This is a genomic window from Yersinia sp. KBS0713, assembly GCF_005937895.2.
Classification (GTDB): Bacteria; Pseudomonadota; Gammaproteobacteria; order Enterobacterales; family Enterobacteriaceae; genus Yersinia; species Yersinia bercovieri.
Window position 1 is genome coordinate 634,388 of the sequence record NZ_CP042173.1, and the last position, 57,671, is coordinate 692,058.

The window sequence follows — 57,671 nt, forward strand, 5'->3', positions numbered from 1 at the left end:
GAGTCTCAGGGGCGACAGTAAAGCCCAAGTGAGCAAAGCGGGCAGCGAAACGGGCAACCCGCAGGACACGCAGTGGATCTTCGCCAAATGCCTCGGAGACGTGGCGTAACAGCCTATTTTCTAAATCTTGTCTGCCGTGATAGGGGTCGATTAACTCACCGTTATCACGGCGGGCAATGGCATTAATGGTTAGATCGCGGCGCAGTAAATCCTCTTCCAGCGTCACATCAGGAGCGGCATAGCAGGTAAAACCAGTGTAACCCTGGCCTGATTTACGTTCGGTGCGGGCCAGCGCATACTCTTCATGGCTGACTGGATGAAGGAAAACCGGAAAATCTTTGCCCACCTGTTGGTAGCCCTGTGCCAGCAGCTGTTCCGGCGCCGCGCCCACCACCACCCAATCCCGCTCGGTCACCGGTAGGCCTAATAAGTTGTCGCGGACGGCACCGCCGACCAAATAGATTTCCATGTAAACCCTTCGTTGTTGACGTTACAGCGGATATCAGTTCATCCAACGATTATTCTTTTTACGACTTGGGATCAGATGCGGCAGCACCAGGCCCAGCAATAAGCCAATCCCCGCGACACCGCCACCATACATAAACCACTGTAGGATGATGGTGCGCTGCTTATCATCCAATTGCAGATTGACTGCGCTGACCTTCTTCTGAGCAACCACTAACTGGTTTTTCAGTGATTCATTCTCTTTTTGCAGTTCGGAGATGACGCTATCACTGGCAGCGACTTTCTGCTGCATCTCTGCGGTGCGCTGATTCCAGCTATTATCAATATTAGCCAGTTTATCAGTCAGTGTTTTGACCTGCTGTTCAAGGTCTGGCACCCGAATACGTAGGCTTGGTGTTTCACTCAACTGATTCAGTGGGATCCAAGTGGTTTTACCCTTACTGTCGCGGATTTGGCCATAATTTGTGCCTTCATCAACGCTTATCAGGGTGACTTCATCCCCACCTTTTAGCGTGCCAACAATGCGGTATTGATTACCGGGGCCACTATGAACGTAGGTATCCAGCTCATCAGAGATGTAACGTTTTTCTTCAGCGTGCGCGCCCCAAGAGAGAGTGAGACTTAGCACCGCGAGACAAATTAGGCGTATTTTCTGCATTAGAGAGTCATTTATGAGTGAATTTATGGAACGATAGTAGTGTGTTCAGTTTGCCGACGCAACGCATAAACCGGAATGAGAACTATCTTACTCTCATAGCCAGCGCGGCCTGGGCCACTTTATTGGCTATTTTTACCGCAGTGAAAATTTGTATTATGAAGCCTTAGGGCAGATTGGCTAAAACAGGTTAAAATAGGCTTTGACTTGGGGCTGCCGAGCGGTTTTTTGTGTAAAACAGGCAAATCACCGTGAAAAAGGCATAATGCCCGTAATCTCGCAACATACCGGTGTGAATGAAATTATGACCGTTGAAATAGAACTAAAATTTATTGCTACGCCTGCGGCCATCGCGGCGTTGCCGGAGCGGCTCACATCCTGGCAGAGACAGCATTCAGCGCCGCAAACACTGGCGAACATCTATTTTGAGACCGCAGATAACCGCCTGCGCCAGCATGATATTGGCCTGCGTATTCGTGGTTATGATGGTCGTTATGAAATGACAGTGAAGAGTGGCGGCAAAGTGGTCGGCGGTTTACATCAACGGCCTGAATACAATGTCGATATTGATAGCGACAAACTCGATCTGGCGCGTTTTCCGGCAGATATCTGGCCAGAAGGGTGGTCGGTTGAGGCGCTGCAAGCTGAGTTACAACCGCTGTTTCGCACTGATTTTACCCGTGAGAAGTGGGCAATCACTTACGGTGAGAGCGAGATAGAGCTTGCTCTTGATCAAGGATCGATTAGTGCTGGTGAGCTGTCGGAGCCATTGAGCGAAATTGAGCTTGAGCTGAAACAAGGTAATCAGGCTGATTTACTGGCACTGGCCACTGAATTGGCGCAAATCGGCGGTTTACGTCAGGGCAGTCTGAGTAAAGCGGCGCGCGGCTACCACCTGGCACAAGGCAATCCTCCTCGCGAACTGCGGCCATTGCTGGTTCTGCAACCAGCGCCAAAATCGACTGTCGAGCAGGGAATGGTGGCCGGGCTGGAGATGGCGCTGGATCACTGGCAATACCATGAAGAGCTGTGGTTAGGTGGCGAATCAGCGGCTAAGGCGATGATTATTGAAGCATTAGCTATGGTGCGTCAGACTCTGGCGATTTTCGGTGGATTAGTGCCGCGCAAAGCCAGCACCGAACTGCGGGCGCTGTTGATTGCGCTAGAGCCACAGCTAGAACCGAAAAACGTGAAGGCGGAGCAGCTCTGTTATAGCACCGATTATCTGAAATGTAAGTTAGCGCTCACATCGTGGCTAGTCACTGCGGGCTGGCGGCCATTTATGGATGCCAAGGCGCAAGCGAAGTTCGATGGCTCATTTAAGCGCTTCTGCGACATCATGCTGAGCCGCAGTGCCGCCGATCTGAAAGAGGCATTTGCTCACCATATGGATGACGACGGCTATCTGGCCCAACTCCCCCGTTTGAATCGGCAGATTATGACCTTCCAGCTGCTCTCTGGTTTCTATCCACAGAGTGAATGGCACCCATATATTGATGGCTGGTTTGGTTTGCAGCTGGCAATTATGGAGCGTCAAGGCCATTGGCGCGATACCGCCCGTAAAGAAGCATTGGCGCAGGCAGCCTTTTGGCTGAACGGTGCTGTCCGTTAGTCGAACATATACCCTAACTCATTGAAGTTGCAGGCAGGTGATAAGTAAACGCCGCTGCGACTTCAAGTTCGATGGGTATCCAAGGAATTCGCTATGTTGCCACTCCCCCCGGAATTACAGATTCAGGCGCAGAATGTACAGCAGCGCTTTCATGAGTTACCGACGCCGCTGAGCTTAGGTGATGAAGAGATCGCCGTATTGGTGTTGAGTGATTTTGTCAGTGACATGCTCCTGATTCACCCTGAATGGCTGGCGGAGTTGCATCAACAGCCGCCGCAACCGCAGGAGTGGCAACTTTATCCGCAGTGGCTCAGCCAGGCGCTGGCCGAGGTGCAGGATGAAGCTGCGCTGTTAGCCGCTTTGCGGCTGTTTCGCCGCCGGATTATGGTACGTATCGCCTGGTCACAGGCACTGCAAAGCAGTGCCACGACTGACACCTTGCAGCAACTCAGTTGGTTGGCTGAAACCCTGATTATCGCGGCCCGCGACTGGCTCTATCAGGTATGTTGTCGTGAGTTCGGCACACCCTGCAATGGCGAAGGTGTAGCGCAGCCGCTGCTGATTTTGGGCATGGGCAAGTTAGGCGGCGGTGAGCTGAATTTCTCCTCTGATATCGATCTTATTTTTGCTTATCCAGAGAGTGGTCAAACGCAGGGGGGGCGGCGGCAGTTGGACAATGCCCAGTTCTTTACCCGCCTGGGCCAACGGCTGATCAAGGCGCTCGATCAGCAAACCATTGACGGCTTTGTCTATCGGGTGGATATGCGTCTGCGCCCGTTTGGCGATAGCGGCCCCCTGGTGTTGAGCTTTGCGGCGCTGGAAGATTATTACCAGGAACAGGGCCGTGACTGGGAGCGCTATGCGATGGTTAAAGCGCGTCTGATGGGCGGCGCTGAAGACCACTACAGTAAGGAGCTGCGCCAGACCCTGCGGCCTTTCGTCTTCCGCCGCTATATTGATTTCAGCGTGATTCAATCACTGCGCAACATGAAGGGGATGATCGCCCGTGAAGTGCGCCGACGTGGCCTGAAAGACAATATCAAGCTGGGCGCGGGCGGTATTCGTGAGATTGAGTTTATTACGCAGGTGTTTCAGCTGATTCGTGGTGGCCGCGAACCGCGCCTACAAGAGCGGGCTTTGCTGCCCACCTTGCAGGCGGTGGCGGAGTTGGGCTTATTACCGGAGCCGCAAGTGGCGGATCTCATTGGCAGCTATCTGTTTTTGCGCCGCCTGGAAAATCTGCTGCAAGCCATTGCTGATGAGCAAACTCAGACCTTACCCGGTGATGCGCTCAATCAGGCCCGATTGGCTTGGGGCATGGGGTATGGGGATTGGGCCGCCATGAGTGCGGCGCTGGAACAGCATATGCAAGCGGTGCGTGGGGTGTTTGATGACCTGATTGGCGACGATACCCCCGATATTGGCGAAGATCCCAGCCATGGGCTGTACAAAAGTTTATGGCAGGATGCGCTGGAAGAGTGTGATTTAGCTCCACTGACACCGCATTTAGACCAGGCCGCGCGCCGCCAATTACTGAACACTATCAATGAGTTCCGCCACGATATGGATAAACGCACCATTGGCCCCCGTGGCCGTGAGGTGCTGGATCAACTGATGCCGCGGCTGTTCGCTGAGGTCTGTCCGCGTCCTGATGCTAATGTTGCGCTTAGCCGGCTGATTCAACTGCTGCTGAGCATCGTTACCCGCACCACTTATCTGGAATTGCTGGTGGAGTACCATGCGGCGCTAAAACACGTTATCCGTCTCTGTTCGGCCTCGCCGATGGTGGCTAGCCAGTTAGCTCGCTACCCATTGCTGCTGGATGAATTACTCGATCCACAATCCTTCTATCAGCCGCTGGAACCCGGTGCTTACCGCGATGAGTTGCGCCAATATTTGCTGCGAGTGCCGGAAGATGACGAAGAGCAGCAGTTGGAGGCGTTGCGCCAGTTTAAGCAGGCGCAGCAATTACGCATTGCCGCCGGTGATATCACTGAGGCGCTGCCAGTTATGAAAGTGAGCGATCACTTAACCTATCTGGCAGAGGCCATTATTGATGCGGTTATCCAGCAAGCCTGGAACCAGATGGTGGCTCGCTATGGTCAGCCGAGCCATTTGCAGCAGCGCGAAGGCCGTGGTTTCGCGGTGATTGGCTATGGCAAGCTGGGGGGATGGGAGCTGGGTTACAGCTCAGATCTCGATTTAGTATTCTTGCTCGACTGCCCGCTAGAGGTAATGACCGACGGCGAGCGCAGCATTGATGGCCGCCAGTTCTATCTACGTTTGGCCCAGCGAGTCATGCACCTATTCAGCACCCGCACCTCGTCAGGTATTTTGTATGAGGTCGATGCCCGGCTGCGGCCATCCGGTGAAGCTGGCATGTTGGTCAGCACCGTCGAGGCTTTCGCTGATTATCAGCAAAATGAGGCCTGGACTTGGGAGCATCAGGCGCTGGTTCGCGCCCGTATTGTCTATGGCGATCCGGCGCTGCATCAGCAGTTTGACGCCATTCGCCAGCAAATTTTATGCCGCCACCGTGATGCCCCGCAATTGCAGCAGGAAGTGCGCGAAATGCGCGAGAAAATGCGCAATCATTTGGGCAGCAAACAGCGCGATATCTTTGATATCAAAACGGACGAAGGTGGGATCACTGATATTGAGTTTATCGCGCAATATCTGGTGCTGCGTTATGCCGCCAGTGAGCCGCGCTTGACTCGTTGGTCAGATAATGTGCGCATTTTTGAGCTGATGGCGAATAACGATATTATGCCGCTGGATGAGGCTGCCGCACTGACCCGTGCTTATGTCACCATGCGCGATGAGATCCACCATCTGGCGTTGCAGGAGCAATCCAGCAAGGTGGCCGCCGATAGCTTTATCGTCGAGAGAGCACAGGTGGTCGCTAGTTGGCATAAATGGCTGATATCAACGCCAACTGATGCATAGGTTGCGGTTATTAATGGTAAGCAAGGTGTCTGTGATATTATCTGGCGCCATATAATGAACACAATATTGGAGCGAAGGATGCGTGTTTTCGGGGTTAATAACAGCTCACAGTGGGGGGCAAACGTATGAAAGTCACGCTGCCTGATTTTCGTCGCGCCGGAGTATTAGTAGTTGGTGATGTGATGTTAGACCGCTACTGGTATGGGCCAACCAGCCGGATCTCACCGGAAGCGCCAGTTCCCGTGGTCAAAGTTGATACTATTGAGGAGCGCCCCGGTGGTGCGGCGAACGTCGCGATGAACATCGCCTCCCTTGGTGCCATCTCCCGCTTAGTGGGCTTGACCGGTATCGACGATGCCGCGCGCGCCCTGACCAGCAAGCTAAATGAAGTTCAGGTGCGCTGTGATTTTGTCTCGGTTCCCACGCACCCGACCATCACCAAATTACGGGTGCTTTCCCGCAACCAGCAGCTGATCCGCCTGGATTTTGAAGAGGGTTTTGATGGCGTTGATCCTCAGCCTATCTTTGAGCGCATTCAACAGGCGCTGCCACAGATTGGCGCGCTGGTGCTGTCCGATTACGCCAAAGGCGCATTGAACAGTGTACAGCCGATGATTCAATTGGCTCGTAAAGCGAAAGTTCCGGTACTGATCGATCCTAAAGGCAGCGATTTTGAGCGTTATCGCGGCGCAACCCTGCTGACACCTAATTTATCTGAATTTGAAGCGGTAGTGGGTCACTGCAAAAACGAGGAGGAGTTGGTCAGTCGAGGCATGAAGCTGGTGGCCGATTTTGAACTTTCCGCTCTGCTGGTGACGCGCTCGGAGCAAGGGATGACCTTGCTGCAACCAGGTAAACCGCCGTTACATTTGCCAACACAGGCGCAGGAAGTCTTCGATGTGACCGGTGCCGGTGATACCGTGATTGGCGTGTTGGCGGCGGCACTGGCGGCTGGAAACAGCCTCGAAGAGTCATGCTTCCTCGCGAATGCCGCAGCTGGCGTGGTGGTTGGTAAGTTGGGAACCTCAACGGTTTCGCCGATTGAGCTGGAGAATGCCATCCGTGGCCGGGCCGAAACCGGTTTTGGGGTGATGGATGAGCAACAACTGAAAAAAGCCGTGGCGCAGGCTCGCCAGCGTGGCGAGAAAGTGGTGATGACCAACGGCATTTTTGACATCCTCCACGCCGGCCATGTCTCGTATCTGGCTAATGCCCGCAAGCTGGGGGATCGCCTGATTGTCGCGATGAACAGTGATGCCTCGACCAAGCGCTTGAAAGGCGAAAAACGCCCGGTTAACCCACTGGATCAGCGGATGATCGTATTAGGTGCGCTGGAAGCCGTGGATTGGGTGGTGCCGTTTGAAGAGGACACCCCGCAGCGCTTAATCGCTGATATTTTGCCGGACCTACTGGTGAAGGGCGGTGATTATAAGCCAGATGAGATCGCGGGCAGTGCCGAGGTTTGGGCCGCCGGTGGTGAAGTTAAGGTGCTGAATTTTGAGGATGGTGTCTCTACCACCAATATTATTCAATCCATCAAAAACGGTCGTGGTTAGGTTAGCGCCAAAAGGGTGCTGACAATATTAGCTGCATAGGATGTGAGTGGTGAGTGGACTAAAACAGGAGTTAAGTCTCGCACAGGGAGTCGGGTTGTTGTCCACTTCACTGCTGGGCACCGGCGTTTTTGCCGTGCCAGCACTGGCGGCCATGCTGGCGGGTGATGATAGCTTGTGGGCCTGGCCAATTTTGATTGTGCTGGTTTTTCCGATCGCGATCGCTTTTGCTGCTTTAGGCCGCCACTTCCCCAGTGCCGGTGGTGCTGCTCACTTCGTCACCCTGGCTTTCGGGCCGCAGTTGGGTAAAGTCACCGGCTGGCTATTTCTCTCGGTCATTCCCGTCGGTCTTCCTGCCGCCTTACAAATTGCCGCTGGCTTTTGGCAGGCGACCTTTGGTTGGCGCGATAGTGAACTGTTAATGGTGCAACTGGTGACCTTGCTGGTCATTTGGCTGTTAGGGACGCGCAGTGCGGGTTCCAGTGCCAATGTGCAGACCCTGATTGCGCTGCTGGTCATCGCGCTGGTGGTGGCTATTTGGTGGCAGGGAGATATTCGCCCATCACAGATACCTTGGCCATCGCCGCAAGATATTTCCCCGCCAAATATGTTCAGTGCGCTCGCCGTGATGTTTTGGTGCTTTGTCGGGCTGGAAGCTTTCGCGCATCTGGCGACAGAGTTTCGCCATCCCGAACGTGATTTCCCCCGAGCATTGATGGTGGGCCTACTGGTCGCGGGGGCGGTCTACTGGGGATGTACGGTAGCCGTGCTGCACTTCCATGCCTATGGCGAAGCGCAGGTCGCGGCAGCCTCGCTACCCAGAATTGTGGTGCAACTGTTCGGCGAACATGCGCTGTGGATTGCTTGCATTATTGGCTATCTGGCCTGCTTTGCCAGCGTCAATATCTACACCCAGAGCTTTGCCCGCATGGTGTGGTCACAAGCTCAAGTGCGGCCACAAAGTAAGCTGGCGCAGCTTTCAGCTGGGCAAACCCCGGTTTATGCGCTGACGGCGGTGGTGGGCAGTTGTCTGGCATTTGCGCTGTTGATCTACTGGCTCTCTCTACCATTGGATTTACTGATTGTTTATGCCAACGGCATTTTCGTGCTGATCTATTTGCTCTGCATGTTGGCTGGGATTCGTTTATTGAGCGGGCGCTCGCGGGTGATGTCGGTGATTGGTAGTGTGCTGTGTTGTCTCTTGCTGGTGATGATTGGCTGGAAGAGTTTATACGCGCTACTGATGTTTGCTCTGCTATGGATATTGATATCCCGAATGCCAAGAGCGGTAATACCATCATAAATTTAGGGTGCTACATAAGCACCCTGATTATCAACGATAACGTTTTACTTATAATGATTTAATCAATCATTACTCGCCAGTCTGGTTATCGCTTTTTTTATCTTCAATTGCGGTTGGCGCGCTGTTGAATTTAGCTTCCAGCTCACCCATGCGTTGTTCCAGTAAAGCCAGTTTCTCTCTGGTGCGCAGCAGCACTTGAGTCTGCACATCGAACTCTTCACGATTAACCAAATCCAGTCGGGTTAACTGCGATTGCAGCACTAGCCGAATTTTCTTTTCGACGTCGTCCCCGAATTCGCGAATACCTTTCGGCATAGACTCATGCACCTGGCGGGCGATTTGTTCAATTTTTTTCGGGTCAATCATGATATTTCCCTAATTAGCTGTGTAGTGACTCCCCCTAGTGTAATGCCAGATGACAATTGTATAAACCTCCGCACATCTAGATTTTGGTAATTGCTCAGAAGAATCAATAGCGCTATAGTCATACACTTATTCTCAGGGCGGGGTGTAAGTCCCCACCGGCGGTAAATTGTGTTGTGGCGTGCTAACGTCATGGTGCAAAAGCCCGCGAGCGCTCACCTTGTTTCTCTTCTCAAAGAAAACAGGGTAGAGGTCAGCAGATCCGGTGTAATTCCGGGGCCGACGGTTATAGTCCGGATGGGAGAGATTAACGGTATCTGCTGAGTTTATGCACGTTTAGCTTTCAAGGTGTAGCCAACACACACATGCAACTTGAAAGCTGTCGGGTATAGCTCGCCTGCGTTATTTCGGCTATTTCTATCTCTAGATCAATGCATTTATAGATAAAAAACCGGCCAGTTACTCCTCAAGACCGCCCTGATTCTGGTAATCCATAATTTAATGAGGTTTTTTTTACCATGAATCAGACTCTTCTATCAGATTTTGGCACGCCTGTTGAGCGTGTAGAACGTGCTATCGACGCTCTGCGTAATGGCCGTGGCGTTATGGTGTTGGATGACGAAAACCGTGAAAACGAAGGCGATATTGTTTTTGCGGCACAAGCCATGACCGTTGAGCAAATGGCACTGACTATCCGGCACGGTAGCGGCATTGTGTGTCTGTGTATCACCGACGATCACCGCCAGCAGCTTGAGTTACCAATGATGGTGACCAACAACACCAGCCAGTTCCAAACTGGGTTTACCGTGACTATCGAAGCCGCTGAAGGCGTCACCACCGGCGTATCTGCGGCAGATCGCTTGACCACTATCCGCGCGGCAATTGCTGATAACGCAAAACCTAGCGACCTTAATCGCCCTGGTCATGTATTCCCACTGCGCGGCCAGCCCGGTGGTGTCTTATCCCGCCGTGGTCACACCGAAGCCTCTATCGATTTGGCAATACTGGCAGGTTACAAACCCGCTGCGGTATTGTGTGAACTGACCAATGACGATGGCAGCATGGCACATGCGCCAGAAGTGATTGAGTTTGCTAAGTTGCATAATATGCCGGTTGTGACGATTGAAGATCTGGTGGCGTATCGCCAGTCTCACTAACAGAGAGCTGATATTATTAAATATTAGCTGCTAATTCTGAGTGTTAAACGCCGGGTAGCCTCTAGTTTTCTGAATAGATCGCGGCCCGGTTATTTCCCATCGCCATAGAATTCCATCACTGCTTCTCCCCCTCTGATTTCCCCTTCAAAATTATTGAATATCTTCATCACTGTTATCCGGCTGTGTAATGAAAAAAAAGCGCGTAATGTGTTGCTTATGGTTTAAGCGCAGATAATTTTAAGCGCCACTCTTCTTCTTAACAGTAAGGATTTTCTATGAACACGCCTCGTATGCCTGCACTGTTTCTCGGCCACGGTAGCCCGATGAACGTGCTGGAAGAGAACAGTCACACCCAAGCATGGCGTGCGTTAGGTGAGACATTGCCGCGCCCTAAGGCAATTTTGGCGGTTTCCGCCCACTGGTATACCCGTGGGACGGCGGTGACAGCCATGGCGAAACCTCGCACTATCCATGATTTTGGCGGCTTCCCGCAGGCGCTGTTCGATACTGAGTATCCTGCACCGGGTTCGCCTGCGCTTGCCGCACAAATTCAAGAGTTGTTGGCACCTATCGCCGTGCGGGCGGATACCAGTGAGTGGGGGTTGGACCATGGCAGCTGGGGGGTATTGATTAAAATGTACCCTGAGGCTGATATCCCTGTGGTGCAACTGAGTATTGATGGCACCCAACCGGCAGAGTATCACTATGAATTAGGCCGCAAATTAGCGGTGCTGCGGGAGCAGGGGGTGATGATTGTCGCCAGCGGTAATGTGGTACACAACTTGCGTATGGTGAGATGGCAAGGAGATAGCACTCCGTATCCATGGGCCGAATCTTTCAATCAGTTCGTGCGGGATAACCTGAATTATCAGGGCGATAACCACCCATTGGTTAACTTTATGCAGCATGAAGGGGCGGCGTTGTCTAACCCATCACCTGAGCACTATCTACCGCTGCTGTATGTGCTGGGGGGCTGGGATGGCAAAGCGCCAATTTCGATCCCAACGGATGGAATTGAGATGGGGTCGTTGAGTATGCTGTCAGTGCTGGTTAACTAGCCCAGAGTGTAAGCATTAGAATATAAACAAGGGGAGGCATATTACCTTCCCTTGCGGTTAATGACAAAGTCGTCTGAGCGGAGAGAACGGGCAGATCGTAAAGATGCCGTAAAATCATTCCTGATGGCTCGAACCGTGCCATTCGTGGCGCGGAGGCTTTACTCTTCTACCTGTCCTCACCTTTTGAGATCGAGTCGTCGAGGTTTGTCAGCAGTCTGAAGGGAAGGTAGATTACCTTCCTTTATGAATGAGCGTTTAACCCAAAATAATATGTGGGTAGAAACGCGATAGATCTTGAGTGATCAGCTCACGATCTTCACGCAAACCAATACCGCATGGTTGATCATTCACCAGCCAGCTACCAATCAGTGTGTAGCTATCCCCGAATTTAGGCAACGGATGGAATTGTTGAACAATCATGCCCTCCTCGCCGTATGGCCCGTCAACCCGCGCCACCTCTTTGCCATTTTCCACTATCTGAATATTGGCACCTTCCCGCGAGAATAGCGGCTTGGTGACATAGTGATCCATCGCAGGATGATCATCTTCCGCAAAGTAAGCAGGCAACAGATTTGGGTGATTCGGGAACATTTCCCACAGCAATGGCAGCAAAGCTTTATTGGAGATAATGCTCTTCCAGGCGGGTTCCAACCAGCGCACGCCAGCATCTTCCAGTTTGGTAGAGAACATTTCGCGGAACATAAATTCCCACGGGTAGAGCTTGAACAGATTACTGATCACTTGGTTATCGAGATCAGTAAATTGCCCTTTCTCCCCTAAGCCGATCTCTTCCATAAACATGAATTCAGTCGGCAGCCCCGCTTCCAGTGCGCAATCTTGCAGATATTGCACCGTGCCACGATCCTCTTCGCTGTCCTGACAGCAGGCCAGATGCAGCAAGCTAAAACCATGGTTATCATGCAGATCAACAAAACGCTCGATCAGCTTCTCTTGCATGCTGTTGTATTGGTCAGAATCCTGGCTCAAATTGCCTGCATTGATCTGATCTTCCAACCATAACCATTGGAAAAAGGCGGCTTCATACAGTGAGGTTGGGGTATCGGCATTGTTCTCCAGCAGTTTTGCTGGATTGACGCCATCATAGGCCAGATCAAGGCGAGAGTAGAGTGAGGGCTGATGGGTTCGCCAGGAGCTACGAACAAAATCCCAGCAATGTTTTGGAATGCGGAATTTCGCCATCAGTTGATCGCTATTGACCACTTTTTCAACCACTTGCAGGCACATTTGATGTAACTCTGCGGTGGTCTCTTCCAGCTCTTCAATTTGCGCTAAGGTGAATTCGTAATAGGCATCTTCACACCAGTACGGCTCGCCATACATGGTGTGGAAACGAAAACCAAATTCGGTGGCTTTTTCACGCCAGTCTGGGCGCTCGCTAATTGCTAAACGTTTCATTAATCAGACCTTAGCCACCCATGCTACGCGTGCTGGTTTTGGATGATGTTGCGGCGCTACGTTGCATAGTGGACTGCTTAGCCACCGACTCGCCAAAACCGCCACGGGTGATGGTATTGGTCACGGCTGGCTTCGGCGCCATTGCGGTGCGCGGTACTGTCATGGTGCGGCCTGTAGTGGCGGAACCAAAGTTTTTACCGGTGGCATCAACAAATTTGCCGTTAGCGGGGCTATTTGCTGCTTTAGAGGTGAATAGTGGCTGGCTTGCGCCGCCGCCCATCATCCGACCCATCATATAACCGGCCATTAATGGCATCCACATACCACCGCTCTGTTGCGGTGCGGCGGCGGTGGTTTGTTCAGTTGAAGATGACGATGTTGGCACCATGCCCGCTTGTGCCGGGGCCTGAGTACACTGCGACTCACCAAATTCTGCTATGCAGTCTTCGCGGGTGGCATACTTCGGTGCTGTTTTCGCCGCTTCCTGCAAGGCAGTGTTGTAAGCAGTGGTACATTCAGCGCTCTTGGACGGGTTTGCCGCAGAGCAGTCATCAGCATTTTGGTACAAAGAGACAGTTTCGTCAGTTTTTTCGCAGCCGGCCAGCATAAATACGGCACTGACAGCAAAAGCTACTGGCGCAAGGCGATAACTGCGCCAGGATTTACGGAAAGTCTCTTGATTGATGTTTTGAGTCCGTTTCATCATTATTTGTCTCATTTCCGGGCGTTCAATGCCCTTTCCCAGTAAGAACCCTAAGGATAGGGGAAACGTGTATAAAATTAAAGCGTGAGGGGCGGTCAGCGGCAGACTTTACAAAGCTATACGAACTGTTGCGAGTTGCTTCGCTTTTTTCATTGACGAAAAATGCTTGGTCATTAAAGGGGAGGCAGGAAATAAGCCGGGCGCAGCCTGATGCTGCGCCCGGAGAGCCGAACCGGTAAAAATCAGTTACGGAATGGATTGCCGTTACGTGCAGGTGCGGTGGTTGAAGGCTGGCTTACTGGTGTCACACGCGGTGCTGCCTGAGTGTTAGTGCCATCAGCATAAGCATTCTGGTTAGCATTATCTGGTGCCAGAGCGGTTGCTGAAGTTGGAACTGGTTTATCCAGTACCCCGTTCAACTCCATCAGATCATTCATGTTCAGTGTACCCAGTGCTGACTGGATATTTAACTGATTAATCAGATAGTTATAACGGGCGTCAGCGAGCTGTTGCTTGGACTGATACAAGTTAGTTGTGGCAGTCAACACATCCAGAATCGTACGAGTACCGACCTGATAGCCCGCTTCCATTGCATCCAATGAGCTTTGGTTAGAAATGACCACTTGCTCATAAGCTTTAATGCTGCTGATAGAGGCGGAGATATTGTTGAATGAGGAGCGGACAGTTTGCACCACACTACGGTGGGCGCTCTCTAACTGCTCACTGGCTCCCACGAAATTGTACTGCGCTTGTTTCACCGCAGAATTGGTGGCCCCGCCGCTATACAGTGGCAGGCTCAGTTGCACGCCAATTTGGTTCTGGCCGGCATCATTATTGACTTGCTGAGTGCTTGGTGTGCCGCCGCTGTAACGGGTATTGGTTACAGACGATGATGCCGTCAAATCGATGGTTGGCATATAGCCGGTTTCTGCCGATTTAATTTGCTCACGGGCCAAATCTTGACTCAAACGGGCAGAAAGTAACGAAAGGTTACGTTTCTCAGCATCTTTCAACAGGTTAGCAACGGCCTCTGGGCGCTTTGTCTTCAAGCGATCAACATTCAGTGAGGCTAATTCTGGGTAATAAACCCCAGTAATCTGGCGCAGATTTTCCAGCGCATTATCCAGATTATTACGCGCCGTCACTTCATCTGCTAATACGGTATCATAGCTGGCTCGGGCGTTCTGCACATCGGTGATTGCGACTAAACCCACATTAAAACGCTGGGTGGTTTGATCTAACTGACGATAGACCGACTGTTTCTGTGCTTCAGTATAAGAGAGGCTATCAATCGCTCTAAGCACATTGAAATAGGCTGTTGCTGTGTTCAGGATCAATGCTTGTTCGTTGGTTTGGAACGTTACATCCTGAATACCTGCCGCTTTTTCCTGCAAGGTCAGAGCACGCCATTTAGACATATCAAAAATGGTTTGAGTCAGTTGCAAAGAGCCTGAAGTGGCGTTGCTATCCGGGTTGCTAGAGGCATCGCGGAAACCATTGGTATGGCTATAACCCGCACCTAAACCGAGCTGTGGTAACAGCGGGCTGCGAGCTTCATTAATTTTTTCATATGCGGCATCACGGTCAGCAGCCGATTTGCGTAAATCCGGGTTACTATCCCTGGCTTGCTTATAAACTTGCAGCAAGTTCTCTGCCTGGCTCATGGTACTGAAACCAGCCAGACTCAGCCCGATAAGAAGGGGGAGCAGTTTCTTCATTTGCAGTCCTTGTTGTGCAGCAGTTGTGCAGCAATATTACTATGGTAGCTGTCGATAGACGAGTTGTTGCCGATTCTATCAGAGTCTGCCAATGGAATAAGGTGGCTGATTGTGCCATCTCGCCTTAATTTACTTAAATCTATCACAAAGCTAAAAGTGTGTTCAGACAACTAATCTGTATCGCGCCATCTTTGTCAAATAATCTTTATCAAAGTCTCTTTTTAAACCGCTAATCTTAGTAAGGAAATAAGTCTATGTCATCAGCACAACCCTCACCGGTGACCTTCGACAAGAGCGATGTGGAAATTATTGCACGTGAAACTCTGTACAGTGGTTTTTTTTCATTGAATTTATACCGTTTTCGCCACCGTCTGTTTAATGGTGAAATGAGTGGTGAAGTTAAGCGCGAGATTTTTGAGCGCGGTCATGCCGCCGTGTTATTACCTTATGATCCGGTGCGCGATGAGGTGGTGCTGGTGGAGCAATTGCGCATTGCAGCCATTGACAGCAGCCCATCGCCTTGGTTATTAGAGATGGTCGCCGGAATGATTGAAGAGGGCGAAACCGTCGAGGGAGTGGCGCGTCGCGAAGCGGAGGAGGAGGCGGGAATTCATATTGGTCGCTGCAAGCCGGTGCTCAGTTATTTAGCCAGCCCGGGTGGCACCAGTGAGCGCCTATCCATTATGGTGGGTGAAGTGGATGCGACGACGGCGAGCGGTATTCATGGTTTGGCCGACGAAAATGAAGATATCCGAGTGCATGTTGTCAGCCGTGAACAGGCTTGTCGTTGGGTGGAAGAGGGTGCTATTGATAACGCAGCCTCAATCATTGCATTACAATGGCTGGCGTTGCACCACTTATCGCTAAGAGCAGAATGGCAGCCGTAAAGAGAAAGCGAGCATAATAATGATAAAACGCTACACACCTGATTTCCCTGAAATGATGCGGTTATGCGAAACTAACTTCGCACAATTGCGCCGTTTGATACCACGGGTCGATGAAGTGGGCGAAAATGTTGCTTATCAGGTTAATGGTGTCAGTTATCGGCTGACAATAATTGAGTCTACCCGCTACACTTCGGTGGTAGAGATTGTGCAAACTGAGCCTGCCGTCAGTCAATGGGGTCTACCGTCGATGGTGGTCAGGCTTTATCATGATGCACAGGTCGCGGAAGTGTGTGCTAGTCAGCAGATCTCCCGCTTCAAAGCAAGCTATGATTATCCGAATAAAAAGTTGCATCAGCGGGACGAAAAGCATCAAATTAACCAGTTTCTTGCCGACTGGTTGCGCTACTGTTTGGCGCATGGAGCGGTGGCAGTTCCGGTTTATTAGACAGACTTATAGCCTTGCCTACCGAGGATCAAAATCGGGTTGGTCAAGGTGCAAAAACAAGGACACCATTTGGAAAGCCTGTTTAAACTGCCTATGGCGAGTGGGGCCAAGGTCAGAATTTTACAAATAACAGATACCCACCTATTCGCTGGTGAACATGAGACCTTACTGGGTGTCAATACTTCCCACAGTTATCGCGCTGTGTTGGATGCGATTATTGCTGAGCAGCACCCATTTGATCTTATTGTTGCCACTGGTGATTTGGCTCAAGACCACTCTGTTGCTGCCTATCAAAATTTTGCGAAGGGCATCGCCCGTTTGCCCGCACCTTGCTTATGGCTACCCGGCAATCATGATTTTCAACCGGCGATGGTTGATGCACTGGCTGATGCGGGTATAGCACCTTCAAAGCAAGTTTTGGTGGGGGATAACTGGCAAATTCTATTATTGGATAGTCAGGTCTTTGGTGTTCCTTATGGTGAGTTGAGCGACTATCAACTGGAGTGGATGGAGCGCTGTCTGGAGGCATATCCAGCGCGCTATACACTGATTTTATTGCATCATCATCCAATGCCATCGGGCTGTACCTGGCTTGATCAGCACAGCTTGCGTAATGCGCATATGTTGGCGGCGACTCTTACCCGCTATCCGCGGGTGACCACCTTATTGTGCGGCCATATCCATCAGGATTTGGATCTCGATTGGTATGGTAAGCGCCTGCTAGCCAGCCCATCGACCTGTGTGCAGTTCAAACCTCACTGTACTAATTTCACCCTTGATACTGTGGCTCCGGGATGGCGCTACCTCGATTTACTGCCTAATGGAGTACTTGAAACTGAGGTTCGCCGGTTAGCCAGTGATGAGTTCTGCCCGGACATGGACGCGGACGGTTATTGATGAGCACGCTTCTATACATTCATGGATTTAATAGTTCTCCCAGTTCGGCGAAAGCAACCACCTTTAAAAACTGGTTGCAGCAACACCATCCTGATATTGAGATGCTAACCCCACAACTGCCACCTTATCCCGCAGAAGCCGCAGAGATGCTAGAAAGCATTGTGATGGATAAAGCTGGGCAGCCTATTGGCATTGTTGGCTCTTCTCTTGGCGGCTATTTTGCCACCTGGCTTTCCCAGCGCTTTAGTATTCCGGCGGTGGTGGTTAACCCCGCGGTGCGGCCATTCGAGCTGCTCAGTGATTACCTGGGTGAAAATGAGAACCCCTACACCGGGCAACAATATGTGTTAGAGTCTCGACATATTTATGACCTGAAGGCCATGCAGATTGAAAAGTTGGAATCGCCGGATTTACTCTGGTTATTGCAACAAACCGGGGACGAAATCCTCGATTACCGTCAAGCGGTGGCCTATTACACCCCTTGTCGGCAAACAGTAGAATCAGGTGGGAATCATGCCTTTATTGGTTTTGATCACTTTTTCTCCCCGATTGTCACGTTTTTAGGGCTAGCGACTGCCTAAAGCTTCCATCCATTAGCCGAATATTAATCAAACCATGACTGAATCCAGCTATAACGCTGATGCCATTGAAGTACTCAGCGGTTTAGAACCAGTGCGTCGTCGTCCGGGAATGTACACGGATACCACGCGGCCAAACCACCTTGGTCAAGAGGTGATTGATAACAGCGTCGATGAAGCGCTGGCGGGTCATGCCCGTCGCATTGATGTCATTCTGCACGCCGACCAATCATTGGAAGTTATCGATGATGGCCGTGGGATGCCGGTCGATATCCATCCTGAAGAGGGTGTTCCTGCGGTTGAGCTGATTTTGTGTCGCTTACATGCCGGCGGTAAATTCTCCAATAAAAACTATCAGTTCTCTGGTGGTTTGCACGGTGTAGGTATTTCCGTTGTGAATGCCTTATCCAAGCGAGTTGAAGTGACGGTGCGCCGCGATGGGCAAATTTACAGCATCGCCTTCGAAAATGGCGACAAAGTGCAGGATTTGCAGGTCATCGGCACCTGTGGCAAGCGCAATACCGGGACTAGCGTGCATTTTTGGCCGGATGTCTCGTTCTTCGACAGTCCACGTTTCTCGGTTTCCCGCCTATCCCATTTGCTGAAAGCCAAGGCGGTGTTGTGTCCCGGCGTGGAGATCGTCTTTAAAGATCTGGTGAATAACACCGAGCAGCGGTGGTGCTATGCCGATGGCTTGACTGACTACCTGATGGAGGCGGTTGATGGCTTGATTACCCTGCCAGAAGCGCCGTTTGTCGGCTCTTTTGCTGGCGATACCGAAGCTATTGATTGGGCGCTGCTGTGGCTACCTGAAGGTGGCGAACTACTGACCGAAAGCTACGTCAACCTGATACCAACGATGCAAGGCGGTACTCACGTCAATGGGTTGCGTCAGGGCTTGCTTGATGCGATGCGTGATTTCTGCGAATACCGCAATATTCTGCCGCGCGGTGTCAAACTCTCGGCAGACGACATCTGGGAGCGCTGTGCTTACGTGTTGTCAGTGAAAATGCAGGACCCACAATTTGCCGGCCAGACGAAAGAGCGACTCTCCTCACGTCAGTGCGCGGCCTTTGTATCCGGCGTGGTCAAAGATGCTTTCAGCTTGTGGCTGAATCAAAACGTGCAGGCGGCAGAACAGCTGGCTGAACTGGCGATCTCCAGTGCTCAGCGCCGGATGCGTGCGGCGAAAAAAGTGGTGCGTAAGAAACTGACCAGTGGCCCCGCCTTACCCGGCAAGCTGGCGGACTGTACGTCGCAGGACTTGAGCATGACCGAGCTGTTTTTGGTGGAAGGGGATTCCGCAGGTGGCTCGGCCAAACAGGCCCGTGATCGTGAATATCAGGCCATCATGCCGCTAAAAGGCAAGATCCTGAACACCTGGGAGGTGTCGTCAGATGAAGTGCTGGCTTCGCAGGAAGTGCACGATATCTCAGTGGCGATTGGTATCGATCCCGACAGCGAAGATTTGAGCCAACTCCGTTACGGTAAAATTTGTATCCTCGCGGATGCGGACTCCGATGGTTTGCATATTGCTACTTTGCTCTGTGCACTGTTTGTGCGCCACTTCCGTGCATTAGTGCGCAATGGCCACGTTTATGTGGCGATGCCGCCACTGTATCGCATCGATTTGGGTAAAGAGGTGTTCTACGCCTTGGATGAAGAAGAGAAAGCCGGCGTGCTGGAACAACTAAAACGTAAACGCGGCAAACCTAATGTTCAGCGCTTCAAAGGCTTGGGTGAAATGAATCCGTTGCAGTTGCGTGAAACCACCCTTGATCCAAATACCCGTCGTTTGGTCCAATTGACCATTGACGATGATGATATTGATAAGACGATGGCAATGATGGATATGTTGCTGGCGAAGAAGCGCTCCGAAGATCGCCGCAATTGGCTGCAAGAGAAAGGGGATACGGCTGAAATCGAGGTGTGATTGATGATGGGGCAAAATCGATGAAAGTGACGTTAGAGGAGTTGCAGGCGTTTACCTCGGTGGTCGACTGCGGCTCGATTACGGCAGCCGCAGAGCAGCGCAGCCAAACCACCTCCGGTATCAGTCGGGCCTTGAGTCGGTTGGAGAAAAAGCTGGCGACTACGCTACTGCGTCGCACCACGCGGCGGCTGGAACTGACTGAAGAGGGCGAGTTGTTCCTCAGTCATGCGCGGCAGATTATCGGCGCGGTAGATGATGCCGAAGAGCAGATTGCCCTGCGGCGGTTAAAACCGGCGGGGCGGCTGCGGGTGAATGCGGCTGCACCTTTTATGCAGCACGTCATTGTGCCAATGATCACCGGTTTTCGGGCGCTCTATCCACAAATCAATCTCGAGCTAAATACCGACGATCTTAATATCGATTTACTTGAGCAGCGCACCGATATTGCCATCCGTATCGGCACGTTGCGCGACTCGACGATCCATGCGCGCTTGCTCGGTGCCAGTCGGGTGCGAATCCTTGCCAGCCCAGATTATCTCCAGCGCCACGGCACCCCACAGAGTATTGATGAGTTGGCGAACCACAGTCTGCTGGGCTTTACTCAGCCAGAATCCCTGAATCAGTGGTCGCTGCCCCATTTGCCGGCAGGGCGTGGGTCAATCATCCCCAATCTCGCCGCATCCAGTGGTGAAACGCTGCGCTTATTGGCCTTGCAGGGGGAAGGGATCGTTGAATTATCTGATTTTATGACCCGCGAGGATCAACTGGCGGGGCGCTTAGTTGAGGTGATGGCCGACCAAATTTTGGAAACCTGGCAGCCCATCAATGCCGTTTATTATCGCAATACACAACTTGCCGCGCGGATAACCTGCTTTCTGGACTATGTCAGTGAGCAGATTAAGTTGCGGGGGAGTAGTTGGCTGCGGGATGGCGGCTAACACAGCTGCAACTTCAAGTAAGAAGGCTAAGCGTTATCGAGGATGTGAATATTCACATCCAACACATCATCCTTGATTCTTTCACGATGCTGCTGCATATGTTCCATCTGCAAATGTAATTCCAAATGGTGAACGCTCTGCCACTTTTCCAGCATAAAAATGGAGTCTGGCGATTTTTTCTGCCAGTCGAGCTGGGTGGGCACGTCACTCATCGGTCGATAGCCGCTACAACCCTTCTCAGCCAACACCGCAGGTAACAGCGTCTCAATCGCCTGCAATACCGCCTCACGGCGTCCCGGTTTGACTTTTATTTCTGCAAAAACAGTAATCATTGCTGCCCCAAATTGCGTTACGGTGTGAAATTAAGCGGTCTGACCGTTAAAATGTGCGGCTAAATGCTGACGGTAACGGCTAATATCACCTTCGATATCAGGCTGTTTTATCACGTCATTACACATAAATGTCGGCAATGGCTCCATGCCAAGGAATTGATTTGCTTTATGAAAATGCAGATAAACACCATCAACACCGACACCCTCGAAGAACTGGGTAGGATCAGTAAAGGCTTCAACTGGAGCATTCCAGGTCACTGAAAGCATGTAAGTTTTACCCTGAATTAAACCGCCAGAACCGTAGCCTTTAGTGGAATCGGAGCGGGTACGGCCATCACTTTGATACAAACGGCCATGACCAAAGGTAAAGACTTCATCAATATATTTTTTCAAAATCCATGGCTCGCCCATCCACCAGGCTGGCATTTGGTAAATAACGGTATCAGCCCACAGATAATTTTCAATTTCACTTTCAATATCATAGCCTTGGTCAACTGTGGTGATTTTAACCTGATGATCGCTTTCCTGTAGAAATTCGGTAGCGACGTTAGTGAGAGTGAGATTAAGTGCGCCGGTGGAGTGCGCAAATTCTTTCATTGCGTTAATAATTAATACGTTACTCATTGATATAATCCTTGTAAAGCGGGGGCTTGTTTACATCTTGTTAGTTGCACAAGAGAGTAGCCAAGCCGGAATACTGAGTATGCTAACGGTTACCACGCCAGAGAAAAATGCGCAGTAGTGCACAACACTCTTGCTCAGCAAGCAACAAAAGGGATGGATTAAGGATGATTAGTACCTTTTTGGTTGTTTGCAGAAGCCGAAATTTGCCCTGCTCAGAGGGAAAGATCGAGATTCTCTGTGGGTTGTGACAGTCACCCCGCAGATGAGGTACTATCGCGGGCAGAAATCGACAATAAACTTGCGGTGCCGATCCGCTGACGCCCAGTGATCGCCATTCCAGAGTCTGAGGATATTTGAGTAATGAGTGATTTGACTCATGACGGTGCAGAGCGCTTACCGCTGCACACCTTTACTGAAAACGCCTATCTGAACTACTCCATGTACGTCATCATGGATCGGGCGTTGCCATTTATCGGCGATGGTTTGAAACCAGTGCAACGGCGCATCGTCTACGCGATGTCTGAACTGGGGCTGAGCAATAGCGCTAAATTCAAGAAATCCGCCCGTACCGTGGGTGACGTACTGGGTAAATATCATCCCCATGGCGACAGTGCTTGCTATGAAGCCATGGTACTGATGGCGCAGCCATTCTCTTACCGCTACCCGCTGGTGGATGGGCAAGGGAACTGGGGGGCGCCGGATGATCCTAAGTCGTTTGCGGCGATGCGTTACACCGAATCCCGCTTGTCCAAATATGCCGAAGTGCTGCTGGGTGAGTTAGGCCAAGGTACGGTTGACTGGGTGCCAAACTTTGATGGCACCATGCAGGAGCCGAAAATGCTGCCGGCGCGCCTGCCGAATATTCTGCTCAACGGCACCACCGGTATTGCCGTGGGGATGGCAACTGATATTCCGCCACATAATGTGCGCGAAATTGCTCAGGCGGTGATTGCGCTGATTGATAAACCTGCGACCTCGCTCGAAGAGTTGCTGGAATTTGTGCAAGGGCCTGATTTCCCGACGGAAGCCGAGATCATTACGCCACGTAATGAGATTCGTAAAATTTACGAAAATGGCCGTGGTTCTGTTCGTATGCGCGCCTTGTGGAAGAAAGAGGATGGTAGTGCAGTCATTACTGCGTTACCGCATCAAGTTTCCGGTGCTAAGGTGCTGGAGCAGATTGCCAGCCAGATGCGCGCCAAGAAATTACCGATGGTTGAGGATTTACGTGATGAATCTGACCACGAAAACCCTACTCGGTTAGTGATTGTTCCCCGTACCAATCGTGTCGATCTGGATCAGGTGATGAACCATCTGTTTGCCACCACGGATCTGGAAAGAAGCTATCGAATCAACATGAATATGATCGGCCTGGATCATCGCCCGACAGTAAAAGGGCTGCTGGAGATCCTCACCGAGTGGCTGGTATTCCGCCGCCAAACCGTCCGTAACCGCTTGAATTACCGTCTGGAAAAGGTTCTGAAGCGGCTGCATATTTTGGAAGGCTTATTAATTGCCTTCCTGAATATCGATGAAGTTATTCATATCATCCGCACTGAAGATGAGCCAAAGCCGCTGTTGATGCAGCACTTTGCCATTTCTGAAACGCAGGCTGAAGCGATCCTCGAACTGAAACTTCGCCATTTGGCCAAGCTGGAAGAGGTGAAGATTCGCGGCGAACAAGATGAATTAGCCAAAGAACGTGATCAGTTACAAGCATTGCTGGCATCAGAGCGCAAGCTTAATACTATGATAAAGAAAGAGATTCAGGCGGACGCAGCGGCTTATGGCGATGACCGTCGCTCCCCGTTGACTGAACGTGCTGAAGCTAAGGCCATGAGTGATCATGACATCGTGCCTTCTGAGCCAGTGACCATTGTGCTGTCTGAAATGGGCTGGGTGCGCAGTGCGAAAGGCCATGATATCGACCCGAGTGGATTAAGCTATAAAGCGGGTGATAGCTTCCGTGCCGCAGCACGGGGCATGAGTAACCAACCGGTAGTGTTTATTGACTCAACCGGTCGCAGCTATGCGTTAGATCCACTGACGTTGCCATCTGCGCGTGGCCAAGGAGAGCCGCTGACCGGTAAACTGACGCCACCACCGGGGGCGACCATCGAACAGGTATTGATGGCACCAGATGACCAAAAATTATTAATGGCATCGGATGCGGGCTATGGTTTCGTCTGTACTTTCAATGACTTGGTTGCCAAGAACCGCGCCGGTAAAACGATGATTACGTTGCCGGAAAATGCCAAGGCCCTGCCGCCATTAGAGATTTATGGCCCGGATGACATGCTGTTATCCATCACGGCTGCTGGGCGTATGTTGATGTTCCCAGTCGCCGATTTACCTGAGTTATCAAAAGGTAAGGGTAACAAAATCATCTCAATCCCTAGCGCGCAAGCCGCAGCAGGCGAAGATCGTTTGGCATGGCTGTTTGTTTTACCGCCTCAAACCTCTGTGACACTTCACTTTGGTAAACGTAAGTTAACTTTGCGGCCCGAAGATTTGCAGAAATTCCGCGCTGAACGTGGGCGGAAAGGCTCACCACTGCCTCGCGGCTTGCAACGCATTGATCGTGTTGAGATTGATGCGCCAGCACGAGTGATACCAACAGATAGCGAAGCTTAATATTCAGCATCGTTGGCGTTTTTAGGTTGGCATCCGCCGTAAATGTAACGGATGGCGCGCGCATTTTGCGCGCGCTGTCGCGTAACATAATGATGGTAAGCAATCAGCGCGGTTTTTTGTGGTTAAGCCGTTATACTAGCGTCGATTAGGTCTCTAAGAGTCAGTGTTTAAGAGGGTGTTATGCTATTAATTTTGCGCACGGTACTGGCCGTTTTCTATTGTGTTCTGGTGTGTGTGTTTGGTTCGATTTATTGCCTATTTAGGCCGCGAAATCCGCGTAATCTCGCGACCTTCGCCCATCTGTTTGGTCGGATGTCAGTGCTGTTTGGCATTACGGTTGAGCAACGCATTCCTAAAGAAGCGGCCAGCTACGGCACCTGTATCTATATTGCCAACCATCAAAATAATTACGATATGGTCACCATGTCGAATGTGGTTCAGTCTGGTACAGTCACTGTGGGCAAAAAGAGCCTGCTGTGGGTGCCATTATTTGGGCCACTATACTGGCTGACCGGTAACTTGCTTATCGATCGCGATAACCGCGCTAAAGCGCATGGCACTATTGCTCAAGTGGTCGAGCAGGTGAAAAAAAGAGATGTCTCTATCTGGATGTTCCCAGAGGGCACCCGTAGCCGTGGTCGTGGTTTGTTGCCATTTAAGACCGGTGCTTTTCATGCAGCGATTGCCGCTGGTGTGCCGATTGTGCCAATTTGTGTCTCCAGCACGAATCATATCAACTTAAATCGTTGGTCAAATGGCAAAGTCATCGTAGAGATCATGCCGCCTGTGGATACCACCGGCTATGGCAAAGAGCGAGTGCGCGAGTTGTCTGAGCACTGCCGCAATCTGATGTTAGCTAAAATTGAGCAACTCGACGCAGAAATTGCCCAAGAGGCGCAACAGACCGCGACTGAAAAATAGTCATTAGCTGCCAGGGGCAGGTTATTGTGCGCTGGTTGTTATGATTGGCGTCAGTCTTAATTGAAGCGGATTTTGGTTGAAGCGAATTTTAGTTGAAGTAAAGTTTTGGATTTTCATTTAAGCGACTCTAGTCGTGAGCGTTTTGCCGTGCTTCAGCGTTATTCGCAGTCAGGCAAAATTTTGCAGTAGATTTGATTGTGGTTTTCACGGAGAAGATATGTCACTCAGTCGTCGCCAGTTCATTCAGGCTACGGGCTTAGCGCTAGGTGCTGGTTCGTTGCCATTGAGGGCACAGGCTAATAGTACCCAACAACCCTCGCTACCTGTTCCACCCTTACTGGAGTCCCGCCGCGGTCAACCGCTGTTTTTGACCTTACAGCGGGCGCACTGGGCATTTAGTGGTGGTCAGAAAGCTGCCGTATGGGGGGTTAACGGCATGTATTTGGGGCCAACAGTCAGGGTTTTTAGCGGCGATGACGTCAAACTCATTTACAGCAACCGCTTGACTGAGCCGGTATCCATGACGATCAGCGGCCTGCAAGTCCCCGGTACGCTGATGGGCGGTGCGGCGCGCATGATTTCGCCTGGTGCTGATTGGTCTCCGGTATTGCCGGTACGCCAGCCGGCAGCGACCTGTTGGTATCATGCCAATACCCCTAACCGCATGGCACCGCACGTTTATAATGGGTTGGCCGGTATGTGGCTGGTGGAAGATGAAATCAGCAAAGCGATGCCTTTGCCGAACCATTACGGCGTTGATGATTTCCCGATTATTATTCAGGACAAGCGGCTGGATAACTTTGGCGTGCCGGAATATAACCCGCCCGCTAAAGGTGGCTTTGTCGGTGATACGCTGCTGGTGAACGGGGTACAAAGTCCGTTTGTTGAAGTTTCCCGTGGTTGGGTGCGGTTACGTTTGCTCAACGCCTCCAACTCCCGCCGCTATACCCTGCAACTTAGCGATGGTCGCCCGCTACATGTTGTCGCGAGTGACCAAGGGTTCCTCCCCTCCCCGGTGGCAGTGCAGCAACTCTCGCTTGCGCCCGGTGAGCGGCGTGAAGTGGTCATTGATATGTCGCAGGGCAGTGAAGTTTCCATCACGGCGGGTGATTCTGCCGGAATTATGGATCGCCTGCGTGGCTTATTTGAGCCATCGAGTATTTTGATTTCCACATTGGTTTTGACCTTAAAGCCCACGGGTTTGCTGCCGTTAGTCACCGATAATCTGCCAATGCGTTTGCTTGCTGATCAGATTCTTGATGGCAATGTGATTCGTTCCCGTGAGTTCCGTTTGGGGGATTCCCTGCCAGGAATCAATGGTGCAATTTGGGATATGAGCCGGGTTGATGCGCAGGCGCAGCAAGGTACTTGGGAGCGTTGGACGTTACATGCAGATATGCCGCAAGCATTTCATATCCAAGGCGTTTCTTTCTTGGTGAAGAGTGTTAATGGCGCGCCGGCGATGGCTGAGGATCGCGGTTGGAAGGATACAGTATGGGTCGATGGTGATGTGGAGCTACTGGTCTACTTCAATCAGGTTTCCTCGCCGCACTTCCCATTCTTGTTCCACAGCCAGACGCTAGAAATGGCGGATCGCGGCTCGGCGGGGCAGTTGGTGACGGTGGCAGCCCCAACAGTGGGTTAATGGTGATCTGGTTCGGTTGAGGCATTTAAGCCAAGGTGAGCATAAATCTCATGTCAATCGAACCAATCACCCTCATTATTAACGCCACTTAATCCCTAAAACTCATCCCAAAACTAGCAATATCCTTCCTCTTCTCATGGATAAATGCGTATAATCGCCGCCCGGTGATGATTTCTTAACCCGAACCACCTCAACTTGCCCAATTCAAAGAGTGTTGCCATGAGTACCAGCCTGATCCAACCAGAGCGTGACCTGTTTTCTTATCAGCCATATTGGGCTGAATGCTATGGCACTGCGCCATTCTTGCCGATGTCACGGGAGGAGATGGACATATTGGGCTGGGACAGCTGCGATATCATTGTTATCACTGGCGATGCCTATGTTGACCATCCAAGCTTTGGTATGGCGATTATTGGCCGCATGTTGGAGGCCCAAGGCTTCCGTGTGGGGATTATTGCCCAGCCGGATTGGACTAATAAAAATGACTTTATGCGCCTTGGTGAGCCAAATCTGTTTTTCGGTGTGACCGCCGGGAATATGGACTCGATGATCAACCGCTATACCGCTGACCGAAAATTGCGTCACGACGATGCCTATACCCCCGATAACCAAAGTGGTAAACGACCAGATCGCGCCACATTGGTGTATAGCCAGCGCTGCAAAGAGGCCTATAGCCACGTGCCGGTATTACTCGGTGGGATCGAGGCCAGTCTGCGGCGCATTGCCCACTACGATTATTGGTCGGACACGGTTCGCCGTTCGGTGATCGTGGATGCGAAAGCGGATATGTTGGTTTACGGTAATGGCGAGCGGCCATTGGTTGAAGTTGCACATCGTCTGGCGGCGGGTGAGAAAATTGCCGATATTCAGGATGTGCGTAACACGGTAGTGATGCGCAAAACGGCGCTACCGGGCTGGAGCGGGGTGGACTCTACCCGTCTGGATAGCCCTGGGCGCATTGAAGCCATCCCCAACCCCTATGGCGAAGATCTACCCTGTGCAACCAATGATATCCCTGAGCCAGAGGCGAAACCTATTACGGTACGCGCCGCTAAACCCAAACCATGGGAAAAGACCTATGTCTTACTGCCTTCTTACGAAAAAGTGAAGGCAGACAAAGTGTTATATGCCCACACCTCGCGGATTTTGCATCATGAAACCAATCCCGGTTGTGCGCGGGCTTTGATGCAAAAACATGGTGACCGCTACATCTGGATTAACCCGCCGGCGATCCCACTCAGCACGGAAGAGATGGACAGCGTTTTTGCGCTGCCTTACCAGCGCGTGCCGCACCCTGTTTATGGCAAATCGCCGATCCCAGCCTATGACATGATCCGCTTCTCAATCAATATCATGCGCGGTTGCTATGGCGGCTGTTCATTCTGCTCTATCACCGAGCATGAAGGGCGCATAATTCAGAGCCGTTCAGAAGATTCTATTATTCGTGAAATCGAAGAGATTCGCGACAAAGTCCCTGGTTTTACCGGCATTATTTCAGATCTTGGTGGCCCGACAGCCAATATGTACATGCTGCGCTGCCAATCACCGCGCGCCGAGCAAACATGCCGCCGTGCCTCTTGTGTTTACCCTGAAATCTGCCAGCACATGGACACTAACCATGAACCGACGATCTCCCTGTATCGACGAGCGCGTGATTTGAAGGGGATTAAAAAGATCCTGATAGCCTCCGGGGTACGTTACGATTTGGCAGTCGAAGATCCGCGTTATATCAAAGAGTTAGCCAGCCACCATGTGGGCGGCTATTTGAAAATTGCCCCGGAACACACAGAGGAAGGCCCACTTTCCAAAATGATGAAACCGGGAATGGGCAGCTATCAGCGCTTTAAAGAGCTATTTGATACCTACTCTAAGCAGGCGGGTAAAGAGCAGTATCTGATCCCTTATTTCATCTCCGCCCATCCGGGGACCGAGGATAAGGATATGGTTAATCTGGCGTTATGGCTGAAGAAAAACCGCTTCCGTTTGGATCAGGTGCAGAACTTCTATCCCTCGCCGCTGGCGAACTCTACCACCATGTATTACACCGGTAAAAACCCGCTGTCGAAGGTAGATTATAAGAGTGAGGAGGTGGTGGTGCCGAAAGGCGATCGTCAGCGGCGGTTGCATAAAGCATTACTGCGCTATCATGATCCGGCCAACTGGCCGATGATTCGCGACGCATTGGCCGATATGGGGTTGCAGCATCTGATTGGTAGCCGTCGTGAATGTTTGGTGCCGGCAGCGACAATAGAAGAGCAGCGCGAAGCACGCCGCGCGTTGCGCCATCATACGCCAGCGTTGACCAAGCACACCTCAATTACCCGCCAGCGCCAGCCCGGTAGCCGAACTCAGGCCGTGCCAGCGGGTAAGAGGCCGCAGTCAGCCAATAGCCCGGCCGCGTCTAAGTCATCAGGCAGCAAAATCGGCGGCAACAGAGCGCCGCTGAATAAGCCTTCGGGCACCAGCAAAGGTAAAAGCAAGCCTCATTAAGCTGAAAAGTTCTTAAATCAGCGGTCAGACCCGAAAACATCCGGGTCTGGCCCCAATCGTTTACCGCTATCTAGCTTCGAAATTGCCGTCAGTTCATCTTTGTGCAGCTTAAAATCAAACACCTCAAAATTCTCTCTGATACGCGCTGGCGTTACCGATTTAGGGATAACGATTAGCCCGCAATCAAGGTGCCAACGGATCACTATCTGAGCCGCTGTTTTGTTGTATTTTTGCGCGAGCTGGCGGATAACGGGTTGATCGAAAACACCTTCGCCACCTTGTGCCAAGGGGCTCCAGGATTCGGTCGCAATATGGTGGGTAGCATTCCAGGCATGTAACTGGCGCTGCTGTAACAGCGGATGCAGCTCAATCTGATTGAGGGTCGGGGCAACCCCGGTTTCATCAATCAACCGTTGCAGGTGAGGGATATTGAAGTTACAGACGCCGATGCTGCGAACTAAACCTTGCTCTTTCAAGGTGATAAGCTCACGCCAGGCACTGACATAACGATCCTGCGCGGGATCAGGCCAGTGAATCAGATAGAGATCCACGTAGTCGAGCTGAAGTTTTTCCAGGCTCTCTTCCAGCCCCTGCTTTGGGTAGCGCTGGCCGTCATTCCACAATTTGGTGGTAATAAATAGCTCTTCGCGGGCGACGCCTGCCGTTTTTAGCGCGTGACCAACACCCACTTCATTCTTATAAATAGCCGCAGTATCGACTAACCGATAGCCCACCTCTAGCGCCTTACTGACTGCCAGCTGTGTCTCTTCAATGCTCGCCTGCCAAACACCAAGGCCAAGCTGTGGCATCAGGTTTCCATCGTGCAATTTGATAATGGGTTGCGTCGCCATGTTTATCTCCTTAGCTTACAAACTGGGCTGTTCCAGCCCTGTGACCGATAGTGTAAGTTTAGCTGTGATCATCATATTTATTAGCTTGATTGGTATTTATCGCGTGTGGGAACCATCAAAGGTGAACAGGTCTATCGTCGGCACTGACCTGCCAATGAGATAGGGGTAGCGTGATGTGTGGCAATAATCCAAAGCCTAGCAGTAAATAAATATAACGCCCACTATAATAGATGAAAGTAGTGGAGTGCTGCCTTCAGTCGTGACATAGAGCCAGCGATTGCCGACTCTATGACACCTAATTATTAGACCGCAGCTTCGTAGATACGTTTACTATCCGCTAGTGTGATATCACCGTGTTCACCAAGTTGGGTCATGCCGTGCTCTTCCAATTTTTTGATTAAATCGGGAATAGAGCTGCCATCCAGTTTGTAGGCGGACAGGCGAGTCGCGACCCCCATGCTTTCAAAGAAATGACGAGTCGCTTCAATGGCGGCATCGATGCGCTGCTCTTCACTCCCTTCACGCAGGCCCCAGACACGTTCAGCATATTGCAGCAGTTTGGCGCGTTTTTGTTCTTTCTTGGCAACCAGCAGTGCAGGTAGTACCACCGCCAGTGTTTGTGCATGGTCAAGACCATGGCGCGCTGTCAGTTCGTGACCCAGCATGTGTGTTGCCCAGTCTTGCGGGACACCGGCCCCAATCAGGCCATTTAATGCCATGGTGGCGCTCCACATAATATTGGCGCGCACGTTGTAATTCTCTGGGTCAGTCAATGCTTTCGGGCCATCTTCAATCAGAGTTAAGAGCAGCCCTTCCGCGAAGCGATCTTGCACTTTCGCATCAACCGGATAGGTCAAATATTGCTCAATGGTATGCACAAATGCATCGACAACACCATTCGCCACCTGACGTGGCGGCAGGCTGTAGGTAACAACCGGGTCCAGCACCGCAAACAGCGGTTGGACATGCGGGGAGAAGAAGTGTTGCTTATCGCCAGTGCTGCGGCGGCTGATCACCGCGCCACTGTTGGTTTCAGAGCCGGTGGCAGGTAAGGTCAGCACGGAACCCATTGGCAGCGCTTCAGTGATATCGCTACCTGTGGTTTCCAGAATGTGCCATGGATCTTGTGGATAGTTAACAGCGGCAGCGATGAACTTGGTGCCATCCAATACTGAACCACCGCCGACTGCCAGCAGGAAGTTGATTTTTTCTGCCCGAATAAGCTCGACCGCCTTCATCAGGGTTTCATAGGTTGGGTTAGGTTCGATACCGCCAAACTCAAGGAAATCAAAGCCTTTCAGTGCGTTATGGACTTGGTCCAACACGCCATTTTGCTTAATACTGCCGCCACCGTAGGTGATTAAAATGCGGGCATCAGCGGGGATCTCTTTGCTCAGTTGCGCTATCTGGCCAGTACCGAACAGCACTTTAGTCGGGGTGTGGAGGGTGAAGTTTTGCATTATTTTTATTCCATCGTTATTAATGACATTGGTAGCCATTGTCGGCAACTTAGCACCATATCTCAATGCACATTTCTGCCTTGCTCTTGCCTATTTCTCCAAAACACTGTAGAAAACTCGGTAAATACAGCACAATTTATGTCAGATCGTTTCCGATGATAGATTGCTCTAGATAACAGAAACAGGTGAACTCACCATGGTAGAGGTTAATGATATTCAGGTGCTGCTGGCGAAGAAGATTAGCCATCTGGCTCAGGGCAATGGCTTAACCCCCTCAGCTGTGCCACGGGTGAAAATTTTATACTCCACCACCCATCAGCCGCGCACCCCGGTAATGTACACCCCCAGTGTGGTGATTATATTTCAGGGGCATAAAGTGGGTTATTTGGGCAGTAAGGTCTTTCGTTATGACCCGAAAAACTACCTGATTCTAACGGTGCCACTGCCGTTTGAATGTGAAACCTTCGCCAGCCCAGAGATACCACTGGCAGGGATTTCGATTCATATAGACAGCCAAATGCTACAGGATTTACTTATCGATATAGGTGATGACGAGCTAGATAAACCCTTCGGCAATAGTTCGGGGGTTAATTCGTCTGCGCTGACTGATGAAATGTTGTGTGCCACCGAGCGATTGCTGGATGTGATGTCCAAACCCCGTGATGCCAGAGTGCTTGGCCCGCAAATTGTGCGTGAGATTCTCTACTATGTGCTCTGTGGGCAGTGCGGCGGGGCTTTGCAGGCGCTGGTTAACCGCCATGGGCACTTCAATCAAATCACCAAAACATTGCGACGGATTGAGCATCAATTTGCGGATAACTTGAATGTCGAGCAGCTAGCGGCCGATGTGAACATGAGTGTTTCGGCGTTTCATCACAACTTTAAAGCGGTGACCAACACCTCTCCGCTGCAATATCTGAAATCTTACCGGCTGCATCGGGCGCGGATGATGATGTTGCACGACGGCCTAAAGGCCAGTACCGCCGCAAACAGAGTGGGATATGAGAGCGCGTCACAGTTCAGCCGTGAATTTAAGCGCTATTTCGGCCATACCCCGAGCGAAGAGGTCGCCAAACTGCGCGCTAACTGATGTTGACGGCTCTGCTACTCAGTCACGCTTTTACGTTTGCACCACACCAGAACCAGGGTGCCGACCAAACCCACCAACAGCAACACAATGGGTAGAATCATCAGTGCAGTCATAACCTGATTTTCATAATGCTTAACCAAGGGAATCTGGCTTAGTGCGAAGCCCAAACCCACCACACTGCCAACCCACAGCAGCCCACTGAGCCAGTTAAAGAATTGAAAACGCGCGCTATTTAGGCCAGAAATACCGGCCAGTGTGGGCAATAAGGTGCGCACAAAAGCGAGAAAACGGCCAATAATTAGGGCCGCCAGACCATGGCGTACAAAGAGAGTATGGGCGCGCTGACGATAATGAACCGGTAGCTGCAAGAGCCACTTTTTGACCACTTTAGTATCGCCTAACCACAGCCCTTGCAGGTAGCTCAGCCAACAACCCAGACTAGCGGCAATGGTCAGAATGATCATGGTGGGCAAGAACCCCATGACCCCCTTGGCAATTAATGCACCCGCCAATAGCAGCAAGCTATCTCCGGGGAGGAAAGAAGCCGGCAGCAAACCGTTTTCTAAAAATAGGGTGGTAAAGAGTATGCCGTAAATAACCCAAATCACATTCGGGTCGGCAAGTTTACTAAAATCCTGCTGCCATAAGGCATGAAGGATTTCGCGTAATACATCCATTTCTGTTCCTGTTTGCCTATCGTGTGAGGATATTGTCGGTAAGGACAACTGTTGGTGTGGAGTGACCTAGTGTATCCGCATTGGCGCTGATCCACATTGATCTTATCCTCAATAACTGAATTTTTGAGGGGATATATATGTGCTGTTGATACTCTTTTTGTAAAAGAGGATGAATGCGCGGAGATTGTCACCGCGCATTAACAAGTGACCTCACTAAAACAAGTCACCTCGCTAAACAAGTCATTTCGATAAAACTAAAACAAGTCATGCCGATCAGAACCTACTCCTGCGCAGCTTTAATGCGCTCAAAGCCAGCCGCCAAGTCGTCTTGCAAATCTTGAACACTCTCCAGACCAATATGCAGGCGGAATAACGTGCCGTTAATTCCTTCGCCCTCATAGCGGCGGATCGCGCGGATATCTTTGGGTTGATAACCCAGAATCAAGGACTCAAAACCGCCCCATGAGAAGGCCATGCTGAAGTGAGTGAAGTGGTCGAGATAGGCTTCTAACTGCTGCTGTGTTAGCTCCTGTTTTAGTTCAAAGGAGAATAAACCGTTACAGCCAGTGAAGTCCCGCAGGTAGAATTCATGGCCTTTGCAGTCAGGCAGTGCCGGGTGGTAGACCGCCGCAACTTCTGGGCGCTGAGCCAACCAGTGGGCTATCTCGATACTGTTTTTCTCATGCTGTTTTAGGCGAACACTAAGAGTGCGCAACCCACGGCTAGCAAGGTAGGCGGTGTCAGCATCGACCATCTGCCCCATCAGATAAGAGTCTTCCCGCAGTTGCTCCCAACAGCGCGCATTGGCAACAGCAATTCCTAACATGGCATCAGAGTGACCAATAATATATTTGGTTCCTGATTGGATGGAGATATCAATATCAAAATCTAATGCTTTAAACAGCACACCAGCCGCCCAAGTATTGTCCATCATAATGATTATCTCAGGTGCCACCGCGCGGATAGCCCTCACCATCGCCGGAATATCCTGTATTTCCATGGTGATAGAGCCGGGGGACTCAAGGAACACCACTTTGGTTTGCGGGGTGATCAGGGCGGCGATACCCGCGCCAATCATCGGGTCAAAATAGGTCGTGGTGATACTCATGCGCGATAAAATTTTATCGCAAAAACTTTGAGCCGGCTCATAGGCCGAACCGGTCATCAGCACATGATCGCCGGCTGAAACAAAGGATAAAATGGCATTGCTGATCGCCGCCGCGCCGCAAGGATAGAGAACGCAGCCCGCGCCACCCTCCAACTCAGTCATCGCCTCCTGCAAGGAGAAATGGGTTAAGGTGCCGCGGCGGCCATAGAATAGCTCGCCATTTCCCCGATTGATGGTGGCCTGTTTTTTCGCTTTAACGGAGTCGAAAACCAGAGACGATGCCCGCTGAATCACGGTATTAACCGAGCCTTGGGTGAATCTTTTACTCCTGCCCGCGCTGACCAGGATGGTTTCCAGTTTTTCGGTGGTTGGCTTATTTGCAGACATGATTTCGTTGTTACCTTTTTATCAGCTATGCCCAGATTTCATTGACAGCATTTATAGGGGAAATTATTTCTTACGTTAACATGATGATTGTTGTGTAGGCGCAGTTTTTAGCATGAAAAAAACTCAATAGGGTGACCCGCTGTTTTCTGTGGGTTTGTCATGGGAAAATGCTACGGAAGTCGCGAAATGGGAGATTTATTAAGGAATCATAAATAGGGGGTATTTTAGGTTGCGCAGGTGTTATGACGCTCAATTAATCAATTTCCCATCTTTACACTTAATGGCACTCCCGCTGTACAGCCAATAGCTCAATCTGGTGCGTCGAAGTCGCGTAGTCCCTGATATCAGGCAATTTCTCTTTTTTTCGCAAAAAATCGGCGTAAACACTAATGATAATTACTATCAATCCCCCATTTGTTTGATATGATCGGCAGCTGATTTCGTCCTTAAATTGATATGTATATTGGGTGGAGGCACAGCGTGAAAACAGCTGGCAAAGAGATTAAAGATAGATCATTCGTGCAAGGCCGGATGATGACAGGCGTAGTGGCATTACTGCTAGTGGCCGGTTTAGCAGGTCATGCACAAGCAGCACCCGGCAACAGCAGTGCCATTGCTTCATCTGTTGCGGCACCAACAACAGCAACATCGACCCCGCTACCGGCACCGGAGCTAACTGCCGTCGCTGCAACAGCAGTAAACAGCGAAGCAAGCCCGGCGGCGACAGTTCAGCCAATAGCGGCACCCGTTCCACAAGGGCTGGCGATGGACTTATCTGTCTGGGGAATGTATCAACATGCCGACGTGGTGGTGAAAGGGGTGATGATTGGCCTGGTATTGGCATCAATTGTCACCTGGACCATTTTGTTCTCCAAAGGCACCGAGCTATTCCGCGCGCGCCGCCGCTTACTGCAAGAGCATGAAGTCATCGGCGCAGTGACGGATCTGGATACCGCATCAGAGCGTGCAGAGGTATTTGCCTCAGATAGCATCAGCAGCCTATTGCTTCGTGAAGCGCAGAACGAACGTTTATTGTCAGCAGAGTCGAATGACAACAACGGCATTAAAGAGCGTGCCGCTTTCCGCTTAGAGCGGCGGGTGGCAGCCATTGGCCGCCAAATGGGCAAAGGCAATGGTTTCCTCGCCACTATCGGTGCAATCTCACCCTTCGTGGGGCTGTTTGGTACAGTTTGGGGCATCATGAACAGCTTTATCGGCATTGCTCATTCACAAACCACCAATCTGGCGGTCGTGGCACCGGGCATTGCTGAAGCCCTGCTGGCAACAGCGCTGGGTCTGGTCGCCGCCATCCCAGCGGTAGTTATCTACAACATCTTTGCTCGCCTGATTGGTTCTTACCGTGCGCAAGTGGGTGATGTCGCAGCACAGGTGCTACTGCTGTTAAGCCGTGACCTCGATCTGAATAGCAGCAGTGAAGCAAAGTCATCTAAGCAGCCTCATCAACTGCGTGCGGGGTGATCTATGGCGATGCGGATGAATGATAACCTCGATGAAAGCGGTGAACTGCACGAAATTAACGTGACGCCGTTTATCGATGTCATGCTGGTTTTGCTGATTATCTTTATGGTGGCCGCGCCATTAGCCACGGTGGATATCAAAGTGGATCTACCGGCATCGTCAGCGGTGCCGCAGCCACGGCCGGAGAAACCGGTCTTCCTGACGGTGAAAGCGGATAACCAGTTATATGTCGGTGACCAGCAGGTTGATCGCGATACACTGGCAGCGGCACTAGATAAAGTGACTCAATCCAATAAAGAGACCACCATCTTCTTCCAGGCGGATAAAGTGGTGGATTATGAGACCCTGATGAGCGTGATGGATGCGCTACGCAAATCAGGATATCTCAAGGTTGGTTTGGTCGGCATGGAAGCGGGCGGCGCTAAATAGCCTCTCTTAGGCGCGGTGAGTGTGACCGCGCCTGATGCTAATGCTTAGGTATATTGCGGCCTACTACCTCGCTAGAGGTTGTTGTTAATGACTGCCTGAGAGCGGCTTCTAGCTCGTGGGCATCAGATACGTAGTAATAATTATCCTCACCGACGCATTTTTTCCAATCAATATAATTTGCTGGTTCGTTAGTTTCATTTGAGCCATCTTTGATGGCGATAAAAACCATTTTAATATTATTTTCTTTGATTCTTTCGCACATCCCTTTATCTATCAGTGTCTTGGATATATAAATACTTTGTTGTATTGTGGTATCATTTATAAATACATCAATACCATCAGAGATAATTACCATTAATTTATTATTACTGTTATTGCTTTCTTTTTTAAATAGGGTATTGGCATATAATATCCCAGAACTGACGAGTGTTTGGCCCAAAGGTGACATAGCTATCATTTTATCTATGAGGTCATCATGACTATTATGACTATCTAGTGAGTATGCATTGGAGTTATTCAGGCAAATAGATTCGTTTATTATATCATCTAATGGAATATCGATATATTGTGCATCTGAATTTATTGATTTAATTGTTGCGTCATAATCAATGGTAGTCGTTATAAATATCATTTGTTGCATGTATGTTGGAATATTAAGTGTAATGCGGAGGAACTCCAGTGCCTTATTTCTATATTCCTGTTTAGCCATGTTTTTTATGACGTTAGTAAGGGTGTTATATTCTCCCAACGTTAGTTCCCCATAGTTAATCTTATCAATATCAGTCAATCCTTCCAGTCCAGGGAATTTTTTTAGTCCAGATACAGTGTATTGCCGAAAGTAGTTATTATCTGCTCTATATAGCTTGGGCACAAAAGGAAAATGACAATACTTTTTTTCTTGATTATTCTCTATTACGATTCTTTTTGTTCCCCACGAGAAGGGTACGAAACCAATAAGATTAATATTGCTATTTTTGAGGATGCTACCATTCAATCGGTTAAATACATCTCTTAAGGCATTTATTTTTTCTCCTCTTGGGACTTTACCATGAAAACCCTCATTCATTGATCCAGAATAGTCGGCCACAAAGATGACATCAGTAGCTTTATCTTGAATTGTAGATACTTGTTTTATGGCAGCACCATTATCTTCAGTGCCTATTGTGGTGATTGTATTTGTCATAGCTGTTTTAGATAAGAAATTAGCAAAGTAGCTCATGGTAATCTTCGCATTATATGTCAATTGGCCACAATTATTTTTTATATCGATCTCCGGTACTGAGAAATGCTCTAATGGCAAATATGCACTAGAAAAATTAGAGACTAAATAAACATTTTTTCTCATTTGAAGCTCGTCCGGTAGGTCATCATTCTCGACCGTTAATGCTAATGTCGCTTGCTCAATAGCATCAGAGAGTTTAGCTTTTTTTTGCAATAGCTGCGAAATCTCAAAGGACAGAAATAATAGTGCAATGAAAAATGGCAATATTATAATAAAGGGTAATAAAATGGCTCCTTTATCATTTTTTATAAATTTCCGACTTATTATTATAAAGAGAGATAGTAGATTGCCGGGACGAAAAATGGATCTATTAGTGAGCATAAACTTCCTTATTAATTTTATTATCATGTTGCTATGAGTTAGGCGTTAGCGTTCAATCGCCACAGCTGACGATGTTATCGGAATAGCCAAACCTCCCCCTGCGGTCGGCAGACATAATGTGACTTGATACAGCGGTATCCAGCGGCCAGTATGGGCATAGGGTGACAAATTTATCATCTTAGATAGTGGTCGTATTGGTTGGCATGAGCCGAGGCTAACTGAAACAGTATTCTGATTATCAATATCTTTTATTTCAGGATTGCTCGGCAAAAAATGCAATGTCTCAATTGTCATCGCCAAGTTAGAACTCTTCATGCCCGAATTTAATAGCATTTTTTCAGCGAGACGTTTTAACTCCTCAACTTGCATCTGAGTCAGACGATAGTCACTGCCATATAATTTACTCCGCTCCCTTACTATCCCGGCAATAGAGTATGAGATACGATCCAATTTACCCACTGTTGATTGATATGTTGCCACTGAGAGCAACACTTTGATAAGCAGTGTAATAATAAAAACCGCAAATGCGAATTCGATAATTACCGAACCATGGCAGTTGAGAATAAAATTATTACGCTTAATTTTCTTGTACAAAAATCACCTCGCGAGATAACAATATATTAGACCAGACGGAGGGAATCGGGAAAAAAAGGGGGCTATAGGTATAGCTAACACTATAACGTGCTAGTTTTTGATCTGTATATACTTTGCTCATTTTATTAGCGATGATATCTGATATGTTATCACTAAATTCTACACTAGCAGTGACCGCGTTATTATTGGTTATAAAAGCCCCCAATACACCTTGCTGAGCCATTAGGCGATTAAGGAATACCGACTGATAAGTTGCACTATCATTTTCTTTCTTATTTTTAGCTGATTTTGCCGCTTCTGAAACTGCCAGATCCAGGCTGGCAGAAATATAGAGTAAGCGAGAGATTTCTGCTGAAAATAACAGTGTGAAAATTAACAGAATAAAGAGTATTGAAAACTCAATAGCAACAGAGCCGCTATTTGATTGAAAAAATAGCCGTTTTATCTTGCACATCATACACCTTCGGAACTTAATTTTTCTTGACGAAGATGGCTCACCTGACTCAATGCTAATATTAGCTCATCAGGGTCTGTTGCCATTTTATCCGCAATAATTATCTTTTTTGCATACGCAGTATCACCAAGTTGAATAAGTGAAAACACCAGGTTATGTAATAATTGTGGGTTTTTATTTCCGGCCAGATAGTCAGGTAAGAGTATTCTAACCGCATCAGTATAACGTTCATCAAGCATTGCCACGACAGCAAGATTATTCATTGCGGTTTCATCAGATATAAATAAAGTGCGAGCTTGTTCAAAAGCAATTTTAGCTTGATGGGTTTCACCATCATTAGCTAATATAATTCCATGCAAGTTATGGGCTTCCGAACTCTTCGGTGAAATAGCGAGGAGTTTTTTTACCGCAATTTTTGCTGCCACATTATCATTGCTGTTAATGAGATTCTTGGTTTGCAAAATATAGTAATATTCATTTTCTTTATCGACTATTGGCTTTGAATAATATAAAGACGACTGACTATCACCGGCAAGATAGTATGCATTCGCTAATTTTAGCCTAACTGCATCATTCTCTTTTGTTTTTAGTTGTTCACGATATAAGCTAATAAGCCCACCATAGTTATTAGCTTTAAGTAAAATACTTTCTCGATAAGAGAACTCCTTTTTACTCAGATTATTAGAAGAGCAACCAGTGATTATAAATGTAAACAGAGAGATGGCGAGTATAGATTTAAACTTGTTGTACATAAGCGATTAACTCCAGAACACTAGGTGAGATAACTAATACGACAAAGGGAATAAGAATAAAAATAAACAAAGGTAGTGTCAGTTTTGTCGACAATTTACTTATTTTTTCTTCTGTGACTAACAGTTGCATTTCTCTTATATCTTGAGATAGCTTAATTAATTGGTCATAAACAGTAGAACCAAAACTGATACTGTATTGTAGTGTGCTACAAAACATTTTTATTTCAGTTGCAGTGGAGCATTGATGCAACTCTTTAATTGCGCTTTCTAGACCATTTATTTCTGCCCGTTTAGCCATTTTGAGAATTATTAAGCTCAAGTCTGGGTTTATTAACTCAAATTTTCTTGCAGCATAACTCAGTGAACTGTCTATTGTCATTCCAGATTGCACACATGCGGCCGTAATATCAATAAAGAATGGGAGCGACTTAAGTATAGATTCAACTCGCCTGGCGATAATTTTTTTTATCATCACTTTCGGCAGATAAAGGGTCGCGAGTATGGTAATGAATCCAATCCCTATCAATGAGTTCAGATTAATAGTAATTGTACCTGTCACGACCAATATAATAGCTACTGCTAGGACTATTATGATGATCAGTAACTTCAGATAAACCATATTATAAAATATAGCTGGCAGTTTTATAAAGTGAGCTAAGTTATCGTCTTGCTCTTTCTCTTCTTTTACCTTCTCTTTGTTTTCTTGTGTTTTATCATGCCCATTTACTCGATTAAATACTGAGATTTTATTTGATTTTGATTTCTCCTTTAATAGCATGGCAATCAAAAATAGAGGGATAGCAATAAGAAAATATATTTTCATAACGTCTTCCTGAGCATTTTCCTTATTAATGCCAGTCCAATTAACTCACTGGCGATAATATAGTAAAAAATAAGCTTACCAATACTATGATTCCACATTGACTCTATTGTTGTCGGATCAATAAAATAGAGTAAAAGAGAGAATGCCAGCGGCATTAACGATATAATATTTACTGACATCCGAGTCTGAGCGGTCATTACGGCTTTTTTCTGCTCAGATGTTTTGTTTTTCGCTATAACGCTTGATAAGCGGTTAGTCAGCTCCCTTAATTGCCCACCTTGTTGCAGATTAAGTAATATTATAGTGATAAGAAAATAAAACTCGGGGTAGTGAAAACGCTGATAGGCATCATAAAAAACAGTTTCAGGTGACTCACCCAAATTAAGCTTTCGGCAAATAAGGGTAAGTTCATCACCCAATGGGCCATTTATTTCATATCCACAACGCTCTAATATTTGATTAATACTTGCACCACTACTGGCTGCCATGGTTATCATCAAGATGACCTCAGGAAAGTCCTGATGAAAAATAGCATGATGCATTTTTCTCGAAAACCTTAATTGGAGGAGTATCACACTGATAAAGATAAATACTGATATAAGAAAAATATTAATATGGAACCAGTTATAATTTACTGAATATATAAAAATTAAGTAAATCATCGGAATGGCTATATGCTTTTTGTTTTTATTTTTAACTATATAAGATAAGTAGCCAGTCCACTCTAATAATATTTCTCTAAAGAAATTTGTGATCTGAAGATTTTTTTTGAATGTCCTTTTTTCAGTGTTGTCAATGGATCTTTTTATTCTAATCCATTTCAAGCTGCTTAATACCAACAATAGAATACCAGATGATAATATTATATAGTATGTCATTATTTCACCACTGAAAAAATACTACTTAACTCATTTGATAAGTTATAGATATCAGCATTTATCCTGACAGCGGAGCGGCTAAATAAGCCATGATTAATAAAGTCCCCCTGGATTTTACCTTGTTGATCACGTTCTTTATCTGGCTTGAATGAAAAAATATCCTGTAATACGACATTCTCACCTTCCATCCCCATAATTTCACTTATATAACGGACTTTCCTGGATCCATCATTCATCCGTGAGACCTGTACTATTAGATTGATTGCTGAGGCAATATTACGCCGAATAGTAAAAATGGGCATATTAACTGGCCCCATCATGATCATACTCTCCAATCGTGCTATGGCATCACGAGGTGAATTAGCATGTAGTGTTGACATTGATCCATTATGGCCAGTATTCATCGCCTGGAGCATTTCAAAAGTTTCTTCGCCGCGACACTCACCAATAATGATCCTATCGGGGCGCATACGTAATGAGTTAATGACTAAATCCCGCATCGTGATCTGTCCGGTATTTTCCAACCCCGCTAGGCGTGTCTCCATGCGCACCACATGGGGTTGTTCAAGATTGAGTTCAGCTGCATCTTCTAAGGTAATCACTCTCTCATTTTCAGAGATGTATTTTGATAGTGCGTTGAGTAATGTCGTTTTCCCGGAACCGGTGCCGCCAGAGATAACGATATTGACCCGACAACTGGCGGCAATAATCAAAAAATTGGCCATATCACTGCTCATTGCCCCCATATCGACTAGGTCTTCCAATTTTCTTTTATTATTACTAAATTTTCGGATCGAGAGTGCTGTGCCATCTAAGGTAATAGGACTTATTGCTGCATTGATGCGGCTACCATCAATTAACCGGGCATCAGCCAGAGGCCTACCTTCATCAATACGGCGATTTACACGTTGCATTAAGCGCTTGGTAATATCAGTCAATTGAGTATTATTAATAAATCGGCGATCGCTTAAGCTTATTAGCCCATAGCGCTCAATAAATATTTTCTCCGGGCCATTAACCATAATGTCGCTGATAGAGTCATCTTCCATTAACTCTCTTAGTGGACCAAATCCTGTAATTTCATCTGCTATCATTTCGACTATTTTTTTCTGATCTTGAGTCGTTAGTTGATGCTCATTATCATTAAATAGCTCATGGTATGTTTGAGAAATAAGATTAATTAGTCTGCTATAATCATTGACCAGATGTTCCACCTTATCTGTGTCAATATTCGCTAGCATTTTTTCTCGGATTAACTCTTGTGTAGATAATGGTATCTTCATGATGAGCCTTTTATTTTAGCAGTTGTATAATCTTATTAATCCACATTTTGTTATATACCGATGTATTAATACGAATGCCAAGTGCATGTTTGGCTAATTCGGTAATTGATCTCTTTCTACGGCCAAAGTAGTTTGAGTGACTAATTGAATCACTTCCTTTGCTTATATAAGGTATTTTAATATCTATTGTTCGTCCTAATAATGATTGCACATCTGAGGTGTTTAGCATGTCTTTAGTGACTGGACGGCTCTCATTTAAGCAAATTATTAATTTAATACCTCGCTTGTTATCTCGCTTAAAACGAGAATAAGTATCAATAAACTCTTTGGCGATCCGAACTGATATCATGCTATTGTCTAGTATTAAAACTATACAGTTAGAGTATTCGATATAATCTGTTAAGTTTTCTTTCGGTGTATTATAAATTGGTTGATCGAATACAATAAAACTATGCTTTTTAGTTTTATGAAAATTAATATCACTTAACTTCTTCTCTTTACATAACATCAGATCAAGGTTTTTTTGATATTCAGTTAGCTCTGCACTCATCTTTTTTTCTGTCACCAGGTCAAGATCTTGCGATCCTTGACTACCTTGTAACAGTAGAGTGGGGGATTTTCTTAATTGAGTCACTTCATGAGCTAAATGATAACTGAGTAGTGTGGTGCCAATTCCCCCTTTACAACCGAGCACACTGATAAAAAAGGCTTTTCTTTCTGATTCTATCTGAATGCCTTTCAGTAAATATTGTGTTAGTTCAGCTGATTGTGACTGAATATTTAAGTAGAGTAGCCCGCATTCAGTAAACTGCTGTGCAATAGTGATTGAGTCAATATCACCGACTAAAACACACCAGCAGTCACGAGGGACATGATTTTTTATTAAATTTAATATATCTTCAACATCACCATTGTCACTGATGTCAAGGATCACTCCGACAGTCTGATCTGGAATATTTACCGCTGTCACATTAAAAATATCCTTTTCGACGCTTTTAATTTGATTTATGTCCGTCAGTCGTATTTTTTCAGATATTTTTTCAATTACCCAGTTTCTTTCGGAAATAATGACAATGGTATTTTTAATTTTATGCTCTTTTCTGCTGATTAAGTCTTTGTTGAGAATTAGTTGCATATATCACCATTGTCACTAGAGCGTTTTCTATTGTTATTTACAGCACATCCTATAGCTTTGTTTTTTAATGCACGATAGTCATTAAGATTATACTTACAATGGCTATATTCAGTTTTGTTCAGATAATAGACATCTTTACTATTACTGTTTACAGTAAGTTTGTCTTTTTTAACTAAAACAAATGAACGATCACTCTCTATAGGCTTAATTATTGTTGTGGCATGAGATAAATTAGGTAGTAAGAGTGTGCTACTGATTAATAAAAATTTCACTTAATAAACCCTCCCTTGCTTAGGAACTCTTTAGCCATCCTCTCTCTTTTTATTTCCATAATATGGGTAAAGTTAAAGAGGCGTTCAAGTGTTGAGGTATGCATAAAATCAGGTAGTTCGATCTCTTTTCTTGAGACAGGTTTTACCAGGTTTACTGTGGCGATCACGACCAACTCAGTTTGGCTTTGTTCAGTTTGCGCATTGCGGAATAAAGCACCTAATATAGGAATATCACCTATAAATGGAATTTTTTTGAGCGACTCTCTTTCGCTATTACTGATAAGACCGCCCAAGATAAAACTTTCACCATCACCCAGCTCTAATGTCGTTGCGGCTTTACGTGTTTTTAATGAAGGATAAGAATCGCCGCCTTCCATGCTAAATGATTTACCTATGCTGCTAACTTCTTCATTTAAGAGAATGCGTATCCGTTTTTTCTCATTTACTTTGGCACCAATATTGAGTTTGATGCCAAATTCTTTATAAGTCACTGTTTGACTATTTTCAGTGTTACTTGCAATAGGAATTTCACCGCCAACCAAAAATGATGCACTCTCACCTGATAATACCGAGAGGTTCGGCTCAGCTAACACACGAGCAATAGATTCATCATTAATTGCATGTACTAATGTACTAATACCATTGGCATTGAATTTAACGAACTGGAAAGAGCCAATGGCGTCACCCATAGTGCTCCAATCTACCCCGACATTTTCAGTGAAATCCTTGGTGACTTCAGCAATGGTTAATTTGACATTGACTTGATTAGCTTGTGGTAGTTTTAACTTATTAACGATGTGTGCATAATCTGGCGTGCTGAGATATTGTTTCTCGCTGGCTTTCTCTTTCTGACTACCAATAGCCTCGCCAACAATAGTGGCGATGGTGTCTTTCTCCTCTTCTGACTCCACTATCCCGGTTAAGATGTAGCTGTCGCCAATTTTATCAATGTCAATGTTACTGTCGGGATACTCAATCAGTACTCGCTTATTTGCCGCGTTAATAATATTATTTACCAAGATAGTTTTCTTTGCGAGCACCTGGTGTTTATCATCAAATAATATGATTTCTGTGGTTCCTTCACTTTTAGCATAAACAATAATGCTATTTTTATTGACTAATTCATAGTCAGCTACAGCGGCCGAAGAGACAAAAACAGTATCTATCTCTGCCTCTGTTTTAATGATGTATGATTCACCTGAAGAAATATAAACCGATTTTGCATTGGCTTTGTTAACTACTATTTGTAACACCGTGATGATAAGTAAAAAAAACAATGTATCCCAGTTTAGATATTTTGCTCTGACTGATCTCATCCTCTTAGCTCTCTTATTGTGCGTAGTTTGGGGAAAATGTCATGTAAGCTTTTTGATGTATGATGTTCATCACGGAGTTCAGTACCTGGTATCAGGAATATATCACCCGATTTTTCCGCTAAGTGTATTATATTCAGTTCCTCAGTATTGATTATGACCTCTATATAACCAACTAATGAGATTTTAGTCTTTTGGTTTTTCTTATTTTCTTCTGATAATTCGTTGGCGGAGTACTTTTTTATCCTTATTACTCGCATGTTGGGAATGACTTCAGTTAATAAGTAGTTCTGTTTTTTTCTGTCATTCATCTCTTGGGTGTTAATAGCAATACCATTTTCCACTCCTTTTCTTAAATCTGTCTCAAGGGTTCTCAATTGTAATGAAAGGGTATCACCGAAATTTAAGACATCAAGTAAGTGCTGCTCCTGTTGTTCTATATCAAACTTATAAATGACTTCACCTTTTTTTAAGCTTAGGCGATCAAATTCACTACTCTCTGGTGAGACCAACATCTCGTTAGTAATATAAGAGCCACTAAGAATATTTGTTTTCAATAAGTGACTTTTAATGTTTTCAGGGTTTGATAGATCACTTTTTATTAGTTGGCTAGATTCTGGCACCATCACTGTCTTTAGCGCATAATCATCTTTAGTTAAGATGGTGCCTGAAGATAGGTCGCGTGTTGATTGTGCCAGCATAATAGTGGCGATTTTCTCTTTTTTTGGTTCGACAAGATTAGTGAGAGTATTGCTGCCATCTTCCCTATTACCCAATACTCCTGCGGCACCTATTGCTATAATGATAAGTGAAAATAATAAAATAAGTTTACGGTTCATTATTGCTAACCTCTATGCTTATGGGAGACAAATTATTTATTTTTAGGTAAATAGAGATAATAAAAAACCACCAGTAATGGCGACAGCATAAGGTACTCCTCGTTGTTGAATATCAGCGCGGTTGATAAGCATACCTATAATCATCACAACTCCCCCCATGATTGCCGTATAGAGTATGAAATTTAGCGATTGCTCTGCGGTTAAAGCTAATAGTAATACGGTAATTAACTTTACATCGCCACCTCCAATCAGTTTGAAATTAAATAGGATATAGCCAGTCACTAGTGCGAACAGTGGAATAATGATACTGACCCTATGGTATTGAAAAAAACCTAAAGCTAATGTATTGATTGCAATAGTCATAATAAACCTATTGCTAATGATACGGTGGCGGATGTCGCTATAGCAAATTAGCAGTAGCTGTAGCATTAATAAGCTGGTTAACAAAAAATTAATAATTCCCAATATGGCTCCTCATATAGAAGTTCAATATGGCAATCTAAGGTTGCCATATTGAATAATTAAATTTATATCTGTTGCCTCTCAGCTCTAAGGCGTTACCCCTTAGGAATATTTACTGCATTTTTGGCTGTATCGATCACGGAAAGAACCATCTGTTCCAATGGTCCTTTGGCTGACGCAATAAGGATAGCCGCTAAAGCAATAATCATGACGTATTCAATAATGGAACCTCGATTATCTTTCATGAATTCTTCGGTTTTCAGTTGAGTCGCGATATAGCCTTTAGTGATTAAGTTCATCATATTCGTTTTCCTTTTAAGTTTTTAAGTGGTGGGGGGTATTCCCCATTATTTTATTCTAAGTAGATACTTAACTAGATTAGTTGGGTGTTTGACTACTTCCCGAATCGATGTGTTTATATTCGCCTCGTTCGTAGTGGTAGCTATTTAACTGTTTTTTTTTCACCAGTGCCATTTCATTATCATCATTTAATCTTGTTAAATTATCCTTATCTGATTAATGGTGTTAAGGATGAGGAGTATCGCCATGAAATAATATAATTATGACTAAGACTGAGAGGAATGAGAGCCAGCAGAAAGAGAAAAATGCCAGCAGAGAGATTAATTTTTTCCAGCGGTAGCTTTGTAAAAACCCCGGTTTAGTAGGCGGCAGCGCAACTTGCGCAACCACACTTGCCATCGAGGGGGAGAGGGCAAGTGGTGCGGGGGCTGCTGTGGCTAGGATGTTGGTTTCACTCTGTTGTGGCTGTTCAGTCGCCTCATCACAGGTTGTGATTTGGTTGACGGCACCGATATAGCGCACACCTTTGCGTGGAATAGTATGGATCAGCGACTCTTTCAGCCCGACTTGAACAAATGCTTTGCGCAACATATAGAGTTGCCCGTAGTAGCTGCTTTCGCTGACCGCGCCCCGTTGTTCTTTCCACACCTGATTAATGATCTGCTCTTTTTCAGTCACGCCGCTGAGTAATAGTTTTAAAAACCTAATATTATTCTCAGTTAATATCGCAATCGCCCCATTGGGCCCATTTAAGCAGCGTTGTGCAGGGGAGAATAGCACTGTCCCTTCTAATTTAAACACAATCTCATTTGTCTCCATATTGGCGGCCACCTATCCTTTATAAGGGTTACGCTTATTATTTTAGTGTTTTTACTGTTTCTGTTGCGATCTAATGATAGTAGTAAGAGCATTAAGATGTTGTGCGCCTGATTTATTCTAAATCTCAACAGTTCTAATGTTTACTCAGCATATTCTTGCACGGATTAATTATTGTTAACAAGTCTGTGATGAGCATCGTTAGCCTAAAGTTTATTATTTATCGTTTCTTTTTCTTATTATTTTTCTATTGTATTATATTTTATGTAATTTCATTTTTAATTAAGTTACAGTTAATAGATGGTTCTTCTTTATTTCTGCCGAGTCATTCTATTTTTATACCTTAAAATATAATATTTGGTTTTTATGAGATATCAATAGAGAATAGAGGGCGCTGCCAATATCTTATTTAGCCCTTATGTGGGCGCTAAATGGTGCGGGTTATTGGTGTTGAGTGGATTAATTTCTTTTCGGTTACATCAGTTGTGCTGAGAAGTGATATGACAGCAAATGAGAGCGCCCTAACTCCTTTGAGGCAAGAGTTAGGGCCAGGATGATTTTTATTGCCGTTTTATGGCGTTTCGTTACCTTTTTTATGCAGCAGCATATAGACCGCCGGTATAACCAGCATCGAAAGTAGTGGTGCACTGACCATTCCGCCGATCATGGGTGCGGCAATGCGCTGCATCACTTCTGAACCAGTCCCGCCACCCCACATGATTGGAAGCAGGCCCGCCATGATGGTGGCGACGGTCATGGCTTTTGGTCGCACTCGTAGCACGGCCCCCTCGTGGATCGCGGCGCTCATCTGGCTGGCGGTCATGGTTATGCCGGGTTGTTGATGCTTTTTCACGGCCTGATTGAGATAGAGCACCATGATGACACCAAATTCCGCCGCGACCCCCGCCAGTGCGATAAAGCCTACCGCCGCGGCAACGGAAAAGTTATATCCCAATCCATACAGCAGCCAGACACCACCAATCAGTGCAAAGGGCAGAGTGGCCATGATCAGTGCGGCATCGCGCACACTGCTGAAGGTGACATAGAGCAGCACGAAAATGATCATCAGGGTGACGGGTAACACAATTTTCAGTTTTGCCGTCGCCCGTTCCAGATATTCAAACTGCCCAGACCAGCCAAGTGATACCCCTTCCGGCAGCTTCACTTGCTGTGCCACCGCCTGCTGCATCTCAGTGACCGCTGATTTCAAATCTCGCCCGCGCAGATCGACATACACCCAGTCGGATAGGCGCGCGTTTTCACTTTTCAGCATCGGTGGGCCTTCGCTCACCTTAATGTCAGCCAGTTCGGAGAGCGCCACTTGCCCACCATTGGCCGTTACCACCGGTAAATCACGCAGTTTTTGCAGTGAATCACGAATTTCCCGTGGATAGCGCAGATTGATGGGGTAGCGCTCGCGCCCCTCAATGGTTTCGCCGATGTTTTGCCCGCCGATAACTGTTGCCACCAGTGATTGCAGCTCTTTGACTGATACCCCATAGCGGGCCGCCCGCAGGCGATCGATATCGATATCCACATAGCGCCCCCCTGCCAGCCGTTCAGATAGTGCTGAAGTGACACCGGGCACCTTGCGCACCACCTGCTCAATTTGTTGTGCGACCTGCTCGATCTGCTGCACATTTTTGCCGTTAACTTTTATCCCGACCGGGCTTTTGATGCCGGTGGACAGCATATCCAGACGGTTGCGGATCGGCGGCACCCACAGATTGGCAATGCCGGGGACATTGACAGTGGCGTCCAGCTCCTCGATCAACTTATCCATGGTCATACCGGGTCGCCATTGATCCTTTGGCTTAAAGCGGATGGTGGTTTCGATCATGGTGAGCGGCGCGGGGTCGGTAGCTGTCTCGGCCCGCCCGGCTTTACCAAATACTGTCGCCACTTCCGGCACCGTTTTGATCAGACGATCAGTCTGTTGCAGCAAGTGGCTGGCTTCCCGTACCGAGATCCCCGGTAGGGTGGAGGGCATATATAGCAAATCGCCTTCATCCAGCGCGGGCATAAATTCGCTGCCTAAGCGACTGAGGGGGTAGAGGGTTGCCAGCAGCAACATACCCGCAATCGCCAGGGTGGTTTTAGGCCGCGCCAACACGGCGGTGAGTACCGGATGATAGATTGCAATCAGGGCGCGGTTAATTGGATTGGCACTCTCATCGGGAATTTTTCCGCGAATAAAATAGCCCATTAATACCGGAACCAGGGTGATGGCTAAACCCGCCGAAACCGCCATGGCGTAGGTTTTGGTAAAGGCCAGCGGGGAGAACATCCGCCCCTCCTGCGCCTGTAGGGTAAAGACCGGAATAAAGGATAGGGTGATGATTAATAAGCTGCAAAATAGAGCCGGGCCGACTTCAATGGCTGCCTGCTCTGATATGCGCCAATAGTCCTGGCTGGCCGGCGTTTGTCCGGGGTGACTCCGCCGCCACTGCTCCAGCACCTTGTGCATGTTCTCGATCATGACGATCGCTGCATCCACCATGGCCCCGATAGCAATGGCAATGCCGCCGAGCGACATAATATTGGCATTGACCCCCTGATAGTGCATCACGATAAAGGCGCCGAGGATCCCCAGCGGCAGGGTGATGATCGCCACCAGTGCTGAGCGGAAGTGGAACAGGAACAGTGAGCAGATGACCGCGACGACTAAAAACTCCTCCAGCAGCTTAAATGATAGGCTGTCGATGGCCTGGGTGATCAGTTGCGATCGGTCATAAACCGGCACGATCTCCACCCCAGCAGGCAAGCTGCGCTGAATCTGTTGCAGCTTCTCTTTCACCGCATTGATAGTTTCCAGCGCATTTTTGCCGTAGCGCATCACAATGATGCCGCCGGCGACCTCCCCTTCACCATTCAGCTCCGCCACGCCACGGCGCATCTCTGGCCCCATGCGCACACTGGCGACATCGGAGAGTAAAATGGGAGTGCCATCACGGCTGGTGATCACGATATTGCTGAAATCAGCTGGCGTTTTCAGGTAACCGCTGGCCCGCACCATATATTCGGCGGCTCCCATCTCCAGCACTGACCCCCCGCCCTCCTGATTGCTGTCGGTAATGGCGTTGGCAATTTGCTGATGGGAGAGATTTAGCGCCCGCATCCGTTCGGGATCGAGCACCACTTGATACTGGCGCACCATTCCGCCGACGCTGGCGACTTCCGAGACATTCGGCACGGTTTTCAGCTCAAATTTTAGCGTCCAATCCTGCAGTGCGCGCAGATCCGCCAAACTGTGTTTGCCACTTCTGTCGATTAAGGCATATTCATAAATCCAGCCGACACCAGTGGCATCCGGCCCCAGTGCGGCTTTGGCCTCGGCGGGCAGGGTAGATTGCACCTGGCTGAGATACTCCAGCACCCGTGAGCGCGCCCAGTAGGGATCGGTGCCATCGTCAAACAGCACGTAGACATAGGCATCGCCGAACATCGAGAAACCGCGTACGGTTTTGGCGCCGGGCACCGAGAGCATGGTGGTGGTGAGTGGATAGGTGACCTGATCCTCCACCACTTGCGGCGCTTTGCCGGGGTAACTGACGCGAATAATTACTTGGGTATCAGAGAGATCCGGCAGGGCATCGAGCGGGGTCTGTTGCAGTGACCAGACTCCCCACGCGGCCATCATCACCGCGCCGAGTAGCACCAGCAGGCGGTTGCGCAGTGACCAGCGGATAATGGCGGCAATCATAAGTGGCCTCCATGGATATCGGCACTGCTATTTGATTTTATCGGCTGGATCTGGCGGATCTGCGCCCCTTGTTCGCTGAGAGTAAAGGTGAAATTAACCCGGCTGCCCACCACGATTTCCGGTGCTAACTTGCTCGTGGGCAGCAGGAAATCCATGGTCATCGCCCCCCATTTCAGTGCGGCTATCGGGCCGTGAGATAGGGTGATGCTCTGGCCGTTGATAGCTTTGACCTCCCCCTGCACCGAGTAGATATCAACTGGGCTGCCAGCTGCACTCTCTGCTGGCGGCGTGACGGCTGCTGGAGTGTCATCCATTTGCGGCAGGGCGCTTTGCAGGTTGGCTTCTGAATCAATCAGGAATTGACCCGAGGTGACCACTAACTGGCCCACATTCAAGCCGGATTTGATCTCTACCCAACCCTCCTGAGTTTGTCCGGTACTCACCTCGACTGGCTTAAAGTGACCCTCCCCTTGTGCCAGTAGCACGGTGTTGCGGTTGCTGCTCATCAGCAAGGCTTCCTGCGGGATCGCCAGCACCGATTGCAGTTTATCTGCGGATGTCGATTGCACACTCAGGTACATACCCGGTTTGAGCTGCTGCTGCGGATTTTCCAGCACCACTCGCGCCTTGAGAGTGCGGGTGGTTAGCTCCATATTGGGCAGTAACTCGCTGATTTTGCCATGAAAAGTCTCACCCGGCCAACTGGCGGTGGTGGCCGCAATAGTGCTGCCGAGAGTGACTAAACTGGCTTGCGATTGCGGATAATCGACGACGATCCATACCGGATCAAGACTCGCCAGCTCGAACAGTGATTGTGTCGCGGTGACTTGCGAGCCGACGCGGATATCCAGCTTATTCACATAGCCATCAGAGGGGGAGCGCAGTGTCACCCGTGTTTGCGGCTGACCACTTCTCTCCACGCTACGAATCACCTCTTCGGGCATAAATTGCAGCTGTAGCCGCTGGCGGGCGGCGGCGGTCAGTTGGCTATCACCCAGGGTGCGGATCGCCAGATACTCCTGCTGGGCGGCACTCCAATCGGGTACCCAGAGTTGAGCTAATGGCTGGTTTTTAGTGACCGGTTGCTGATTGGCGCGCACGTACAACTGTTCAATGATGCCGTTAGCACGCGCGGCGATCACTTGCAGAGTGCGCTCATCGGTGGCGACGGTGCCGTAACCATGCAGGCGATAGTTGAGCGCGCGCATCTCTGCTGGCGCAGTGCGAACCCCCAGATTTTGCTGTTGACGCGCGCTGATGGTCACGCCGCCATCGTCAGTGGTTTCACCGGCATAACGCGGCACCAAGTCCATATCCATAAAAGGCGATTTACCCGGTTTATCAAAACGTTGACCGGGTGACATCGGATCGTACCAATAGAGCACGGTGCGGCTATTTTCTGCTGTTGCATCGGCGTGAGTTGCCGCTGCTGCTGGGGTAGTTGACGACGGTTGCCCTAACAGATAACCGCCAAGGCCACTGATCACCGCGACCGCCACCAAGGTTAAACTCAATTGCTTTTTCATTGCGCGCTCTCCTGCGGGGTCAGATAACGGATGGCAGCCCAAGTGCGGGCTAACTCTCTGGCGGCATTGCTGGCATTGAGTTGGCTGTCGAGCAGGGCGCGCCGTGCTTCCAGCACACTGCCCAAATCACTTTTATTGGCCTGATATTGTGCCATCACCAAATTAACCCGTTGTTTTTGCAGCGGTAACACCTCAGCTGTTTGCCGATGCCATAACTGCTGGCTGGCCTGATACTGCGCCAACAGTGTGTCGAGCTGCGCCCGATGATCGCGGGTCAGTAAGGTCAGTTGGTCATTGGCTTCCATGGAGCGCGAGAGGTCAGCGGCGTAATCTTTGTCCTGCCGTTGTGAGCGGAACAGCGGCAGATCGACGGTCACCATCACGCCCGCCATATCCTCATATTCGTCCGCCCGTTTGGCGTAATAGACTTCAATCCCAATATCGGGGGTGGCGGCAATAGCCGATTGCGCCGAGCGGGCTTTGGCAACATCCGCTTCACGGCTGGCGAGCAACACCTCCGGGTGTTGGTTGATGGCCTCGCGCAACAGGGTTATCTCGGCAGGCAGACGGGTGAAATGGGGCAAGGGGCCGCTGATGTGATTGACCTCAATGCCGGTCAGCTGGGTCAACTGGGTTTGCGCCAGGGCGACATCCCGCAAGGCGGTGGTCAATCTGTCCTGCATCGATGAGAGGGCCAGGCGGGCATCAAGCACACTGCTGGGTAGTGCGCCACCGCTGGCAACTCCCGCCCGTTGCAGCGCCACCTGTTTTTCGCTCTCCTGTACCAGCACCTTGGCATCACTGACCGCCTGCTCAGTTAGGGCCAGATCCAGCCATGCCTGTGCGGCCTCTTTTTGCAGCCGGGTGCGGATGGTTTCACTACCCGCGGCGGTTTTACGTGCTTCGGCGCTGAGGGTATCGGCCTTTCTTTGCCGTTTATCGCTGCTGATATAGTCCTGCATGATGCCGACGCGCTGCATGGTCATGCCCTCACGGGTAAAGCGGCGGGCATTGTTGCCGCCGACGGGCAGGTTTTCAATGCCGAATTTCAGTTTAGGATCAGGTAATTGGGTGGCGGAACTGGCCATATTTTCCAGCGCATTAACCTGATGCTGGTTAGCAGACAGCTCAGCCGAATAGCGCTCAGCGGAGGTGAGCGCCTGTTCCAGCGTGATGTCTGCCGCGTGGCTCACTGCGGGCAGAGTGAACGCCGCTGCCATCAACCAACTGACAAATCCTAAACGCCATGCAGCCGTGTGCCGCCCCTGTGGCGGGTGATTAAGTGATGAGTTCATGGTGACTCCCGCCTTACGGCTGCTGCGCTGAAATGGCGGTCAACTGATAGCCCTGAGGGGTTTGGCGAAAGCTGAATGTCACTGGCGTGCCGACCGGCAAGGGGGCTGCGACCAAACTCTCCGGCAGGTCGAAGCTCATGGTCATCGGTGGCCAGTTCAGCGCCGGAATAGCGGTGTGGGCGATGGAGACACCGCTGGCACTCCAGGCTTTAATCTGCCCGCGCGAGTGGTAATTATCGGCGTCAGTAGCGGCGCTATCCGCCATCATCGCCCCATGAGGGTGGGACATCGGCATACTGTCTGCCATTGGTTGAGTCGCGGCAAACAGGGGGGCAGAGAACAGAGTCACCGCAGAAAGTACAACAGCCGCAGTCGCGGAGAGGGCATTAGATAAGAAACTCATAGGAATAACTCCAAAACATAAAATAAGCGCAACGCACCGCACTAAGGCGGCCTGAAAAATGCGATCAGCTAGGTCTGGAGTTACTCTCTAAATCGGCAGAAAACGATTTCGGTGGGGGGGCCAACAATTGGGGGTGTTTGCCAGTCAAGGCGGTGGATGCGCGGGTTTTGCTGCACATCTGCCAGCACTAATTCGGTATGGGTCGGCAGGGCTGCCAGTACCAGCATACCGCTGTCAGACTGCACTGAGTCAGGGATGCAGTGCTTTTCGCACAGTGAGTTTTGCGCCTGACCATGGGACATATTCATCATCGATGGCATGTCATGCATCTGGTTCTGCAAATGACCTTGGTTCTGCAAATGGCCTTGGTGCTGAGTAAAGACTGGCGAGGCGGCAGGCGTGATATCACATTGATGGCTGGCAACCGCCAATTGCGCATTGAGGATCAACCAGCAGGCAATCAGCAGCATACCGCACATGCGCTTTTTACTGGCGCGCATCCGATGCATAAGCTGTGATATTCCCATGAATACTGGCATTTTTAACCCGAATGAGTGGCGGTATGAAATTATGCTGTCAGCGAGTATAGGGCTATCCCCCTGTTTTTAGAATGGTTTTGTCCGGTTACGCTGATTGAATGGAAAGGTTACATAAAGGTTAGCACACTGAATTTATTCTGTTTTTTTTTAAACGCGAGGCATAAATGGCGCGAATCGAGGTAAAAATTTACTTTTCTTTAATCAATTATCGGTAATATTAATAATTCTGAGCCTACTCAAAAAGGATAGTCCGTGAGCGTGGTGAACCGATATCCAGATAGTCAGCAGTTGTTACACTCACCTTCGGCCGGCAGTGACGGCTGGTGGCAGCAGATTGCACAGTGGGGCACTCCACTGGCTGAACCGCTGGGTGAGGGCAAAGTAAAGCTGACATTTCTCTGGCGTGATCGGCAGGGTAGGGCGCGCGATGCTGTGGTTAGCCGGGTATATATCGACGTCAACGGTGTAACTGATCACCACAGTGTCAATCCTGAAACCCTCCAGCGGTTGGGCCAGACCGATGTCTGGTATTGGCAGGCGGAGGTGGAGTCTGATTTTCGCGGCAGCTACAGCTTTATTCCCGTCACTGGCGAGACGTGTTTGTGTTTGCCGGCAGGCAGCCGGCAGGAGCGGCGTCTGGCACAGCGTAATTGGTGGATCTCATTAATGGATCTGGCGGAAAACGACCCGCTAAACCACACTGCCGCCCATGCTAGTTATCGGGGGATGGCGCTCTCGGCGATACATTTAGCCGATGCTCTGCCACAGCCCGCCTGGCACCCCATTGATGCAGGCCAACCACTCCCGCCCGATCCACAACGGCTGCAACTGATCACTTGGGACAGCCCGTTATTAGCTAACAGCCGCAAGGTGTGGATTTACTCTACGGGCAGTGCTGAAGCTCTGGCCGAGCGGCCATTAGCTATCTTGCTCGATGGGCAGTATTGGGCGGAGAGACAGCCACTGTTTGGCGTACTGGATAATGAAACCGCTGCGGGCCGCCTTCCTGCCACTGTGTATGTGTTTATCGATATCATTGACCAAGAGCATCGTTCACGGGAACTGCCCTGCAATCAGGATTTCTGGCAGGCGTTGCAAACGGAGCTGTTACCGCAAGTGGCCTTGCTGCAACCCTTTACCGAGCAGCCATCTCGCACCGTGGTGGCGGGGCAAAGTTTTGGCGGCTTGGCATCGCTGTATGCCGGATTACACTGGCCACAGCGTTTTGGCTGCGTGCTGAGCCAATCGGGTTCTTTTTGGTGGCCGGACGTCGACCATGTTAAGGGGTTAACCGCCGGTACGGTCGAGCGTCAGGGCTGGTTGACTGAGCAGGTGTTGCAAGGGTTGGGGGCTAACCAGCCGTTGAATATATTTATGGAAGCAGGCCGCCACGAGGATGTGATTTATCAGGTCAATGAAGTGATGAGTGAAGCGCTACGCCGTGCCGGGCATCGATTACAGTATCGGGTTTATTGCGGCGGGCATGATTCACTCTGTTGGCGAGGGGGGCTGATTGAGGGATTAGGGCGATTGCTGGGAGCACGGTGTGGGGGCTGATGGTTGATGGTTGATGATTGAGATTGGATCTGGTTTCGGTTGATATTCAGTTAGTGGTTGAGATTGAGATTGAGATTGAGATTGGATCTGGTTTCGGTTGATATTCGTTCAGTGATCACCTGACCCTCGCCGCCTCAACCGAGCAGGAGGGCAGGCCGGCCCTCCTGCACCTGCGGCTTGCGCGAAATATTGTGGCTGCGCCATCCCCTCCGGCAGCTTGCCGGCTAATCGAACCGGGGCTGACTCGCTCCCAGCTCGACAGCCCCTTTCGCCGCGTCCATGCGGCTCATTCGGCCTGCAATCTTTGTCGGCAATATTCCTGATTGCGCTCAAGGTCAAAAGCACATTTGAGCTGCCGAGTGAAGAGTGG

General features: G+C 48.9%; 51 protein-coding genes and 1 riboswitch (1 of these 52 cut by a window edge). Of the genes, 20 read left to right on the top strand and 31 right to left on the bottom strand.

Going from position 1 to position 57,671, the window contains the following annotated elements; translation table 11 throughout:
• Both FFE93_RS03010 and FFE93_RS03015 read right to left on the bottom strand, forming a co-directional pair.
• Positions 1–469 carry the 5' portion of a multifunctional CCA addition/repair protein gene (locus FFE93_RS03010; protein ID WP_049602673.1) on the bottom strand. 770 nt of this gene lie to the left of the window's left edge, so only the first 469 of its 1,239 coding nucleotides appear in the window; it begins with the start codon at positions 467–469; its stop codon lies off the left edge, out of view.
• A gap of 33 nt (positions 470–502) precedes the next feature.
• Complete coding sequence (locus tag FFE93_RS03015) at positions 503–1,123, bottom strand: TIGR04211 family SH3 domain-containing protein (protein ID WP_005271065.1); 621 nt, start codon at positions 1,121–1,123, stop codon at positions 503–505.
• A gap of 301 nt (positions 1,124–1,424) precedes the next feature.
• Between FFE93_RS03015 and FFE93_RS03020 the strand changes: the two genes are divergently transcribed.
• From FFE93_RS03020 to yjeH, 4 genes are all read left to right on the top strand, one after another.
• Complete coding sequence (locus FFE93_RS03020; RefSeq protein ID WP_138775193.1) at positions 1,425–2,732, top strand: inorganic triphosphatase; 1,308 nt, start codon at positions 1,425–1,427, stop codon at positions 2,730–2,732.
• A gap of 93 nt (positions 2,733–2,825) precedes the next feature.
• Positions 2,826–5,678: a bifunctional [glutamate--ammonia ligase]-adenylyl-L-tyrosine phosphorylase/[glutamate--ammonia-ligase] adenylyltransferase gene (gene glnE / locus FFE93_RS03025; protein WP_138774753.1), complete on the top strand. Its 2,853-nt coding sequence runs from the start codon at positions 2,826–2,828 to the stop codon at positions 5,676–5,678.
• Positions 5,679–5,803: 125 nt separating this feature from the next.
• Positions 5,804–7,234, top strand: a complete 1,431-nt coding sequence (gene hldE / locus FFE93_RS03030; protein WP_138774754.1) for a bifunctional D-glycero-beta-D-manno-heptose-7-phosphate kinase/D-glycero-beta-D-manno-heptose 1-phosphate adenylyltransferase HldE — start codon at positions 5,804–5,806, stop codon at positions 7,232–7,234.
• 49 nt (positions 7,235–7,283) lie between these two features.
• Positions 7,284–8,534 carry an L-methionine/branched-chain amino acid transporter gene (gene yjeH, locus FFE93_RS03035; protein WP_032896508.1) on the top strand — a complete coding sequence of 417 codons (1,251 nt, stop codon included), beginning with the start codon at positions 7,284–7,286 and terminating at the stop codon, positions 8,532–8,534.
• A gap of 69 nt (positions 8,535–8,603) precedes the next feature.
• Here yjeH and ubiK read toward each other — a convergent pair whose 3' ends face one another.
• A complete protein-coding gene (ubiK, locus tag FFE93_RS03040) occupies positions 8,604–8,900 on the bottom strand; it encodes a ubiquinone biosynthesis accessory factor UbiK (RefSeq protein WP_005271074.1) in 297 nt (98 codons plus the stop codon).
• Positions 8,901–9,024: 124 nt separating this feature from the next.
• A riboswitch (FMN riboswitch) is annotated at positions 9,025–9,210 on the top strand.
• A 205-nt stretch (positions 9,211–9,415) separates the two neighbouring features.
• Between ubiK and ribB the strand changes: the two genes are divergently transcribed.
• Entirely contained in the window at positions 9,416–10,054 is a 639-nt protein-coding gene (ribB, locus tag FFE93_RS03045; RefSeq protein WP_005271075.1) for a 3,4-dihydroxy-2-butanone-4-phosphate synthase, read from the top strand.
• A 275-nt stretch (positions 10,055–10,329) separates the two neighbouring features.
• Positions 10,330–11,112 carry a 4,5-DOPA dioxygenase extradiol gene (ygiD, locus tag FFE93_RS03050; RefSeq protein WP_032896510.1) on the top strand — a complete coding sequence of 261 codons (783 nt, stop codon included), beginning with the start codon at positions 10,330–10,332 and terminating at the stop codon, positions 11,110–11,112.
• Between the two features lie 255 nt (positions 11,113–11,367).
• Here ygiD and FFE93_RS03055 read toward each other — a convergent pair whose 3' ends face one another.
• The 3 genes from FFE93_RS03055 to tolC all read right to left on the bottom strand — a co-directional run bounded on the left by FFE93_RS03055 (position 11,368) and on the right by tolC (position 14,949).
• Complete coding sequence (locus FFE93_RS03055; RefSeq protein ID WP_005271079.1) at positions 11,368–12,528, bottom strand: glutathionylspermidine synthase family protein; 1,161 nt, start codon at positions 12,526–12,528, stop codon at positions 11,368–11,370.
• 10 nt (positions 12,529–12,538) lie between these two features.
• Positions 12,539–13,231, bottom strand: coding sequence for a DUF1190 family protein (locus tag FFE93_RS03060; RefSeq protein WP_032896565.1), 693 nt, complete (start codon positions 13,229–13,231; stop codon positions 12,539–12,541).
• 242 nt (positions 13,232–13,473) lie between these two features.
• Positions 13,474–14,949 (bottom strand): outer membrane channel protein TolC, encoded by a 1,476-nt coding sequence (tolC, locus tag FFE93_RS03065; protein ID WP_138774755.1) that lies wholly within the window; start codon positions 14,947–14,949, stop codon positions 13,474–13,476.
• A gap of 254 nt (positions 14,950–15,203) precedes the next feature.
• On the opposite strand from tolC, the gene nudF reads away from it, so the two are divergent.
• From nudF to FFE93_RS03095, 6 genes are all read left to right on the top strand, one after another.
• Positions 15,204–15,836 (top strand): ADP-ribose diphosphatase, encoded by a 633-nt coding sequence (gene nudF / locus FFE93_RS03070; RefSeq protein WP_005271087.1) that lies wholly within the window; start codon positions 15,204–15,206, stop codon positions 15,834–15,836.
• A 19-nt stretch (positions 15,837–15,855) separates the two neighbouring features.
• Complete coding sequence (locus FFE93_RS03075; RefSeq protein ID WP_005271089.1) at positions 15,856–16,281, top strand: DUF1249 family protein; 426 nt, start codon at positions 15,856–15,858, stop codon at positions 16,279–16,281.
• Between the two features lie 69 nt (positions 16,282–16,350).
• Positions 16,351–17,178 (top strand): 3',5'-cyclic-AMP phosphodiesterase, encoded by an 828-nt coding sequence (gene cpdA / locus FFE93_RS03080; RefSeq protein WP_032896513.1) that lies wholly within the window; start codon positions 16,351–16,353, stop codon positions 17,176–17,178.
• Entirely contained in the window at positions 17,178–17,759 is a 582-nt protein-coding gene (yqiA, locus tag FFE93_RS03085) for an esterase YqiA (RefSeq protein WP_032896516.1), read from the top strand. The genes cpdA and yqiA overlap by 1 nt, the downstream gene beginning before the upstream one ends.
• Before the next feature lie 34 nt (positions 17,760–17,793).
• Positions 17,794–19,689, top strand: coding sequence for a DNA topoisomerase IV subunit B (parE, locus tag FFE93_RS03090; protein WP_005271094.1), 1,896 nt, complete (start codon positions 17,794–17,796; stop codon positions 19,687–19,689).
• Between the two features lie 20 nt (positions 19,690–19,709).
• The gene (locus FFE93_RS03095; protein ID WP_005271101.1) at positions 19,710–20,627 is read left to right on the top strand and encodes a LysR substrate-binding domain-containing protein; all 918 of its coding nucleotides are present in this window, start codon (positions 19,710–19,712) and stop codon (positions 20,625–20,627) included.
• 26 nt (positions 20,628–20,653) lie between these two features.
• On the opposite strand, the gene FFE93_RS03100 is transcribed toward FFE93_RS03095, so the two are convergent.
• Together FFE93_RS03100 and FFE93_RS03105 are read right to left on the bottom strand one after the other, a co-directional pair.
• Positions 20,654–20,959 carry a putative quinol monooxygenase gene (locus FFE93_RS03100; protein WP_049602676.1) on the bottom strand — a complete coding sequence of 102 codons (306 nt, stop codon included), beginning with the start codon at positions 20,957–20,959 and terminating at the stop codon, positions 20,654–20,656.
• A 30-nt stretch (positions 20,960–20,989) separates the two neighbouring features.
• Positions 20,990–21,583, bottom strand: a complete 594-nt coding sequence (locus FFE93_RS03105; protein ID WP_138774756.1) for an NAD(P)H-dependent oxidoreductase — start codon at positions 21,581–21,583, stop codon at positions 20,990–20,992.
• Positions 21,584–21,943: 360 nt separating this feature from the next.
• On the opposite strand from FFE93_RS03105, the gene parC reads away from it, so the two are divergent.
• From parC to FFE93_RS03130, 4 genes are all read left to right on the top strand, one after another.
• Positions 21,944–24,217, top strand: coding sequence for a DNA topoisomerase IV subunit A (gene parC / locus FFE93_RS03115; RefSeq protein ID WP_054872945.1), 2,274 nt, complete (start codon positions 21,944–21,946; stop codon positions 24,215–24,217).
• 180 nt (positions 24,218–24,397) lie between these two features.
• On the top strand, positions 24,398–25,138 hold the full coding sequence (locus tag FFE93_RS03120) for a 1-acylglycerol-3-phosphate O-acyltransferase (protein ID WP_005271127.1): 741 nt from the start codon (positions 24,398–24,400) through the stop codon (positions 25,136–25,138).
• A gap of 217 nt (positions 25,139–25,355) precedes the next feature.
• Positions 25,356–26,783: a cell division protein FtsP gene (gene ftsP / locus FFE93_RS03125; protein WP_054872946.1), complete on the top strand. Its 1,428-nt coding sequence runs from the start codon at positions 25,356–25,358 to the stop codon at positions 26,781–26,783.
• Between the two features lie 219 nt (positions 26,784–27,002).
• Positions 27,003–29,273, top strand: coding sequence for a YgiQ family radical SAM protein (locus FFE93_RS03130; protein WP_005271131.1), 2,271 nt, complete (start codon positions 27,003–27,005; stop codon positions 29,271–29,273).
• A 17-nt stretch (positions 29,274–29,290) separates the two neighbouring features.
• Here the strand turns inward: FFE93_RS03130 and dkgA are convergent, their stop codons facing one another.
• A complete protein-coding gene (dkgA, locus tag FFE93_RS03135; RefSeq protein WP_005271133.1) occupies positions 29,291–30,124 on the bottom strand; it encodes a 2,5-didehydrogluconate reductase DkgA in 834 nt (277 codons plus the stop codon).
• Between the two features lie 302 nt (positions 30,125–30,426).
• The gene (gene yqhD / locus FFE93_RS03140; RefSeq protein WP_032896518.1) at positions 30,427–31,584 is read right to left on the bottom strand and encodes an alcohol dehydrogenase; all 1,158 of its coding nucleotides are present in this window, start codon (positions 31,582–31,584) and stop codon (positions 30,427–30,429) included.
• Between the two features lie 196 nt (positions 31,585–31,780).
• Between yqhD and FFE93_RS03145 the strand changes: the two genes are divergently transcribed.
• On the top strand, positions 31,781–32,674 hold the full coding sequence (locus FFE93_RS03145) for an AraC family transcriptional regulator (RefSeq protein WP_005271138.1): 894 nt from the start codon (positions 31,781–31,783) through the stop codon (positions 32,672–32,674).
• 14 nt (positions 32,675–32,688) lie between these two features.
• Here FFE93_RS03145 and FFE93_RS03150 read toward each other — a convergent pair whose 3' ends face one another.
• Both FFE93_RS03150 and metC read right to left on the bottom strand, forming a co-directional pair.
• Positions 32,689–33,351: a DedA family protein gene (locus FFE93_RS03150; protein ID WP_005271140.1), complete on the bottom strand. Its 663-nt coding sequence runs from the start codon at positions 33,349–33,351 to the stop codon at positions 32,689–32,691.
• Between the two features lie 280 nt (positions 33,352–33,631).
• The gene (gene metC / locus FFE93_RS03155; RefSeq protein WP_005271142.1) at positions 33,632–34,846 is read right to left on the bottom strand and encodes a cystathionine beta-lyase; all 1,215 of its coding nucleotides are present in this window, start codon (positions 34,844–34,846) and stop codon (positions 33,632–33,634) included.
• Positions 34,847–35,326: 480 nt separating this feature from the next.
• On the opposite strand from metC, the gene exbB reads away from it, so the two are divergent.
• Positions 35,327–36,325: a tol-pal system-associated acyl-CoA thioesterase gene (gene exbB, locus FFE93_RS03160; RefSeq protein WP_186367690.1), complete on the top strand. Its 999-nt coding sequence runs from the start codon at positions 35,327–35,329 to the stop codon at positions 36,323–36,325.
• Positions 36,326–36,328: 3 nt separating this feature from the next.
• Positions 36,329–36,754, top strand: coding sequence for a TonB system transport protein ExbD (gene exbD / locus FFE93_RS03165; RefSeq protein ID WP_004390102.1), 426 nt, complete (start codon positions 36,329–36,331; stop codon positions 36,752–36,754).
• A gap of 37 nt (positions 36,755–36,791) precedes the next feature.
• Here the strand turns inward: exbD and FFE93_RS03170 are convergent, their stop codons facing one another.
• The 19 genes from FFE93_RS03170 to FFE93_RS03260 form a co-directional block, all read right to left on the bottom strand.
• A complete protein-coding gene (locus FFE93_RS03170; RefSeq protein ID WP_138774758.1) occupies positions 36,792–38,357 on the bottom strand; it encodes a pilus assembly protein in 1,566 nt (521 codons plus the stop codon).
• A 45-nt stretch (positions 38,358–38,402) separates the two neighbouring features.
• Complete coding sequence (tadF, locus tag FFE93_RS03175; RefSeq protein ID WP_138774759.1) at positions 38,403–38,951, bottom strand: tight adherence pilus pseudopilin TadF; 549 nt, start codon at positions 38,949–38,951, stop codon at positions 38,403–38,405.
• On the bottom strand, positions 38,935–39,408 hold the full coding sequence (locus FFE93_RS03180; protein ID WP_409994328.1) for a TadE/TadG family type IV pilus assembly protein: 474 nt from the start codon (positions 39,406–39,408) through the stop codon (positions 38,935–38,937). Before FFE93_RS03180 ends, tadF begins: the two co-directional genes overlap by 17 nt.
• Positions 39,405–40,157: a tetratricopeptide repeat protein gene (locus FFE93_RS03185; protein WP_054872950.1), complete on the bottom strand. Its 753-nt coding sequence runs from the start codon at positions 40,155–40,157 to the stop codon at positions 39,405–39,407. Before FFE93_RS03185 ends, FFE93_RS03180 begins: the two co-directional genes overlap by 4 nt.
• Entirely contained in the window at positions 40,141–40,980 is an 840-nt protein-coding gene (locus tag FFE93_RS03190; RefSeq protein ID WP_032896527.1) for a type II secretion system F family protein, read from the bottom strand. The genes FFE93_RS03185 and FFE93_RS03190 overlap by 17 nt, the downstream gene beginning before the upstream one ends.
• Positions 40,977–41,858 carry a type II secretion system F family protein gene (locus tag FFE93_RS03195; protein WP_032896530.1) on the bottom strand — a complete coding sequence of 294 codons (882 nt, stop codon included), beginning with the start codon at positions 41,856–41,858 and terminating at the stop codon, positions 40,977–40,979. Before FFE93_RS03195 ends, FFE93_RS03190 begins: the two co-directional genes overlap by 4 nt.
• Positions 41,858–43,141 carry a CpaF family protein gene (locus FFE93_RS03200; RefSeq protein ID WP_054872952.1) on the bottom strand — a complete coding sequence of 428 codons (1,284 nt, stop codon included), beginning with the start codon at positions 43,139–43,141 and terminating at the stop codon, positions 41,858–41,860. The genes FFE93_RS03195 and FFE93_RS03200 overlap by 1 nt, the downstream gene beginning before the upstream one ends.
• A 10-nt stretch (positions 43,142–43,151) precedes the next feature.
• Entirely contained in the window at positions 43,152–44,276 is a 1,125-nt protein-coding gene (locus FFE93_RS03205) for a pilus assembly protein CpaE (protein ID WP_054872953.1), read from the bottom strand.
• Positions 44,267–44,548 (bottom strand): hypothetical protein, encoded by a 282-nt coding sequence (locus FFE93_RS03210; protein ID WP_072083903.1) that lies wholly within the window; start codon positions 44,546–44,548, stop codon positions 44,267–44,269. The genes FFE93_RS03205 and FFE93_RS03210 overlap by 10 nt, the downstream gene beginning before the upstream one ends.
• On the bottom strand, positions 44,545–45,864 hold the full coding sequence (locus FFE93_RS03215; RefSeq protein WP_049602687.1) for a type II and III secretion system protein family protein: 1,320 nt from the start codon (positions 45,862–45,864) through the stop codon (positions 44,545–44,547). Before FFE93_RS03215 ends, FFE93_RS03210 begins: the two co-directional genes overlap by 4 nt.
• The gene (locus FFE93_RS03220; RefSeq protein WP_138774760.1) at positions 45,861–46,700 is read right to left on the bottom strand and encodes an SAF domain-containing protein; all 840 of its coding nucleotides are present in this window, start codon (positions 46,698–46,700) and stop codon (positions 45,861–45,863) included. The genes FFE93_RS03215 and FFE93_RS03220 overlap by 4 nt, the downstream gene beginning before the upstream one ends.
• A gap of 42 nt (positions 46,701–46,742) precedes the next feature.
• Positions 46,743–47,165 carry a prepilin peptidase gene (locus FFE93_RS03225; protein WP_005271170.1) on the bottom strand — a complete coding sequence of 141 codons (423 nt, stop codon included), beginning with the start codon at positions 47,163–47,165 and terminating at the stop codon, positions 46,743–46,745.
• Between the two features lie 92 nt (positions 47,166–47,257).
• Complete coding sequence (locus tag FFE93_RS03230) at positions 47,258–47,464, bottom strand: pilus assembly protein (RefSeq protein ID WP_138774761.1); 207 nt, start codon at positions 47,462–47,464, stop codon at positions 47,258–47,260.
• Between the two features lie 223 nt (positions 47,465–47,687).
• Entirely contained in the window at positions 47,688–48,281 is a 594-nt protein-coding gene (locus FFE93_RS03235) for a transcriptional regulator (RefSeq protein ID WP_032896537.1), read from the bottom strand.
• A 568-nt stretch (positions 48,282–48,849) separates the two neighbouring features.
• Positions 48,850–51,981: an efflux RND transporter permease subunit gene (locus FFE93_RS03240; RefSeq protein WP_054872959.1), complete on the bottom strand. Its 3,132-nt coding sequence runs from the start codon at positions 51,979–51,981 to the stop codon at positions 48,850–48,852.
• Positions 51,978–53,507, bottom strand: a complete 1,530-nt coding sequence (locus FFE93_RS03245) for an efflux RND transporter periplasmic adaptor subunit (protein WP_054872960.1) — start codon at positions 53,505–53,507, stop codon at positions 51,978–51,980. The genes FFE93_RS03240 and FFE93_RS03245 overlap by 4 nt, the downstream gene beginning before the upstream one ends.
• On the bottom strand, positions 53,504–54,802 hold the full coding sequence (locus FFE93_RS03250) for a TolC family protein (RefSeq protein ID WP_138774762.1): 1,299 nt from the start codon (positions 54,800–54,802) through the stop codon (positions 53,504–53,506). The genes FFE93_RS03245 and FFE93_RS03250 overlap by 4 nt, the downstream gene beginning before the upstream one ends.
• 13 nt (positions 54,803–54,815) lie before the next feature.
• Positions 54,816–55,205 carry a copper-binding protein gene (locus FFE93_RS03255; protein WP_138774763.1) on the bottom strand — a complete coding sequence of 130 codons (390 nt, stop codon included), beginning with the start codon at positions 55,203–55,205 and terminating at the stop codon, positions 54,816–54,818.
• Between the two features lie 80 nt (positions 55,206–55,285).
• Positions 55,286–55,714, bottom strand: coding sequence for a hypothetical protein (locus tag FFE93_RS03260; RefSeq protein WP_049602694.1), 429 nt, complete (start codon positions 55,712–55,714; stop codon positions 55,286–55,288).
• A 282-nt stretch (positions 55,715–55,996) separates the two neighbouring features.
• Here FFE93_RS03260 and fes point away from each other — a divergent pair, with 282 nt between their 5' ends.
• Positions 55,997–57,301, top strand: coding sequence for an enterochelin esterase (fes, locus tag FFE93_RS03265; protein WP_049602695.1), 1,305 nt, complete (start codon positions 55,997–55,999; stop codon positions 57,299–57,301).
• Positions 57,302–57,671: the final 370 nt, after the last annotated feature.

Excerpts from the sequence above, each read along its gene's own strand:
- FFE93_RS03015 (WP_005271065.1), bottom strand. The coding sequence starts at position 1,123 with ATGCAGAAAATACGCCTAATTTGTCTCGCGGTGCTAAGTCTCACTCTC.
- FFE93_RS03020 (WP_138775193.1), top strand. The coding sequence starts at position 1,425 with ATGACCGTTGAAATAGAACTAAAATTTATTGCTACGCCTGCGGCCATC.
- glnE (WP_138774753.1), top strand. The coding sequence starts at position 2,826 with ATGTTGCCACTCCCCCCGGAATTACAGATTCAGGCGCAGAATGTACAG.
- hldE (WP_138774754.1), top strand. The coding sequence starts at position 5,804 with ATGAAAGTCACGCTGCCTGATTTTCGTCGCGCCGGAGTATTAGTAGTT.
- ubiK (WP_005271074.1), bottom strand. The coding sequence starts at position 8,900 with ATGATTGACCCGAAAAAAATTGAACAAATCGCCCGCCAGGTGCATGAG.
- ribB (WP_005271075.1), top strand. The coding sequence starts at position 9,416 with ATGAATCAGACTCTTCTATCAGATTTTGGCACGCCTGTTGAGCGTGTA.
- ygiD (WP_032896510.1), top strand. The coding sequence starts at position 10,330 with ATGAACACGCCTCGTATGCCTGCACTGTTTCTCGGCCACGGTAGCCCG.
- FFE93_RS03055 (WP_005271079.1), bottom strand. The coding sequence starts at position 12,528 with ATGAAACGTTTAGCAATTAGCGAGCGCCCAGACTGGCGTGAAAAAGCC.
- FFE93_RS03060 (WP_032896565.1), bottom strand. The coding sequence starts at position 13,231 with ATGAAACGGACTCAAAACATCAATCAAGAGACTTTCCGTAAATCCTGG.
- tolC (WP_138774755.1), bottom strand. The coding sequence starts at position 14,949 with ATGAAGAAACTGCTCCCCCTTCTTATCGGGCTGAGTCTGGCTGGTTTC.
- nudF (WP_005271087.1), top strand. The coding sequence starts at position 15,204 with ATGTCATCAGCACAACCCTCACCGGTGACCTTCGACAAGAGCGATGTG.
- FFE93_RS03075 (WP_005271089.1), top strand. The coding sequence starts at position 15,856 with ATGATAAAACGCTACACACCTGATTTCCCTGAAATGATGCGGTTATGC.
- yqiA (WP_032896516.1), top strand. The coding sequence starts at position 17,178 with ATGAGCACGCTTCTATACATTCATGGATTTAATAGTTCTCCCAGTTCG.
- parE (WP_005271094.1), top strand. The coding sequence starts at position 17,794 with ATGACTGAATCCAGCTATAACGCTGATGCCATTGAAGTACTCAGCGGT.
- FFE93_RS03095 (WP_005271101.1), top strand. The coding sequence starts at position 19,710 with ATGAAAGTGACGTTAGAGGAGTTGCAGGCGTTTACCTCGGTGGTCGAC.
- FFE93_RS03100 (WP_049602676.1), bottom strand. The coding sequence starts at position 20,959 with ATGATTACTGTTTTTGCAGAAATAAAAGTCAAACCGGGACGCCGTGAG.
- FFE93_RS03105 (WP_138774756.1), bottom strand. The coding sequence starts at position 21,583 with ATGAGTAACGTATTAATTATTAACGCAATGAAAGAATTTGCGCACTCC.
- parC (WP_054872945.1), top strand. The coding sequence starts at position 21,944 with ATGAGTGATTTGACTCATGACGGTGCAGAGCGCTTACCGCTGCACACC.
- FFE93_RS03120 (WP_005271127.1), top strand. The coding sequence starts at position 24,398 with ATGCTATTAATTTTGCGCACGGTACTGGCCGTTTTCTATTGTGTTCTG.
- ftsP (WP_054872946.1), top strand. The coding sequence starts at position 25,356 with ATGTCACTCAGTCGTCGCCAGTTCATTCAGGCTACGGGCTTAGCGCTA.
- FFE93_RS03130 (WP_005271131.1), top strand. The coding sequence starts at position 27,003 with ATGAGTACCAGCCTGATCCAACCAGAGCGTGACCTGTTTTCTTATCAG.
- dkgA (WP_005271133.1), bottom strand. The coding sequence starts at position 30,124 with ATGGCGACGCAACCCATTATCAAATTGCACGATGGAAACCTGATGCCA.
- yqhD (WP_032896518.1), bottom strand. The coding sequence starts at position 31,584 with ATGCAAAACTTCACCCTCCACACCCCGACTAAAGTGCTGTTCGGTACT.
- FFE93_RS03145 (WP_005271138.1), top strand. The coding sequence starts at position 31,781 with ATGGTAGAGGTTAATGATATTCAGGTGCTGCTGGCGAAGAAGATTAGC.
- FFE93_RS03150 (WP_005271140.1), bottom strand. The coding sequence starts at position 33,351 with ATGGATGTATTACGCGAAATCCTTCATGCCTTATGGCAGCAGGATTTT.
- metC (WP_005271142.1), bottom strand. The coding sequence starts at position 34,846 with ATGTCTGCAAATAAGCCAACCACCGAAAAACTGGAAACCATCCTGGTC.
- exbD (WP_004390102.1), top strand. The coding sequence starts at position 36,329 with ATGGCGATGCGGATGAATGATAACCTCGATGAAAGCGGTGAACTGCAC.
- FFE93_RS03170 (WP_138774758.1), bottom strand. The coding sequence starts at position 38,357 with ATGCTCACTAATAGATCCATTTTTCGTCCCGGCAATCTACTATCTCTC.
- FFE93_RS03180 (WP_409994328.1), bottom strand. The coding sequence starts at position 39,408 with ATGATGTGCAAGATAAAACGGCTATTTTTTCAATCAAATAGCGGCTCT.
- FFE93_RS03185 (WP_054872950.1), bottom strand. The coding sequence starts at position 40,157 with ATGTACAACAAGTTTAAATCTATACTCGCCATCTCTCTGTTTACATTT.
- FFE93_RS03190 (WP_032896527.1), bottom strand. The coding sequence starts at position 40,980 with ATGAAAATATATTTTCTTATTGCTATCCCTCTATTTTTGATTGCCATG.
- FFE93_RS03195 (WP_032896530.1), bottom strand. The coding sequence starts at position 41,858 with ATGACATACTATATAATATTATCATCTGGTATTCTATTGTTGGTATTA.
- FFE93_RS03200 (WP_054872952.1), bottom strand. The coding sequence starts at position 43,141 with ATGAAGATACCATTATCTACACAAGAGTTAATCCGAGAAAAAATGCTA.
- FFE93_RS03205 (WP_054872953.1), bottom strand. The coding sequence starts at position 44,276 with ATGCAACTAATTCTCAACAAAGACTTAATCAGCAGAAAAGAGCATAAA.
- FFE93_RS03215 (WP_049602687.1), bottom strand. The coding sequence starts at position 45,864 with ATGAGATCAGTCAGAGCAAAATATCTAAACTGGGATACATTGTTTTTT.
- FFE93_RS03220 (WP_138774760.1), bottom strand. The coding sequence starts at position 46,700 with ATGAACCGTAAACTTATTTTATTATTTTCACTTATCATTATAGCAATA.
- FFE93_RS03230 (WP_138774761.1), bottom strand. The coding sequence starts at position 47,464 with ATGATGAACTTAATCACTAAAGGCTATATCGCGACTCAACTGAAAACC.
- FFE93_RS03235 (WP_032896537.1), bottom strand. The coding sequence starts at position 48,281 with ATGGAGACAAATGAGATTGTGTTTAAATTAGAAGGGACAGTGCTATTC.
- FFE93_RS03240 (WP_054872959.1), bottom strand. The coding sequence starts at position 51,981 with ATGATTGCCGCCATTATCCGCTGGTCACTGCGCAACCGCCTGCTGGTG.
- FFE93_RS03245 (WP_054872960.1), bottom strand. The coding sequence starts at position 53,507 with ATGAAAAAGCAATTGAGTTTAACCTTGGTGGCGGTCGCGGTGATCAGT.
- FFE93_RS03250 (WP_138774762.1), bottom strand. The coding sequence starts at position 54,802 with ATGAACTCATCACTTAATCACCCGCCACAGGGGCGGCACACGGCTGCA.
- FFE93_RS03255 (WP_138774763.1), bottom strand. The coding sequence starts at position 55,205 with ATGAGTTTCTTATCTAATGCCCTCTCCGCGACTGCGGCTGTTGTACTT.
- FFE93_RS03260 (WP_049602694.1), bottom strand. The coding sequence starts at position 55,714 with ATGCATCGGATGCGCGCCAGTAAAAAGCGCATGTGCGGTATGCTGCTG.